The organism is Sutterella wadsworthensis 2_1_59BFAA (assembly GCF_000297775.1).
Lineage (GTDB): Bacteria > Pseudomonadota > Gammaproteobacteria > Burkholderiales > Burkholderiaceae_F > Sutterella > Sutterella wadsworthensis_A.
This window is the reverse complement of the sequence record NZ_JH815515.1, coordinates 236122-286281: the sequence shown is the minus strand read 5'-3', so window position 1 is coordinate 286281 and position 50160 is coordinate 236122. Positions and strand designations below refer to the sequence as shown.

General features: G+C 64.1%; 51 protein-coding genes and 1 pseudogene. 27 read left to right on the top strand and 25 right to left on the bottom strand.

Annotated features, from left to right (window positions below):
• Both HMPREF9465_RS13410 and HMPREF9465_RS13405 read right to left on the bottom strand, forming a co-directional pair.
• Window positions 1-1117: hypothetical protein (locus HMPREF9465_RS13410; RefSeq protein WP_005434863.1), on the bottom strand; the 1117-nt coding region annotated here is incomplete at its 3' end.
• Window positions 1117-1380 carry a hypothetical protein gene (locus HMPREF9465_RS13405; RefSeq protein ID WP_156469697.1) on the bottom strand — a complete coding sequence of 88 codons (264 nt, stop codon included), beginning with the start codon at window positions 1378-1380 and terminating at the stop codon, window positions 1117-1119. The genes HMPREF9465_RS13410 and HMPREF9465_RS13405, both read right to left, overlap by 1 nt.
• 96 nt (window positions 1381-1476) lie before the next feature.
• On the opposite strand from HMPREF9465_RS13405, the gene rarD reads away from it, so the two are divergent.
• Window positions 1477-2385 (top strand): EamA family transporter RarD, encoded by a 909-nt coding sequence (rarD, locus tag HMPREF9465_RS05465; protein WP_005434861.1) that lies wholly within the window; start codon window positions 1477-1479, stop codon window positions 2383-2385.
• Here the strand turns inward: rarD and HMPREF9465_RS05460 are convergent.
• The 3 genes from HMPREF9465_RS05460 to HMPREF9465_RS05450 all read right to left on the bottom strand — a co-directional run bounded on the left by HMPREF9465_RS05460 (window position 2357) and on the right by HMPREF9465_RS05450 (window position 5168).
• Window positions 2357-3862, bottom strand: a complete 1506-nt coding sequence (locus HMPREF9465_RS05460) for a sensor histidine kinase (protein WP_005434860.1) — start codon at window positions 3860-3862, stop codon at window positions 2357-2359. The genes rarD and HMPREF9465_RS05460 overlap by 29 nt on opposite strands.
• A gap of 19 nt (window positions 3863-3881) precedes the next feature.
• Window positions 3882-4565 carry a response regulator transcription factor gene (locus HMPREF9465_RS05455; protein WP_005434859.1) on the bottom strand — a complete coding sequence of 228 codons (684 nt, stop codon included), beginning with the start codon at window positions 4563-4565 and terminating at the stop codon, window positions 3882-3884.
• A gap of 126 nt (window positions 4566-4691) precedes the next feature.
• Window positions 4692-5168, bottom strand: a complete 477-nt coding sequence (locus tag HMPREF9465_RS05450) for a PepSY domain-containing protein (protein WP_005434858.1) — start codon at window positions 5166-5168, stop codon at window positions 4692-4694.
• Between the two features lie 256 nt (window positions 5169-5424).
• Here HMPREF9465_RS05450 and HMPREF9465_RS05445 point away from each other — a divergent pair, with 256 nt between their 5' ends.
• On the top strand, window positions 5425-6681 hold the full coding sequence (locus HMPREF9465_RS05445) for a peptidase U32 family protein (RefSeq protein WP_005434857.1): 1257 nt from the start codon (window positions 5425-5427) through the stop codon (window positions 6679-6681).
• Window positions 6682-6742: 61 nt separating this feature from the next.
• Here HMPREF9465_RS05445 and HMPREF9465_RS05440 read toward each other — a convergent pair whose 3' ends face one another.
• From HMPREF9465_RS05440 to HMPREF9465_RS05430, 3 genes are all read right to left on the bottom strand, one after another.
• Window positions 6743-7588 (bottom strand): aldo/keto reductase, encoded by an 846-nt coding sequence (locus tag HMPREF9465_RS05440; RefSeq protein WP_005434856.1) that lies wholly within the window; start codon window positions 7586-7588, stop codon window positions 6743-6745.
• Between the two features lie 33 nt (window positions 7589-7621).
• On the bottom strand, window positions 7622-8218 hold the full coding sequence (locus HMPREF9465_RS05435; RefSeq protein WP_005434855.1) for a flavodoxin: 597 nt from the start codon (window positions 8216-8218) through the stop codon (window positions 7622-7624).
• Between the two features lie 130 nt (window positions 8219-8348).
• Window positions 8349-9269: an AraC family transcriptional regulator gene (locus HMPREF9465_RS05430; RefSeq protein WP_005434841.1), complete on the bottom strand. Its 921-nt coding sequence runs from the start codon at window positions 9267-9269 to the stop codon at window positions 8349-8351.
• 710 nt (window positions 9270-9979) lie between these two features.
• On the opposite strand from HMPREF9465_RS05430, the gene hisG reads away from it, so the two are divergent.
• Genes hisG through hisIE form a run of 8 tightly spaced genes read left to right on the top strand, consistent with a single transcriptional unit; the run spans window position 9980 to window position 17131 of the window.
• Entirely contained in the window at window positions 9980-10879 is a 900-nt protein-coding gene (hisG, locus tag HMPREF9465_RS05425; protein WP_005434840.1) for an ATP phosphoribosyltransferase, read from the top strand.
• 5 nt (window positions 10880-10884) lie between these two features.
• The gene (gene hisD / locus HMPREF9465_RS05420) at window positions 10885-12201 is read left to right on the top strand and encodes a histidinol dehydrogenase (RefSeq protein ID WP_005434837.1); all 1317 of its coding nucleotides are present in this window, start codon (window positions 10885-10887) and stop codon (window positions 12199-12201) included.
• A gap of 6 nt (window positions 12202-12207) precedes the next feature.
• Entirely contained in the window at window positions 12208-13332 is a 1125-nt protein-coding gene (hisC, locus tag HMPREF9465_RS05415) for a histidinol-phosphate transaminase (RefSeq protein WP_005434836.1), read from the top strand.
• Window positions 13329-14402: a bifunctional histidinol-phosphatase/imidazoleglycerol-phosphate dehydratase HisB gene (gene hisB, locus HMPREF9465_RS05410; protein ID WP_005434833.1), complete on the top strand. Its 1074-nt coding sequence runs from the start codon at window positions 13329-13331 to the stop codon at window positions 14400-14402. The genes hisC and hisB overlap by 4 nt, the downstream gene beginning before the upstream one ends.
• A complete protein-coding gene (gene hisH, locus HMPREF9465_RS05405) occupies window positions 14402-15007 on the top strand; it encodes an imidazole glycerol phosphate synthase subunit HisH (protein ID WP_005434831.1) in 606 nt (201 codons plus the stop codon). The genes hisB and hisH overlap by 1 nt, the downstream gene beginning before the upstream one ends.
• Entirely contained in the window at window positions 15004-15741 is a 738-nt protein-coding gene (hisA, locus tag HMPREF9465_RS05400) for a 1-(5-phosphoribosyl)-5-[(5-phosphoribosylamino)methylideneamino]imidazole-4-carboxamide isomerase (protein WP_005434829.1), read from the top strand. The genes hisH and hisA overlap by 4 nt, the downstream gene beginning before the upstream one ends.
• Window positions 15723-16499 carry an imidazole glycerol phosphate synthase subunit HisF gene (gene hisF, locus HMPREF9465_RS05395; protein WP_005434824.1) on the top strand — a complete coding sequence of 259 codons (777 nt, stop codon included), beginning with the start codon at window positions 15723-15725 and terminating at the stop codon, window positions 16497-16499. Before hisA ends, hisF begins: the two co-directional genes overlap by 19 nt.
• On the top strand, window positions 16493-17131 hold the full coding sequence (gene hisIE, locus HMPREF9465_RS05390) for a bifunctional phosphoribosyl-AMP cyclohydrolase/phosphoribosyl-ATP diphosphatase HisIE (RefSeq protein ID WP_005434822.1): 639 nt from the start codon (window positions 16493-16495) through the stop codon (window positions 17129-17131). The genes hisF and hisIE overlap by 7 nt, the downstream gene beginning before the upstream one ends.
• Window positions 17132-17222: 91 nt before the next feature.
• Here hisIE and HMPREF9465_RS05385 read toward each other — a convergent pair whose 3' ends face one another.
• A complete protein-coding gene (locus HMPREF9465_RS05385) occupies window positions 17223-17891 on the bottom strand; it encodes a hypothetical protein (protein WP_005434821.1) in 669 nt (222 codons plus the stop codon).
• Window positions 17892-18016: 125 nt separating this feature from the next.
• Entirely contained in the window at window positions 18017-18463 is a 447-nt protein-coding gene (locus HMPREF9465_RS05380; RefSeq protein ID WP_051009015.1) for a hypothetical protein, read from the bottom strand.
• A 117-nt stretch (window positions 18464-18580) separates the two neighbouring features.
• On the opposite strand from HMPREF9465_RS05380, the gene tadA reads away from it, so the two are divergent.
• Genes tadA through HMPREF9465_RS05365 form a run of 3 tightly spaced genes read left to right on the top strand, consistent with a single transcriptional unit; the run spans window position 18581 to window position 22325 of the window.
• A complete protein-coding gene (gene tadA / locus HMPREF9465_RS05375; protein WP_005434816.1) occupies window positions 18581-19522 on the top strand; it encodes a tRNA adenosine(34) deaminase TadA in 942 nt (313 codons plus the stop codon).
• Window positions 19519-20442 (top strand): S66 peptidase family protein, encoded by a 924-nt coding sequence (locus HMPREF9465_RS05370; RefSeq protein ID WP_005434814.1) that lies wholly within the window; start codon window positions 19519-19521, stop codon window positions 20440-20442. The genes tadA and HMPREF9465_RS05370 overlap by 4 nt, the downstream gene beginning before the upstream one ends.
• Window positions 20439-22325: a hybrid sensor histidine kinase/response regulator gene (locus HMPREF9465_RS05365; protein WP_005434812.1), complete on the top strand. Its 1887-nt coding sequence runs from the start codon at window positions 20439-20441 to the stop codon at window positions 22323-22325. The genes HMPREF9465_RS05370 and HMPREF9465_RS05365 overlap by 4 nt, the downstream gene beginning before the upstream one ends.
• A 104-nt stretch (window positions 22326-22429) precedes the next feature.
• Here the strand turns inward: HMPREF9465_RS05365 and potE are convergent, their stop codons facing one another.
• On the bottom strand, window positions 22430-23758 hold the full coding sequence (gene potE, locus HMPREF9465_RS05360; RefSeq protein WP_005434810.1) for a putrescine-ornithine antiporter: 1329 nt from the start codon (window positions 23756-23758) through the stop codon (window positions 22430-22432).
• 256 nt (window positions 23759-24014) lie between these two features.
• Between potE and HMPREF9465_RS05355 the strand changes: the two genes are divergently transcribed.
• Together HMPREF9465_RS05355 and HMPREF9465_RS05350 are read left to right on the top strand one after the other, a co-directional pair.
• A complete protein-coding gene (locus tag HMPREF9465_RS05355; protein WP_005434808.1) occupies window positions 24015-25208 on the top strand; it encodes an alpha/beta hydrolase in 1194 nt (397 codons plus the stop codon).
• A 144-nt stretch (window positions 25209-25352) separates the two neighbouring features.
• Window positions 25353-25712 (top strand): hypothetical protein, encoded by a 360-nt coding sequence (locus HMPREF9465_RS05350; RefSeq protein ID WP_231289349.1) that lies wholly within the window; start codon window positions 25353-25355, stop codon window positions 25710-25712.
• Between the two features lie 112 nt (window positions 25713-25824).
• On the opposite strand, the gene HMPREF9465_RS05345 is transcribed toward HMPREF9465_RS05350, so the two are convergent.
• From HMPREF9465_RS05345 to HMPREF9465_RS05330, 4 genes are all read right to left on the bottom strand, one after another.
• Entirely contained in the window at window positions 25825-26982 is a 1158-nt protein-coding gene (locus HMPREF9465_RS05345; protein WP_005434804.1) for a porin, read from the bottom strand.
• A gap of 447 nt (window positions 26983-27429) precedes the next feature.
• Window positions 27430-28092 carry a response regulator transcription factor gene (locus HMPREF9465_RS05340; RefSeq protein ID WP_038006597.1) on the bottom strand — a complete coding sequence of 221 codons (663 nt, stop codon included), beginning with the start codon at window positions 28090-28092 and terminating at the stop codon, window positions 27430-27432.
• A 196-nt stretch (window positions 28093-28288) separates the two neighbouring features.
• A complete protein-coding gene (gene ppk1, locus HMPREF9465_RS05335) occupies window positions 28289-30583 on the bottom strand; it encodes a polyphosphate kinase 1 (RefSeq protein ID WP_005434799.1) in 2295 nt (764 codons plus the stop codon).
• Between the two features lie 199 nt (window positions 30584-30782).
• Window positions 30783-31472 (bottom strand): DUF3261 domain-containing protein, encoded by a 690-nt coding sequence (locus HMPREF9465_RS05330; protein WP_005434796.1) that lies wholly within the window; start codon window positions 31470-31472, stop codon window positions 30783-30785.
• A 296-nt stretch (window positions 31473-31768) separates the two neighbouring features.
• On the opposite strand from HMPREF9465_RS05330, the gene HMPREF9465_RS12275 reads away from it, so the two are divergent.
• Window positions 31769-33124 carry a hypothetical protein gene (locus HMPREF9465_RS12275; RefSeq protein WP_005434795.1) on the top strand — a complete coding sequence of 452 codons (1356 nt, stop codon included), beginning with the start codon at window positions 31769-31771 and terminating at the stop codon, window positions 33122-33124.
• A 93-nt stretch (window positions 33125-33217) separates the two neighbouring features.
• Here HMPREF9465_RS12275 and HMPREF9465_RS05320 read toward each other — a convergent pair whose 3' ends face one another.
• The 5 genes from HMPREF9465_RS05320 to HMPREF9465_RS05300 form a co-directional block, all read right to left on the bottom strand.
• Window positions 33218-33697 (bottom strand): hypothetical protein, encoded by a 480-nt coding sequence (locus tag HMPREF9465_RS05320; protein WP_005434793.1) that lies wholly within the window; start codon window positions 33695-33697, stop codon window positions 33218-33220.
• Between the two features lie 27 nt (window positions 33698-33724).
• Window positions 33725-34249: a glycine zipper 2TM domain-containing protein gene (locus HMPREF9465_RS05315; RefSeq protein WP_038006778.1), complete on the bottom strand. Its 525-nt coding sequence runs from the start codon at window positions 34247-34249 to the stop codon at window positions 33725-33727.
• Between the two features lie 219 nt (window positions 34250-34468).
• Window positions 34469-34768 carry a hypothetical protein gene (locus HMPREF9465_RS05310; protein WP_005434789.1) on the bottom strand — a complete coding sequence of 100 codons (300 nt, stop codon included), beginning with the start codon at window positions 34766-34768 and terminating at the stop codon, window positions 34469-34471.
• Window positions 34769-35083: 315 nt separating this feature from the next.
• A complete protein-coding gene (locus HMPREF9465_RS05305; protein ID WP_005434787.1) occupies window positions 35084-35758 on the bottom strand; it encodes an orotate phosphoribosyltransferase in 675 nt (224 codons plus the stop codon).
• Between the two features lie 23 nt (window positions 35759-35781).
• Window positions 35782-36774: an amidohydrolase family protein gene (locus HMPREF9465_RS05300; protein ID WP_005434786.1), complete on the bottom strand. Its 993-nt coding sequence runs from the start codon at window positions 36772-36774 to the stop codon at window positions 35782-35784.
• A 351-nt stretch (window positions 36775-37125) separates the two neighbouring features.
• Here HMPREF9465_RS05300 and HMPREF9465_RS05295 point away from each other — a divergent pair, with 351 nt between their 5' ends.
• Complete coding sequence (locus HMPREF9465_RS05295) at window positions 37126-38001, top strand: pseudouridine synthase (RefSeq protein ID WP_196793855.1); 876 nt, start codon at window positions 37126-37128, stop codon at window positions 37999-38001.
• 81 nt (window positions 38002-38082) lie between these two features.
• Here the strand turns inward: HMPREF9465_RS05295 and HMPREF9465_RS05290 are convergent, their stop codons facing one another.
• Window positions 38083-38931: a pyruvate, water dikinase regulatory protein gene (locus HMPREF9465_RS05290; RefSeq protein WP_005434782.1), complete on the bottom strand. Its 849-nt coding sequence runs from the start codon at window positions 38929-38931 to the stop codon at window positions 38083-38085.
• A 149-nt stretch (window positions 38932-39080) separates the two neighbouring features.
• On the opposite strand from HMPREF9465_RS05290, the gene HMPREF9465_RS13645 reads away from it, so the two are divergent.
• A complete protein-coding gene (locus HMPREF9465_RS13645) occupies window positions 39081-39389 on the top strand; it encodes a hypothetical protein (RefSeq protein WP_038006594.1) in 309 nt (102 codons plus the stop codon).
• Between the two features lie 120 nt (window positions 39390-39509).
• Here the strand turns inward: HMPREF9465_RS13645 and HMPREF9465_RS05280 are convergent, their stop codons facing one another.
• Complete coding sequence (locus tag HMPREF9465_RS05280; protein WP_005434780.1) at window positions 39510-40286, bottom strand: ATP-binding cassette domain-containing protein; 777 nt, start codon at window positions 40284-40286, stop codon at window positions 39510-39512.
• Window positions 40287-40388: 102 nt separating this feature from the next.
• Window positions 40389-40976 carry a TorD/DmsD family molecular chaperone gene (locus HMPREF9465_RS05275; protein WP_005434778.1) on the bottom strand — a complete coding sequence of 196 codons (588 nt, stop codon included), beginning with the start codon at window positions 40974-40976 and terminating at the stop codon, window positions 40389-40391.
• A gap of 336 nt (window positions 40977-41312) precedes the next feature.
• On the opposite strand from HMPREF9465_RS05275, the gene ppsA reads away from it, so the two are divergent.
• From ppsA to HMPREF9465_RS05235, 8 genes are all read left to right on the top strand, one after another.
• A complete protein-coding gene (gene ppsA, locus HMPREF9465_RS05270; protein ID WP_005434777.1) occupies window positions 41313-43685 on the top strand; it encodes a phosphoenolpyruvate synthase in 2373 nt (790 codons plus the stop codon).
• 224 nt (window positions 43686-43909) lie between these two features.
• Window positions 43910-44107, top strand: coding sequence for a hypothetical protein (locus HMPREF9465_RS05265; protein ID WP_038006591.1), 198 nt, complete (start codon window positions 43910-43912; stop codon window positions 44105-44107).
• 219 nt (window positions 44108-44326) lie between these two features.
• Window positions 44327-44752, top strand: coding sequence for an NfeD family protein (locus HMPREF9465_RS05260; protein ID WP_005434776.1), 426 nt, complete (start codon window positions 44327-44329; stop codon window positions 44750-44752).
• Between the two features lie 42 nt (window positions 44753-44794).
• Window positions 44795-45739: an SPFH domain-containing protein gene (locus tag HMPREF9465_RS05255; RefSeq protein ID WP_005434775.1), complete on the top strand. Its 945-nt coding sequence runs from the start codon at window positions 44795-44797 to the stop codon at window positions 45737-45739.
• A 202-nt stretch (window positions 45740-45941) separates the two neighbouring features.
• Window positions 45942-46484: a hypothetical protein gene (locus tag HMPREF9465_RS05250; protein WP_005434774.1), complete on the top strand. Its 543-nt coding sequence runs from the start codon at window positions 45942-45944 to the stop codon at window positions 46482-46484.
• Complete coding sequence (locus HMPREF9465_RS05245; protein ID WP_005434773.1) at window positions 46481-46996, top strand: hypothetical protein; 516 nt, start codon at window positions 46481-46483, stop codon at window positions 46994-46996. The genes HMPREF9465_RS05250 and HMPREF9465_RS05245 overlap by 4 nt, the downstream gene beginning before the upstream one ends.
• 17 nt (window positions 46997-47013) lie before the next feature.
• Window positions 47014-47511, top strand: a complete 498-nt coding sequence (locus tag HMPREF9465_RS12270; RefSeq protein WP_005434772.1) for a hypothetical protein — start codon at window positions 47014-47016, stop codon at window positions 47509-47511.
• 8 nt (window positions 47512-47519) lie between these two features.
• Entirely contained in the window at window positions 47520-47798 is a 279-nt protein-coding gene (locus HMPREF9465_RS05235; RefSeq protein WP_005434771.1) for a hypothetical protein, read from the top strand.
• Between the two features lie 69 nt (window positions 47799-47867).
• On the opposite strand, the gene HMPREF9465_RS05230 is transcribed toward HMPREF9465_RS05235, so the two are convergent.
• Window positions 47868-48464 carry a chalcone isomerase family protein gene (locus tag HMPREF9465_RS05230; RefSeq protein ID WP_005434770.1) on the bottom strand — a complete coding sequence of 199 codons (597 nt, stop codon included), beginning with the start codon at window positions 48462-48464 and terminating at the stop codon, window positions 47868-47870.
• A gap of 84 nt (window positions 48465-48548) precedes the next feature.
• The gene (locus tag HMPREF9465_RS05225; protein WP_005434769.1) at window positions 48549-49484 is read right to left on the bottom strand and encodes a DMT family transporter; all 936 of its coding nucleotides are present in this window, start codon (window positions 49482-49484) and stop codon (window positions 48549-48551) included.
• Between the two features lie 291 nt (window positions 49485-49775).
• Between HMPREF9465_RS05225 and HMPREF9465_RS13400 the strand changes: the two are divergent.
• Window positions 49776-50160, top strand: a pseudogene (locus HMPREF9465_RS13400) (hypothetical protein); the annotation flags it as partial.

Genomic DNA, 50160 nt, shown 5'->3' with positions numbered 1-50160 from the left:
AACCCCGAGGCGAAAAGCCTCGACTGTATCGAAACCCTCCCACTTCAGTGGCGAGGTTGTTTAGGTCAGCCGACTTTGCCAGTCTCGGCAGCACTCCCAAGCCGACGGCCCGGCAGATTCTTTCAAAGTCCCCGCAGGCTCTCGCCTTGGCGTAGAAGGTCTGCCCGTCAGGCAGCAGGACCTCCATGAGTTCTGCCGAAGCCAGAGCCTCCGCCATCTGTTTCGACGTCATGTTTTCGCCGGCATCCCTGACGGTTTTCTCCAGAAGTCTGTGAAGCATGAGCGCCAGACAGCTGATCAGACAGTGCGCCTCAATGCGGGATTCCTTCCGGTGAAAGTCTGAATGCGCTTCCAAAAGCGATTTCGATATGCGGAACCATTCCTCAGTCTGCCGGAGGCGGTGGCGCATCTCTCCGTGCCTGTCGAAGAGGCTGCCTGCATCGATTCGATTCTCGTCAGCCTTCGGATTTCCTTCCGCTCGTTGGACATTGATGACGAATTCCGGTCCGAGATCGAGAATCTGCTGAAGACTGGTATCGCTGTTGGGATCACGATCGGCCATCACGAAAACCTGCCCGATCCCGTACTTCGTCGTCATCTGATCCAGGAACAGGCTCAGGGATTCGGGCTCACTCGCTTCCCCGTGAAACAGATCGTAATCGATGGGAATGCCGGTTTGATCGATCAGGATGGTCATGGTCACCTGAACCTGATTGTCCTTGTTGTTCCTGTCGGAGTCGAACGTGCGCAGCGTGTCGGCGTCCCGTGCATCGAACCTGCAGGTCGTCACGACACAGGGTGCCGTGTTCACGGTGCGGTCAAAATGCTTCTCCATCTGGCGATTCAGGTAGGCCAGAAGCTCCTGCTTATGAGGCAGCAGCTCGTTGAGGGCGCGGAGGTGATGGCGGAGCTGAAGGCGGGCTCCACTGTAAAGAAAGGTGTTGTGCTTGTTCCACTGCGCCAATCCGGAGTCGGGCATGAGACTGCGGGCGACGGTCATGTAGAAAATCGCCTCCGCCAGGTCATGACGCGTTTTGCCTGCTTGTTGGAAATCCTGCAATTTTCGGGTCAGATTCAGCTTGTTCCAGATTTGACGGTACAGGATGGCGCCGATCATCACCGTATGTTGTCGGCATTCGTATCGTCCTTGATCTCCATCTGACGGGGCGCTTCGGTCAAACGTTGCTGAACCGCTGTCTGCTTGGCCGTCTCCCGTTCCGCATTGAGCTGCTCCGCCTGAAGGCGCAACTTCTCCAGAGCGTTAGGATCGTTTTCCAAAAGAAGATCCAGACGCCCGAAGTTTTTGATCGTACGGCTGGAATACTTCTTGCGGGTGGGATTTCGAAGAGATGAGGCAGGATGAAAAGCCGGACTAGTCATTCCGCCTGAGGCCGCGCACGCGCCGAAAAGGTAGACTAGGAAGGGCGCCCGCTGGCGCACAACCGGTCTAACGAACAAGAAAAAACACGGCGTCACATGGACAGAATCGGCGTTCTCTTCACCCTCGCGGCCTATCTTCTCTGGGGCCTCTTTCCTCTTTATTTCCATGCGCTTCAGGACGTGAGCGCCCTTGAAATTCTTGCGCACCGAATCGTCTGGTCGCTCGTCGTGACTGCGGCGATCCTGATGGCGCTTCGCCGTGGAGAGTGGATCAGAGGGCTCGTGAAGGAACCCAGGACGCTTGCGATCTTCACGGGCTCCGCGCTTCTCATCGGCCTCAACTGGGGAACCTACGTTTATTCGATCGTGAGCGGGCAGACGATCGAGGCCTCGCTGGGCTACTTCATCAACCCGCTGATGTCGGTGGCTCTGGGGGCGCTCTTTCTGGGCGAGCGCCTCTCGAAGGCCCAGCTTGGAGCCGTGGCTCTGGCGGCTGCGGGCGTCCTCTACATCACGATCTCGACGGGGACGGCACCGTTCCTCGGTCTAGTTCTGGCCGCGAGCTTTGCGCTCTACGGCCTCATCCGAAAGCTCGCGCCTCTGGGAAGTCTTGAGGGCATGGCGCTTGAGAACGTGATCCTCGCGCCGTTTGCGCTCGGCTACATGTTCTGGCTGCTTGAGAGAGGCGAGCTTCTCTTTGCGACGGAAGGCTGGGACGTGAAGACCCTGCTTCTGCTGGCGGGACCGATCACGACGATTCCGCTTCTTCTCTTTGCGTCCGGCGTGCGCCGCATCCCCTATTCGACGGTGGGTATCATCCAGTACGTGAGCCCGACCATCGTCTTTCTACTCGGGCGCTTTGCGTTCGGGGAGCCTTTTTCGGTCGAGATGATGACGGGCTTCGTGCTGATCTGGACGGCCGTCGTCGTCTTCACGGTCGACACGGTCCGCACGACCGCCCGTCTGAGGCGCGAGATCAACCGACGGGCGGCAGAGGACAGCTGACCGTCGCCGTCAGGCCGGGAGGCGTGCCGCCCGGCACCGTGTCGGCGAGCGTCACCTCGGCGCCCGTCATGTCGGCGTAGGTCTTCACGATCGCAAGGCCGAGGCCCGTGCCCGGAAGCCCGGAACCCGTGACGCGGTAGAAGGGATCGAAGACGCGCGAACGCTCCTCGGGCGCAATGCCGGGGCCCGTGTCGGCCACGCTCATCACGAGGCGCTCGGGCGTGCGCGAGACGCGAAGCGTCACGGATCCGCCCGCGGGCGTGTAGTGGAAGGCGTTTTCAAGAAGGTTTCGCAGAATCGCCAGCAGGGCCGCCCGGCTCACGCCTTCGACGGGCGCTTCGGCGCCGTCGTCAAGGCCCTCGACGTCGAACTGCAGGTCCTTGTCGGCGGCGCAGTTCATCAGGGGCTCGAGAATCTCGCCCAGAAGTTCCGAGAGGTACCAGGGACGCGTGTCGCGCCTGAGGATTTCAGGAGCCTCGCCCGCCTGCGCGCGTGCAAACTGCAGGAGCTGCGAGACCTGCTTGACGGCCCGCTCGAGTCCGGACTCAAGACGAGCCACGACGGGACGCGCTTCGGCGGGCAGGTCGAGGCGGCCGAGGTGTTCGGCCTCGATCGTGAGCGACGTGAGCGGCGAGCGGAGCTCGTGCGCAGCATCGGCTGTGAAGCGGAGCTCGCGCGTGCGCGCTTCACTCACGCGTCCGAGCAGGCTGTTGACGGCCTCGACGAAGGGCTTCACCTCGGCGGGAACGCCCTCGGAAGGCAGGGGCGTGAGGTCGGTGGCGGGACGCTCGGCCGCGGCTCGGGCGGCGCTTCGGATCGGCGCGAGCATGCGCCAGAGCGTGAGGCCGATCACGATGACGAGGACCGGCAGAAGAATCAGAATCGGGAGCACGGCCGTCATGGCGGCGCTGCGGGCGTAGACCTCGCGCGTCGAGACGGGATCGGCCACGGCCGTGTAGCGGCCCCCGGGAAGGAAGAGCACGGCCATGCGGTAGGTCTCGCCCTTGATGGTGCGGGTCGTAAGGCCGCCCTCGACGGGTTCGTCGAAGACCGCGCGTTTGGCGCGTCCCTGGTCGTTGAGCATGCGCACGTAGACGGGGGAGCCCGCGGGAATAAGACGGGGCGCGTTCGGATCGTCGGAAGCGGCCGTCGGGCAGTGGGCCATCATGTGGCGGTGCATGCGGCGCGGGCGGGGCAGGGGCTCGTCGGATTCAAGTCTGGCCTCGAACTGGGCCTGCGGCATCGTGAGCGCGCGCGGAAGCACGGTTCCGAGTTCGCCTCGGGCCATGGCGACAGCAATGTCGGAGAGCCGGGCGTCCTGCTCGACGAGGGCGTCCTTTTCGGCGCCCTGAAAGACGACGGCGGCGGTCACCAGAGTGAGCGCAACCGTCGCCGTGGCGGCGACCGCCACGGTTCGCATGAGGATCGAGGTGCGCCAGTGTGCGCAGAGAGTGCGGAGGATGCTCAGGCGGCTCATCGGGACGTCCGTCGGTGGATTATTGTGCGGCGTTCTTGTCGGCGGGCACGCGCCAGCCCAGGCCGCGGATGTTTTCAATGGCCGAAGCGCCGATCTTCTTGCGAAGCGAGTGGATCAGGTATTCGACTGCATTGCTCTCGGGCTCGTCGCCCGGCGCATAGAGCTTCTCTTCGAGGGCGCGCCTCGAGAGGATGGCGCCCGGTCGCGTCATGAGGGCCGCAAGCAGCGCGTACTCGCGCTTGCTGAGCGTGACGGATTCGCTTCCGACGCTGCAGGCGTGGGTGACGGTGTTGAGCGAGAGGGAGCCTGCGCGCAGCACGTCGGGTGCGAGCGGCGAGCGGCGGCGCACCACGGCGCGAAGGCGCGCGATGAGCTCCGACATGTGGAAGGGCTTGAGGATGTAGTCGTCCGCCCCTGCATCGAGTCCCTCAAGGCGGCTTTCAAGCGCCTCCCTCGCCGTCACGATGATGACGGGCGTGTCGCAGAGGGGCTTCGTCATGGCGCGGATGCTCTTGAGGACGTCGATGCCGTCCATGCCGGGGAGTCCCAGATCGAGGAGCACGGCGTCGGGCGTGCCGGTTGCGATGACGGCGAGCCCCTCGCGGCCCGTCGGGGTCCACGTGACGGCGTGCGCCTCGCTTTCGAGCGCCGCGCAGACGGCCTTGGCAATGAACGGATCGTCTTCGACAAGAAGGATGTGCATGATGGCGGACGGACGCGCGAAGCGCCCCTGAGTGCGTTTCGGAAACGGAAAACGGGAGGACTTTCCCCTGAGGAAGGCCCTCCCGCGTGAGTATATCAGCGGCGGTTCAGGCCGCTTGGGCAGAGGTTACCAGTGATGGTAGCCGTGGAAGCCCGGGTGGCGGAAGCCGCCGGCCATCGGACAGTCGGGGTTCGTGCCCGGGGCGCCGCCCGTCACGGGGCACTGCGGACGCGGGCCGGGACCCATGCCGCGGCCAGGGCGGCGTTCCTGAATGCCCTTGACGTCGGCGGCGACGACCTTGCCGGTCTTCGCATCGACGTAGGCGCGCACGTGCGTTTCGTCTTCCTTCACCATGTGCACGTCCCATACGAGGCCGTACTGGCCGCTGTTGCGCAGGTTGGCGCGGTAGGTCTTGGCCTTGTATTCCTTTTCGGCGACGGCGACGGCGTCGGACATGCCTACCATCGGGGCGGGCTGCTCGGCGGCCGCTTCGGCGGCGGGGGCGGGAGCAGGCTGGGCGGGCTGGGCTTCAACGGCCCAGGCGGCGCCGGCGACGGTAATCGCGGCAGCGGAAAGGAGAGCGGCAAGCGTGGTCTTCTTCATGACTTGTTCCTCATGGCATGCGTTGTCGGGGGCGGACGCAGGGCGGCGCTCTGCTGCGCGGCGCGGCGTCCTCTTTCTGTGTATTGTCAGTGTATCCCATGAAAATTAGGATTCACATGGGTGAAACTTAGGATTTCCTCAGTCGAGGTAACAGTTTTTGCAGGAACGGCGGGCTCTGCGGCACGAGTGCGGTCGCCGCGTCCGCTAGAATCGACGCTTCACCGTTTTTCAGCTCCCATCCGACGAGGCAGACAACATGCAGAGATCCGACTTCGAAATCATGGCCCCTGCGGGCTCGCGCGAAACCCTGGCGGCCGCCCTGCAGGCGGGCGCCGACAGCGTCTACTTCGGGATCGGTGCGCTCAACATGCGCGCGCACTCGGCGGGCGGCTTCACGATCGACGACCTGAATGAGATTGCGGCCCTCTGCCGCGAGCACGGCGCCAAAAGCTACCTCACCGTCAACACCGTCATCTACGACGGCGACCTCGCCGCCATGCGCGAGATCGTCTCGGCGGCGAAGGCTGCAGGCGTCTCGGCCGTCATCGCCTCCGACGTTGCGGTCATGCAGTGCTGCAGGGAGCTCGGCGTCGAGGTGCACCTCTCCACGCAGCTCAACATCGCGAACGTCGAGGCCCTGCGCTTTTACGCGCAGTTCGCCGACGTCGTCGTGCTCGCGCGCGAGCTGACGCTGCGTCAGGTGGCGGACATCCGCGCCGCGATCGATCGCGAGGGCATCAAGGGCCCCTCGGGCAGGCCCGTGCGCATCGAGATGTTCTGCCACGGCGCGCTCTGCATGGCCGTGAGCGGAAAGTGCTGGCTGAGCCTGCACACGAGAGGCAAGAGCGCCAACAGGGGCGAGTGCCTGCAGAGCTGCAGGCGCGACTACATCGCCGTCGACCGCGAGCGCGGCACGGAGATTGCGCTCGACAACGGCTACTTCATGTCCCCGAAGGATCTGAAGACCATCGCCTTTCTGGACCTGATGGTGAAGGCGGGCGTCACCGTCTTCAAGATCGAGGGCCGCGCCCGCGGTCCCGAATACGTGCGCACTGCGGTCGAGTGCTACGGCGAGGCGCTCGATGCAATCCTTGAGGGACGCTGGAGCGAGGAGGTCTCGAAGTCCTGGGACGAACGTCTCTCGACGGTCTTCAACCGCGGGTTCTGGGACGGCTGGTACCAGGGCGCGACGATGCTCGAGCGCACCGACCGCTACGGCTCGCGCGCGACGAAGAAGAAGCTCTACTGCGGCAAGTGCACGGGCTACTACGCAAAGGCGGGCGTCGGCCGCTTCACGGTCCACGGTGAGACGATCCGCCCGGGCGACGAACTGCTCGTCTGCGGGCCGACGACGGGCGCCGTCTTCGTGAGGCCCGAGGGGCTGCGCGTCGACGACGCCGAGGCTGCGGAGGCCGTCAAGGGCGACGACGTCACCTTCAGGGTGCCTGAAAAGATCAGGGAGAACGACCGTCTCTACGTCATGCGCGAGACGGTCGAGGACGAGCTCGCCTGAGGATTGAGCGAACGAAACTGAAGTTTCGTTCAGTTGAGATCCTGCCGTGAGAATCCCCGCCTCATGGCTCAGAAGGCAGCCTTCGAGTGCAGAGCCACTCGACGATCTTCGGGTCTCGATGAGAGAAAAAGCGGCTCGTGCCCGTGTCGAGCGTCGCGATTTTCGCCATGTCCTCGGGCGTGAGCTTCACGTTTGAGGCGGCGAGGTTCTCCGCCATGCGTGCGGGCGAGACGGTCTTCGAGATCGAGATGATGCCGCGTTCGGCAAGCCACGCAAGCGCCACCTGCGCGACCGTGGCGCCGCGGTCTGCGGCGATCTCCCTGAGCACGGGATTCTCTAAGAGGCCGTCCCTGCCTTCGGCAAAGGGCGCCCATGCCGAGGGCATGACGCCGAGCACGCGGTTGACGGCGTCGGCCTCCCGCTGCTGGCAGAACGGATTCACTTCAATCTGATTGACCGTCGGGCGAATGCGCTGGTGGAGCGCAAAGTCCGTGATGCGGTCGGGCTGGAAGTTGCTCACGCCGATCGCCCTCAGGTCGCCCGCTTCATAAAACCGCTCCATCGTGCGCCATGCGCCATAAATGTCGCCATAAGGCTGATGGATCAGGTACAAGTCGATCGTGTCCGTTCTGAGCAGCTCGAGCGAGCGCCTGATGGCGCGCTCGGCGCCCGCTTCTGAAGTGTCCTGCACCCAGAGCTTCGTGGAGATGAAGAGTTCGGAGCACGGGATGCCCGAGCGAGCGACGGCGCGGCCGACGGCCCTCTCGTTGAGGTAGGAGGCGGCGGTGTCGATGCCGCGCCAGGCGCTGAGGACTGCGGCTTCGCATTCCGTGGGATCGGTGATCCAGTAGACGCCGAAGTTCATGGCAGGCATCTTCACACTGTTGGAAGGTTCAATCCTCTCCATGTCGGATTCCTGTCCGTGATTGTGTTTCGGGCGTCAGAGACAGCCGTTTTCCTCGAGCCAGCTGCGGACCTTTGCGTCCTGCGGGCGCACGGCCCCGTAGACCGTGAGGTGCGTGCCGAGCCTGCGGCCTGCGAGCAGCGCCTCGAAGTCCTCGCGGGTGTGCATGAGGCCGCCGCCACCGTGGGTGTTGGCGGTGAGGATCTTCTTGGCGCTGAGGTCGACGGACCTGATCCAGGTCTGCAGCGGCATCGCCGCGTGGTGCCACCACGTGGGCGTGGCGAGCACGACTACGTCGTAGTCGTCGGGATTGAAGGCGAGCGGCCTGATCGGACGGATGACGCCGCGCTGGAGCTCGTCCTTCACGATCTCGGTGGCGGAACCATAGCTTTCCGGATAGGGCTCGACGGTCTCGACGCGAAAGAGCGCCGCGCCCGTCATGTGTCGGACCGCCTCGGCGAGACTTTTCGTGTTGCCCGTCTTCGTGAAGTAGACGACGGCGATGCGGCGATTGTCGGCGGGCGCCTGTTTTGGGGACTCGGCGGCCCCGGCGGTCCTGCTGAGTGAGGTGGCGCCGCAGCCGAGGGCGGTGATGGCAAGGGCGGCGGAGGCGAGAAGACGGCGCTTTTGCATGATGTTTCTCCATGAGGCCGGCGGAGCCTGAGCTCCGTCGTTGCAGTCATGGTAGAAAAAACGCGCCCTCGGGACGATGTCGAGATGTCTCAAGTTCCTGCCCGATCCTCTCAATCCTGAGAGGCGTGCCTCAGGCCTCCATTATGGAGGCGCATTTCCCTGCGTCGGAGGCGGCGACCGACTTCTCCCTGATGTCCCTGGCGGGCGCGTCTCCGAAGAGGCGCTTGTATTCGCGGGAGAACTGTGAGCAGCTTTCGTAGCCCACGCGTCTTGCCGCGGCCTCGACGCCGAGGGACTCGACGAGCATAAGGCGCTGGGCCTCGTGAAGGCGCAGGCGCTTCTGGTACTGCACGGGCGAGAGCGAGGTGATGGCCCTGAACTGGCGGTGGAAGGTCGACGGCGCCATGGCGGTGCGCTCCGAAATCGTCGCGATGTCGAGCGGCTCGTCGAAGTGCTCGCGAAGCCAGCGAACGGCCGTGAGGATGCGGGATCCCGGCGCGGCCTCCGAGCAGACGTCGGCCAGAACCCGGCCCTGAGGGCCTTCGAGAAGCAGATAGTGGATCTCCTTGAGGATCATGGGCCCGAGAACCGCCGCACGGCGCGGGCTTCGCATGGCCTCAAGGTAGCGCACGAGCGCATTGAGAATTTCGTCGGGCAGGTGCTCCACACTCACGCTCTCCTGTGCGTCGCGGCCGTTCGGGGCGGGCCTGAGTTCGGGCGCCTCGGTGAGGAGCTCCGTGATGATCGCACGGTCAAGACGAATGGAGAGCGACAGGAAGGGTTGCTCGGGCGAGGCGTTCCGGATCTGATAGGTGCCGGGAAGGTCGAGCGCCACGACGACCGCCTCTCCCGCGCCGTAGACGACGGGGCGTCCGCCGATGAGGCTTTCCTTCTCGCCGCCGAGCCCTAGCGTCATCATTGGATGGTAGAAACACTGGCGGCTTTGCTGCGGCCCGTTGAAGCGGGTGAGGGCCAGACAGGGCATCGGGTTTTCGATGCGGCCCTCTTCAGGCAGGGCCTCGAGGACGAGATTGCGAAGGCGTTCGAGCATTTGGACGGATCTTCGTACAGAACTTGAGCATGGAATCATGTCCAATACTCTGCCTTTCCTGCAGGGGCTCGTCAAGCGTGCCGCCTGCACGATCCTCTCGCAGCCCTGTCCGATGCCCTTATTCGGCGGGGCGAGAAGTCCGTTCTTAAGTCCTTCTTCCGATCGTCCGAACAGCTGAGGCAGGCCGTTCGGTTTTTCCGTGAGTTTTCGGTTTTTGGGGGCATTGAGTGCGAAAGTGAAAGATTTCACGCAAAAAGTGAGACTTTTAGGGAGAACGTCCTAGGCACTTCTGCCCAGAAGGTCTGATGATTCGCACGAGAAGGCGATTCTCCTGGTGCGAGGGCCTGAGGAGGGTTTGATGCGCGGGATCAGCGTGCCATAATGGACGAAAGTCAGGCGCAGTCATGCCTGACGGGAAACGAATTCAAGCGCAACAAACACAGCCGGAGCACGAAAAAGTGTACCTCTCCCTCCTTCGCCGCCATCACCACCATACGTAAGACATCCCTCGGGCGCGGAAACGCTGTCGGGAGGATGGGTTCATGCTTTCGGCGGTGCGGAGTGAGACTCCAGCAGGACAATCAAGCAAAGCCCCCGGAAGCACGCCTTCCGGGGGCTTTTTCACAATCCGGGGTGCGGATGTCGAGGGGCTGGACACGAAGCTCCGCTTCGGCGAGCAACAGTCATCAAATCAAATTTCAGGGAAGCAAATGACCGAAACCAATCGTCTGAGGATTGCAATGCAGAAGTCGGGACGTCTTTCCGACGATTCGCAGGATCTTCTTGAACGCTGCGGACTCAAGGTTCGCTACCACGCGCAGCGCCTGCTGGCGATGGCCGAGAACATGCCGGTCGAAATCCTGCGCGTCAGGGATGACGACATTCCCGGCCTCGTGATGGACGGGGTCGTGGATCTGGGCATCATCGGCGAAAACGTGCTTGAGGAGACGGTTCTTGCACGCCGCAGCCAGGGCCAGTCCACGGACTTCAGGATGTTGCGCCGCTTCGACTTTGGCGGCTGCCGCCTCTCGATCGCGATCCCGGCCGACCAGGAGTGGGCGGGGCTTGAGAGCCTTGACGGCTGCCGCATCGCGACGAGCTATCCGCAGCTTCTCAAGCGCTGCTTCGACGAGCGCGGCCTCACGTTCAAGCCATGCCTGCTGACGGGCTCCGTCGAGGTGGCACCGCGCGCGGGGCTGGCCGACGCGATCTGTGACCTCGTGAGCTCGGGCGCGACGCTTGAAGCGAACGGCCTGCGCGAAGTGGAGGTGGTCTACCGTTCGAAGGCCTGCCTCATCGCGAAGAGCGAGCCGCTCGACGCCGACAAGGAGGCCCTGGTCGAGAAGCTTCTCGTGCGCATGCAGGGCGTCTCAAGGGCCCGCGAATGCAAGTACATCATGCTGCACGCCCCGAAGGCGAAGCTCGCCGAAGTAACGGCGCTTCTGCCCGGCGCGGAGCACCCGACGATCCTGCCGCTTGCGGGGTCCGACGACCATGTGGCCCTTCACATGGTGAGCAGCGAAAGCCTTTTCTGGGAAACAATGGAAGAGCTCAAGGCGCTCGGCGCCAGCTCGATTCTCGTCCTGCCGATTGAAAAAATGATGGAGTAGTCAAGATGTCTCAGTTCAACTTCAACGACGTGATCGAATGGGGCGCGCTCAATGAAACGGAGCGCGAGGAGATTCTCCGACGCCCCGCCGTGATGGCGGGCGACCGCATCAAGACCGTGGTCGAGGGCATTCTCGAGGCCGTGCGCGAGCGCGGTGACGAGGCCCTTCGCGAATTCTCCGCGAAGTTCGATCGCACCGAGGTGAAGGACTTCAGGGTCTCGGCCGAGGAGGTCGACGCCGCCGTCGCACGTCTGCCCGAGGACTTCATGGCCGCTCTGAAGACGGCCGCCGCCAACATCGAGAAGTTCCACAGCGCCGAAGTGCTTGAGCCCGTCACGGTCGAGACGATGCCCGGCGTCGTCTGCCAGCAGGTCACGCGTCCGATCGGCGCGGTGGGCCTCTACATTCCCGGCGGCACGGCTCCGCTCTTTTCCACGGTGCTGATGCTCGGCATTCCTGCCAAGATCGCGGGCTGCGGCCGCGTCATCCTCTGCTCGCCGCCTCCGATCGCCGATCCGATCCTCGCCGCCGCGCGCCTTTGCGGCATTGACGAGATCTATCAGGTGGGCGGCGCCCAGGCCGTGGCCGCGATGGCCTTCGGCACGGCGACGATTCCGCGCGTGGGCAAGATCTTCGGTCCGGGCAACGCCTACGTGACCGAGGCCAAGCGTCAGGTGAGCAGCCGTCCCGACGGCGCCGCCATCGACATGCCCGCGGGCCCCTCCGAGGTGCTCGTGATCGCCGACGAAGGCGCCGATCCGGCCTTCGTTGCGGCCGACCTGCTCTCTCAGGCCGAACACGGTCCCGACAGCCAGGTGGTGCTCGTGACGCCCTCGCGCAAGCTCGCCGAAGCCGTTGCGGGCGAGGTCGCCTCCCAGCTCGCCGCCCTGCCGCGCCGCGAGATCGCGACGAAGGCCCTGTCTGCGAGCCGCCTCATCCTCGTCAAGGACCTCGAGGCGTGCGTGGAGGTCTCGAACCGCTACGCGCCCGAACACCTCATCATCCAGACGCGAAACGCCCGCGATCTGGTGCCGCTCGTGCAGAACGCGGGCTCCGTCTTCGTGGGCGACTGGTCTCCCGAGTCGGGCGGCGACTACGCCACGGGCACGAACCACGTTCTTCCGACCTACGGCTATGCCGCCACGTACTCGAGCCTCGGGCTCGCCGACTTCACGAAGCGCATGACCGTTCAGGAAATGACGCCGCAGGGCTTTGAAAAGCTCGGCCCCGCCATCGCGCTTCTTGCGCACGCCGAAGAGCTCGACGCGCACATGAACGCCGTTCTCGTGCGCATGGACCGAATCAAGCAGTCGAAGGAGTGATCCGTCATGGCCGTCTTTTGTGAACGAACCGCCGCCGATCCGGGCCTGCTGGCCCGGCCGGACGTGCAGAAGCTCACGCCCTACCAGTCCGCGCGCCGCATCATGCAGGCCGCGGGCGTGACGGGCGAAGTCTGGCTCAACGCCAACGAGTCGGCCGAGGCCGAGCCGATGGCGCCCGAGACGAAGCTCTTCAACCGCTATCCCGAGCCCCAGCCCGAGGCCGTCGTCGAACGCTATGCGGCCTATGCGGGCGTGAGTCCCGAACAGATCCTCGTGACGCGAGGCGGAGACGAAGGCATCGAGCTTCTCGTGCGCACGTTCTGCCGCCCCGGCGAGGACGCCGTCCTGCAGTTTCCGCCCACCTACGGCATGTACGCCGTCTCCGCCGAGACGAACGGCGCCGAGGTCGTGAACCTCGTCACCTCGCCCGACCGCGGCTGGTTGCCCGACGTGGCCGAGGCCGCGAAGGTCCTCGAGGAGAGGACGGACGTCAAGCTCGTCTTCGCCTGCTCGCCCGGCAATCCGACGGGCACGCTGATTCCCGTGGGCATGCTGCGCAAGCTCGCCGAGCTCACCGCGGGCAGGGCTCTTCTCGTCATCGACGAGGCCTACATCGAATTTACGCCCGCGAACACGGCCGTCGAGCTTCTCAAGGACTATCCGCACGTCGTGATCATCCGCACGCTCTCGAAGGCCTTTGCGCTGGCGGGCCTGCGCTGCGGGTTCCTGCTTTCCTCGCCCGCCGTCATCGGCATGCTGAGGAAGGTGATCGCGCCCTATCCGATTCCCGTGCCCTGCGCCGACATCGCCGCGCAGGCGCTCTCGCCCGAGAGCGTGAGCCTCATGCACAGGCGCGCCGCCCAGTGCGTGATGCGCAAGTGTGAGCTTGAGGTTGCGCTTGAGGACCTCGATGGCGTCGAGGCCGTGTATCCGAGCGCCTCGAACTTCCTTCTCGTGAGGTTCGTCGACGCCGCCCGCGTCTTCACGGCGTTGCGCGACCGCGGCATCATCCTGCGCGACCAGAGCCGCCAGCCGACGCTCGAGAACTGCATCCGCATCACGGTGGGCACGAAGGACGAGAACGAGCGCCTTCTCACCGAACTTGAAGAGATTCTGAAGGAGGCCGCATGAACGAGCGCATTCTCTTTGTGGACCGCGACGGCACCATTCTCGAGGAGCCCGAGGACTTTCAGGTCGACCGCTTCGAGAAGATGAGGTTCGTCGAGGGCGTTCTGCCCGCCCTGAAGCGCCTGCGCGAGGCGGGCTGGAAGCTCGTCATGGTCTCGAACCAGGACGGGCTCGGCACGAAGAGCTTCCCGAGGGCCGATTTCACGGGGCCGCACGAACTGATGATGCAGATCCTCGAGAGCCAGGGCGCCCGCTTCGACGAGGTGCTCATCTGCCCGCACATGCCCGGCGAGGGCTGTGAGTGCAGGAAGCCCGGAACGGGCCTCGTGAAGAAGTACCTCAAGGACGGCGTGCTTGACGTCGCGAACTGCTACGTGATCGGTGACCGCGAGACCGACATGAAGCTCGCCGACAACATGGGCCTCAGGGGCCTTCGCGTCGGGCCCGACGGCCGCAGCTGGGCCGAGATCGCCGACGAGATCGAGAATGCGGCGAAGTCCGCCCGTCACGCCCGCGTCGAGCGCAACACGAAGGAGACCCGCATCGTCGTCGAAGCCTGGCTCGATCGCTCGGGCAAGAATGAAATCAACACGGGCGTGGGTTTCTTCGACCACATGCTCACGCAGATCGCCGTGCACGGCGGCATCAGACTGCACGTGCGTGCGGTGGGCGACCTTGAGATCGACGACCACCACACGATCGAGGACGTCGGCCTTGCGCTCGGCGAGGCGCTCAAGGAGGCGCTCGGCGACAAGCGCGGCATCCGCCGCTTCGGCTTCCTGCTGCCGATGGACGAGACGCTCGCGCGCTGCGCGCTCGACATCTCTGGCAGGCCGTACCTAACCTTCAAGGCGAAGTTCAAGCACCACAAGGTGGGCGACATGTCCACCGAGATGGTCGAGCACTTCTTCCGCTCGCTCGCCCAGACGATGGGCGTGACGCTCAACCTCAAGGCGCAGGGCAGGAACGACCACCACGTGGCCGAGGGACTCTTCAAGGCGTTCGGGCGCACGCTGCGCGACGCTGTGAAAATTGAGGGGAGCGATCTGCCGTCCTCCAAGGGGGTGCTCTGATGCGTGCCGTCATTCTTGATACGGGCGTCGCCAACCTCTCTTCGCTCGCCTTTGCGGTGAAGAGGCTCGGCGTCGAGCCCATCATTACGCGCGAGGCGGCCGAGATCCGCGCCGCCGACCGCATCTTCCTGCCCGGCGTGGGCACGGCCCGAGCCGCGATGGCCGCCATCGAGGAGCGCGGCCTTGCGGACCTCATCCGTGAGGCGACGCAGCCCGTGCTCGGCATCTGCCTCGGCGAACAGATTCTCGGACGCCGCAGCGAGGAGACGGGCGGCGTGGACCTGCTCGGCCTCATCGATGCCGACGTCCGCGCCCTCAGGGCCGACGGCCTGCCGCTGCCGCACATGGGCTGGAACAGGGTCTATCCCGAGGACACGCCTCATGCGAGACTCCTCTTCAGGGGCATCGAGGCCGGCGACTGGTTCTACTTCGTGCACAGCTACGCAATGCCCACGGGCGCCTGCACGACCGCCCGCTGCACGTACGGCGAGGAGTTCACGGCAGCTGCGGCACACGAAAACTTCATGGGCGTGCAGTTCCATCCGGAACGCTCCGGCCGCGCCGGCGCACGCCTGATTGCAAACTTCCTGGGAATCGAAGCATGATCATCCCCGCCATCGACCTCATCGACGGCCGCGTCGTGCGGCTGCACCAGGGCGACTACGGCGCCGAGCGAAGCTACGGCGACGATCCCCTCGAGCGCCTTCAGGCCTACGAGGCCGCAGGGGCGAAGCTCCTGCACATCGTGGATCTGACGGGTGCGAAGGATCCGGCCAAGCGCCAGATCCCGCTTCTCAGGCACCTTCTTTCGAATCTCTCCGTGCCCGTGCAGACGGGCGGTGGCGTCAGGAGCGAGGAGGATGTGAGGGCTCTTCTTGATGCGGGCGCCACCCGCGTCGTAGTGGGCTCCACCGCCGTGAGGTGCACGGAGGAGGTTCTTCGCTGGATGAAGACCTTCGGCGCCGAGCGCATCGTGCTCGCGCTCGACGTGCGCATCGACGCGGCAGGCCGCCGCAACATCGCCGTGAGCGGCTGGCAGGAGGACTCGGGCGTCGTGATCGAGGATCTGATCCGCGTCTTCGAGCCTGCGGGCCTGCGCCACGTGCTCACCACCGACATCTCGCGCGACGGCACCCTCTCGGGTTCCAACGCCGCGCTCTACGCGGACCTTTCGAAGGCCTTCCCCGCCATCGGCTTCCAGGCCTCGGGCGGCATCGGCGGGCTGGACGACATCCGTGCGGTCAGTACGACGGGCGCCTCCGGCGTCATCGTCGGCCGCGCGCTTCTCGAGGGACGCTTTACCGTTGAAGAGGCTATCGAATGCTGGCCAAACGCATAATCCCCTGTCTTGACGTGAAGGACGGCGTCGTCGTCAAGGGCGTCAAGTTCCGCGGCCACGAGGTCGTGGGCGAAATCGTGCCGCTCGCAAAGCGCTATGCCGAAGAGGGCGCCGACGAGCTCGTCTTCTACGACATCACCGCCTCGTCCGACGGCCGCGTCGTCGACAAGAGCTGGATCAGCCGCGTCGCCGAGGCGATCGACATCCCGTTCTGCGTCGCGGGCGGCATCCGCACGGTCGAGGACGCCGGCAGGCTTCTCGCCTACGGCGCCGACAAGATCTCCGTCAACTCGCCGGCGCTCGCCGACCCGGACCTCATCTCCCGTCTTGCGGACCGCTTCGGCGTGCAGTGCGTCGTGGTCGGGATCGACTCCCGTCATGAGGAAGGTTCGGACGAATACCGCGTCAACCAGTTCACGGGCGACGAAAAGAAGACGCGCGTCACGCAGTGGAGCACCCTCGACTGGGTCGAGGAGGTGCAGAAGCGCGGCGCGGGCGAGATCGTGCTCAACATGATGAACCAGGACGGCGTGCGCCGCGGCTACGACCTCAGGCAGCTCGCCGCCGTGCGCTCGGTCTGCCGCGTGCCGCTCATCGCGAGCGGCGGCGCGGGCGAGCCCGTCCACTTCCTCGAGGCCTTCCGAGACGCGAAGGTCGACGGAGCGCTTGCCGCCTCCGTCTTCCACAAGAAGATCATCAACATCGGAGACCTGAAGAACTATCTCCGCGAGAACAACATTGAGGTGAGAACATGCTGACCAACGAAGACATCAAGGCGCTCGACTGGGAGAAGACCGGCGGACTGATTCCGGCCGTCGTGCAGGACGCCTGCTCGGGCCGGGTGCTCATGCTCGGCTGCATGAACCCCGAGGCGCTTGAAAAGACCCTCGAGACGAAGAAGGTCACGTTCTGGTCCCGCACCAAGGGCCGCCTCTGGACCAAGGGCGAGACGAGCGGCAACTGGCTGCACCTCGTCGACATCGGCACGGACTGCGACAGCGACGCGCTCCTCGTGCTCGTCAATCCCGACGGCCCGACCTGCCACCGCGGCACGCCGAGCTGCTTCTCGCCCGTCGAGCACAAGTGGAACTTCCTGCGCGATCTGGAGGTGCTCCTAGAGAGCCGCCGCAACGCCGATCCGGCCACGTCCTACACCGCCAGCCTCTACGCCCGCGGCACCAAGCGCATCGCGCAGAAGGTGGGCGAAGAGGGCGTCGAGACGGCGCTCGCCGCTACCGTGCACGACAGGGAGGAGCTCAGGAACGAGGCCGCCGACCTCGTCTATCACCTGCTCGTGCTCCTCGCCGACGCGGACCTCGAGCTCGCCGACGTGATCGACGTGCTGCGCGCCCGCCACGCGAGCCGCGAAAAGGCCGCCGAGGCGAAGTAAGAGTCCCGAGGCAGACTCTGAAAAATGAAGAAAGGCCGGTCCTCCGCAGCGGAGACCGGCCTTTCGTGTCGCGTGTGCCGGAAAGTCGGGCTTATTTGGACTTCTTTTCTTCGAGCATGCTCTTGCCCGTCTCGTCCTGGACGGCCATCGGGGCGCGGAAGCTCACGGCAACGCCCTGTTCGTCGAGCAGGATCTCGGTGGTGCGCAGGGTGCGCGGGGCGTGGATCTGGAAGAACTGGGCGGCATTGGTGACGTTGCCGCTCTTGACGCTTTCAAGGAGCGTCTTGGCGTCGATGAAGACGTAGCCCACCTTCTTGCCCTTGAGAAGCTCGGTTTCCTTCGTGGCGAGCTCGCGGTCGATGGAGGCCATGGACTTCGCCTGAAGCTTGGCCTGGAAGAAGTCGAAGGCGACCTTGTCCTCGTGGTCCGTGAGGACGGCGGGCGTCATGCCCGTCTTGCGCACGGCGGCGGCCGCATCGGTGAAGTGGGCGCGGGAGATCGGCGCGAAGAGCGAGACGGCCTTGAGGCGGCCGTTCGTGAAGAAGAACACCTCGCCCCAGTCCTTGTGGCCCGCAAATTCGACGTTGGCGCGGCAGAACATCTGCTGGCCGCGCTGCGAGCAGTCGAAGATCCCGGCTTCGGCCTTCACGCTCTCGACGGGCTGGTTGTAGACGTAGTCGTTCCAGAGCTTGACCGGCGTTTCAGCCGAGGCGCTGGCGGCGGCCAGAAGAAGAGCGGGAACGAGGCAGAGCTTGCGCATGCGGGATCTCCAGAGATTGGGCGGAAATAATCAAGTATCGGGCGTCGACGCCCGTTCGTCAATGCGGAAAAGCCCGCCGGGAGGACGGACTTTTCGCCGTTTTTCTCGATGTGCGGGACCGGGGCCTACTTCCTGAGGCCCATCAGGTCGGTCATCGTGAGCGAGAGGATGGGCGAGGCGCGGCGCTCGATTTCGGCGTTGACGAGCTTGCCCGCGAGCAGCGTCATGGTCTCCTGCAGGCCGTTCTTGGGATTCTTCATGAGGACCTTGACGGCGGGCGAGGAGCAGCGGCCGACGACGAGGTTCGTCAGCGCCTTCTGGGCGCTCGACTCGATGTTCTTCACCTTGGCCGACGGAATCGTCTGGATCTGCTTGGCGGCGGAGGTCTTCGAGAGCGTGACGTAGGCCCACTGCACGAGGACCTGCTTGTCGCTCGCGGTGGCGTGCTTGTAGAGACACTCGGCAAGCGCTTCGCTTGTGTCCGAAGTGGAGGCGGCCTGAACCGCTACAATGGGAGTCGCAAAAAGGGAGAGCGCCAGGGCGCCCGCAACAAGCTTGTTCTTCACGATCATGAATCCTTGTGATGAGGTTCCAAACGGACTTTCTTCAAATCGGGAACATTCTACGCGCGCGCTCCTCAGCGGGCGCTTTCCCGTCAATATTCGACACGAAAAAAGGTGAGAACGAAGATGTACTCTCTCATCGTCAGGGACTATTCCATCGCCGACATCGAGGCGTTCAGCGCGCTCTCCATCCGCAGGGGCAGCACGATCGCGAGCCTCGCGAAGGCCTCCTCCGACAATCTGCGCATCGTCACGGGCGCGTGGCTCCTCTTTCTGCCGAAGGCGGCGGATGAGGCGGCGGTTCGCGCATCCGCAGAGCGCTTTCTTGCGGGGCCCGGCGCCTGGATGAACGAAACGCCCGAGGGACTTGTTGCCGCCGCCCTTGAGTCGGGCCTTCTTGAGAAGACGTTCGAAGGCTTTGCCAACGGACTCGCGCCGCGCCCGAACGTGACGGCCGCAAGGCTCACCGACGAGCTCGAGACCGCCGCGGCGATCCTTGCCGCACGACGCGCCCGAACGCGCGAGGCGCTGCAGGCGAAGAACCGCGCTGTCAACAGCGGAGAGCCGCCCGTCGACGACGAGGCCGACCGCCGCTTCATGACCGAGGCGCTCGCCGAGGCGAGGGCCGCCGCGCAGGCGGGCGAGGTGCCCGTGGGCGCCGTGCTTGTTGCGGACGGCAGGATCATCGCGTGTGCGGGCAACCGCACGCTTCGCAACGGCGATCCGACGGCGCACGCCGAAATGCTCGTGCTGCGCGAGGGCGCCCGCGTCATGAAGAACCACAGGCTTGCCGAGACGACGCTCTACGTCACGCTCGAGCCCTGCCCGATGTGCGCGGGCGCGATCGTGCAGGCAAGACCCGGCCGCATCGTCTTCGGCGCGACCGACGAGCGCATGGGCGCCGTGGGCGGCGCACTCTCGCTCTTCGAGCTGCCCGGCGTCAACCACCGCCCGTGGGTGAGGCGCGGCGTCATGGCGCAGGAGGCGAAGACGCTGCTCGCCGATTTCTTCGCCGCGCGCCGCGGCGCGAAGGAAAACGAAAGGGAAGGCGAAGGAGAAGCCCGATGACCGATTCCGCAAGGCCCTTCGAGGGACTGACGCTTGCCGTCGCGGCGCCGTCACGACAGTGGGTGACGAACGAGGGCGGCATTGACTGGGCGCTCAGGCGCCGGGCGTTCTCGGCCGCCGAAGCGCTCGGCTTTCGCGTGCGCGAACTTGAGGGCACGTATCTCGAGGAGGCGCGCTTTGCAGGTCCCGACGCCGTCAGGGCCGGGGATCTGACCTGTGCGCTCACAGAGCTCGATGCGGATCTCGTCATGGCGATGCGCGGCGGCTATGGGTGCGGACGCATTCTCGACATGCTCGACTGGGAGCGGATCGGTGCCGCGTCTACGCCCTTCGTCGGCTTTTCGGACGTGACGGCCTTCGAGCTCGCGCTTCTGGCAAGGACGGGCCGCACGAGCTGGCAGGGCCCGACGCTCAGGGACTTGATTGATCCTGATCCCCTCACGATCGAGGGGCTTCTGGCCGTCGTCGGCCGCAGGCCCTTCGCGTCGACGTGGCAGTCGGACGACACGGACGATGCAGATGCCGAGGGCGTCCTCTGGGGCGGCAATCTGGCGATGATCGCCTCGTTGGCGGGCACGCCTTGGATGCCTCAGGTTGAAAACGGCATTCTCTTCATCGAGGACGTGGCCGAGCCCGCCTACAGGATCGAGCGCATGCTGCTCACGCTCGACATGGCGGGGATCCTGAGGCGTCAGCAGGCGGTCGTCGTCTGCGACCTGCAGGGCGCGGACAGGCCCGCAGGCTGGGAAGGCGACTTCAGGCTCTCGCATGCGCTCGACTTCATGCGGGCTCGCACGGGGCTTCCCTTCGTGACGGGCTGTCCCTTCGGGCACCTTCACAGGAAGCTCTCGCTTCCCGTCGGGATGCGGGTGAGGCTTTCGTCGCATGAGGGACGGGTGTCGCTGGAGGCCGCGCCATGAACTTCTTTCCGATCCGCGAGCAGACCTGGCGCTTTCTGCGCGCCTTCTTCATGACGAGCACGGTGCACCACATCACGGCGGGCACGCTCGCCAAGCTCATTCTCTCGAGCCTCAAGCTCTTTCCTGTTGCCCTCACGGCACAGTTCACGGGCATGGCGTCGCTCACGGCCGTCTACTGGCAGAGCGGCGTGAGCGAGGTGTTTCTCACCGTGTGGTTCTGCTGCGGCCTCATTCAGATCTGGCTGTCGCTTCGCTACGTGCGTCTTTTCTGGCGTGACGCGAACCGCGAGGCCAACATTCGCAAGTGGATCCGCCGTTGGACGGCGCTCGCCGTCTCGGCAGGCATCATCTGGGGCGTAGCGGGGCCCACGCTGATGGTCCCCTTCCAGGGGGCGCACCAGATGATCACGGTCGCGACCATCGTGGCCGTGACGTTCGCAAGCTGGCCCGTCTACTCCTGCTGGCTGCCGTCGCTCTCGGCCTTCACGCTCTGCTCGCTCACGCCCGTCATCGTGGCGGGCGCCGTGCAGTTCGGCGTGAGCCAGACCCTCATTGCGCTCATCATTCTCGTCACGACGGTCTTCATTCTCTATTCGGGCAGGAAGCTCAACGAAATGGTCGTCAACTCGATCATCACGGCCGCCCAGAATGAGCGTCTCGTCGAGCGCCTCAGGATCGAGATCGCGCGCGCGGAGAAGGCGCGCAGGCAGACCGAGGAGGAGAGCGAGCGCCGCTCGAAGTTCTTTGCGGCCGCCAATCACGACATCCGCCAGCCGCTTCAGGCCATGGGGATCTACATCGACATTCTCGGACGCAGGGCGACGCCTCAGACCGTGCCCGTCGTCAAGCAGCTTGCGCTCTCGATTTCGGCCATCTCGACCCTGGTCGAGCAGGTTCTCACCGTCACGCGCATGGAGTTCGGGCAGATGGAGCTCCATCCCGAGCATGTAAGCGTGCGCGAGCTTCTCGAGGAGCTCGCCGAGGAGTGCCGTCCGATCGCGGAAAAGAAGGGCCTGAGGCTTCGCGTCTCGGCGCCTCCCGTGACGATCCTTACGGACGTCACGATGGTCAAGCGCGCCCTCAAGAATCTGGTGAGCAACGCTGTCGCGTACTCCGATCCCGCGAAGGCCCGCGTGCCCGAGATCGTGCTCGGCGCGCGACGGGTGGAGAGCCGCCTCGTGATCGGCGTCTACGACTGCGGTCCAGGCATCTCGGCCGAGGACAGGAGCCGCATCTTCGGCACCTTCTATCGCGGAGCTGCGGGCCGTGCGGCGCCGGGCTCGGGCTATGGCCTGGGGCTCTCGATCGTGCGCGGCATCGCAAGACAGCTCGGGCTTGAGCTTACGCTCGGCTCGAAGCCGGGCCGAGGCAGCGTCTTCCGTCTCGCCTTCAGCATCGACGAGTCCGAGCAGGCCGACCGCTTCGAGAAGGCCGTGCCGATCGGCGGCGAGATCAGGGCCCTCAAGGGCAGGATCCTGCTTCTCGAGGACAATCGCTTCGTGCGCGATGCCCTCAAGAGCATGCTCGAGAGCTGGGGAGCCGAGGTGATCGATGCGGGCGAGCCCTGCGAGGAGTTCTACAGGCTCGCCGCTGAGACCGAAAATGTGATCGCGCTCGTGAGCGACTACAACCTCGGGGCCGAGAAGCCCACGGGACTCGAGGCGGCGGGCATGATCGAGGCGCACATGAAGCGCCCCGTGCCCACCGTGATGCTCACGGCCGTTGCGGTCGACCTGATCGAGGGCGAGTACAGGAAGCGCCGCGAGAGGGGCCGCGTGGTGCCCTCGTCGCTGCCGCACATCCTTCAGAAGCCCGCTGACGCAAAGAGCCTCAATGAGGCGATCATGCGCGTGAGGCCGATGGCCGAGAACGCGGCGTTCTGATGAAGGGATGCCAAAGAGGCGGAAAAGAACTCGGGCGTGTCTCCGAAGGGAGACACGCCCGAGTTGCATTGACGGTTGCGGGATGGACCCGAAGGCGGTGAGGCTTATTCTTCGCCGCGCAGGCGGCCCTTGATCTCAAGGGACTTTGCGGCAAAGCCGTAGAGCCAGATGCCCGCGAAGGTCGTGAGGGCGCCCCACATCATGGCGCTCTCGCCGCAGGCGTAAAGCGCGTAGAGCGAGTAGACCGAGGCGATGGTTGCGACGATGGTGATGCGAGAGGCAGTCTTCGGGTCTGCGGGCTCGCGGTGCACGATGACGTTGGCGGCGGCGAAGGCGAGCAGGTACGGGACGAGGTTCGTCACGACGGCGAGGTCCTTCAGGATGTAGAACTGCTGCTCGAGGCGCGGGTCGATCGTGAGGAGCGCGGCTAGGGACTGCAGGAGCAGGATCACGACCATGCCGATCACGGGCACGTTGAGGCGGGTGACCTTGGCGAAGAGCTTCGGGAAGTATTCCTCGCGGGCGGAGACGCGGAAGACCTCGGCGATCGTGAACTGCCAGCTTGTGAGGCAGCCCGCGCAGGCGAGCGCCATCAGGGCCATGACGAACTTGCCGATTTCGGGGCTGAACATCGTGGCGAAGACGAGGCCGAAGGGTGCGGTCGAGTGCGAGAGGAGCTCGTTGTCGACGATGCCGAAGCTGATGTTGTTGGCGAGCACGTAGACGGTGCCGGCGCCGAGCGTGGCGAGCACCATGGCGCGCGGGACCGACTTTTCGGGATCCTCCACGGCCTCGGAGTTCGCGCTGGCGGTCTCAAGGCCGAGGAAGCCCCAGAGCGTCATGGAGATGCCTGCGGAGATGCCGTCGAAGAGCGAGAGGTTCTGCGGGTTCCAGGCGCCGATGTAGCGGTCGACCGAGAACCAGTTCCAGCCGATCACGGTGAGGATCAGGATCGGAATCAGGATGCCGTAGCTCGAGAAGTGCGAGAGCTGGCCGATGAAGCGCGCGCCGCGGATGTTGGGCAGCGAGCAGAGCCAGATCACGATGATGCTTGCAATACCCATTTCGAGCGGGGTGAGGTTCCACTCGAAGAGCACCATCAGATAGCCGACGATCGAAATGGCGATTGTGAGGTTCGCAATGATGAGCGAGACGCCGTAGCTGAAGTTCGCAATGAAGCTTCCGGACTTGCCGAAGGCATAGGCGGCGTAGCCGCCGATGCCGCCGCTCTTCTTGCTGAACATGCCGCATTTGGCAAAGACGTAGGCAATGGTGGTCGCACCGCTGATGGTGACGAGCCAGGCCAGGATGGACATCGTGCCGACTTCAGCGAGCTTCGTCGGCATCAGGATGATGGAGGATCCGAGCATGTTGAGCATCACGGCCATCGTGAGCTGCAGACAGGTCATCTTCGGCTTTTCGATCGTTTTCATAATGGCGTCTCTGGTTGGATATCTTTCTTGGTGTTGGTTGAAAAAAGCAAACCCCGCATTGTACCGATTAAGGCGCGCCGGGTCGAGGATTTTTTGAGGACGTCTGCGCACGTTGAGGAGCGTGTCGAGGACGGGGCGGGCGTGCGGCGTCGCAGACCCGCTGCGGCACATGCGCGTGCAGGGGTCTGGCGTGCACTTGAGGTTTCAGGCTGAACGTGAGAAAGTGTCCTCACCCACCCGTTTTCAGGAGTCCTTCATGTTCGTCCGTTCCGGAATCCTCGCCGCCTCGATTCTGCTTTCCGTCACGAGCTGTGCCGCACCGTCGCTCGAGGACGCGCAGAGGCACGTTATGCCGCTCGGCCAGACGAGCTTCGCGCAGTATGCGGCCGACGCAAAGGCGTGGATCGGCGCCAACCGCAGCTTCGTGCTCGACACGGACGAGGGCAGGAAGATGGAGCTCGAGGCGAACCTGCCGAAGGAGTACCGCCCCGAGCATTCCGACGGGCGCGGGATCCTGCTCGTGCACGGGCTCGGCGACTCGCCCTGGTCCTTCTCCGACATTGCGCAGTCGCTTGCGGCGAACGGCATTCTGGTGAGGACGGTGCTTCTGCCCGGCTGCGGCACGCAGCCCGCCGACATGATGCCCGCGACGGCGGACGACTGGCGGCGCGTCGTGCAGGAGCAGGCCGACATCCTTTCGAGGGAGGTCGACGAGATGTGGCTCGGCGGCTATTCGACGGGGTGCAACCTTGTGCTCGACTACGCTGACGCGAACCCCGGCAGGACGAAGGGCTTTGTGCTCTTCTCGCCCGCGGTCGAGGTGAGGCCGCCGTTCGCTTGGGCGGCGTCCTTCGTCTCGAACTTCAGGGACTGGCTCGTGACGCCTGAGAGCCGTCCCAACGGCGGGCGCAATCCGTTCCAGTACTTCGTGGTGCCGATGAAGGGCTTTGCGGCCTTCCACGACACGATGGTGCGGGCGGACGACGTGCTTGAGCGCCTTGAGAAGAAGCCCTGGAGCGGTCCGGCGGCCGTGATGCTCGCGGAGCACGACGGACTCGTCGAGACGGAGGACCTGCTCGCGAGGTTCGACCGCGCCTTCCCGAATCCGAGGACCCGCATCTTCTGGTACGGCGAGGAGAGGTTCGCAAGGGGACTTTCGGCGCACGTGCGCATCCTGCCCGAAGCGGTGCCCGAGAAGCGCATCGCGAGCTTCTCGCACATGTCCATGACGTATCGTCCCGACAATCCCATGTACGGCGAATCGGGGGCGGAGCGCCTCTGCTGGAACGGTCAGTCGAAGGCCGAATCCAAGGCCTGCGAGGAAGGCGCCGAGATCTGGTATTCGGGCGAGCGCCATCAGCCGGGCGACGGGCGCAACTGCGCGAAGCTCACCTTCAATCCTTGGTACGACGAGCAGCTCGCGGGCATTCTCGACGTGATGGCCCGATGAAGGCTCCGCATACATCCGCTTGCAAGTTTTTTTGAGCTGAGAGCCTCTGCGGCGCAGGCGCTTGCGGTGCGAGCCGATATACTGTCGTGACACGGCCGGCCCGCCGCGGCGGGCCGGCCTTCAATTCACAGGACACTTGAGGAAATGGATCGATCCATGATCAGGAAGAGCATGCTACTCGTCATGACGGCCGCCGTCGCCGCCTGCATCGCAGGCTGCAGCAAGGAGGACATCGAGGCCGCCCGCGAGGCGGGCACCAATGCCGTCTCGAAGGTCGCCGACAAGACGATCGAGTTGAGCGACGAGGCCAAGGGCGTCGTCGACCGCACGAAGGAGCACATCCACGAGCGCATCGTGAAGATGCCTGAAGAAACCACCCGTCAGGCCGCCGAAATCCTCGGCGCCGCCGGCGAGGGCGCGAAGGACGCGGGCGAGCTTCTCAACGAGCACGCCGTCTCGCTTCAGGAGGGCCTCGAGTTCCGCTCGAAGGACCGCGAAAAATAAGCCGTACCCTCGGAATGCGCAAAAAAGGCCTGCCGCCCCGTGATGGGACGGCAGGCCTTTTGTCTGGTTCCGTGTTGAGTCCCGCCGGAGCGGGACTCAAGTCGAATTAGGATCAGAACATGTGGGTCAGGCCGAGGTAGGCCTGACCGACCTGGTTCTTGGCTTCCACATCCTGACCGTTGTTGTTGAACTCAAGCTTGGACACGCCGTAGCCCACGCCCGTGTAGACGGTCGTTCGCTTGGAGAGCGGGTAGCCATAACGAAGGGCGGCACCGTAGTAGGAAAGGTCGGCATCGTTTTGATTGGCAGCGTTGGCGCCGTTTTGGAACTTGGCGTCGACGAAGTAAAGACCGGCCGTGAAATCGCCGCCGAAGACCGGCGTGACCGTGCCGAGGTGCAGGCCGTAGCCCTTGGCGCCGTCGCTCCACATGTTGTCGGCGGTTTCAGCCCTCGTCTCATCGGCGATCGCCGTGAGCTGAGTGGCGCTCAGGCCCTTGAAGTACTGGGCCATCGCGAAGAGGCGGGTGACGCCGAAGTCGTAGTTGCCGCCGAGGTAGACGGTGTGGCCGTCTTCAACGCTGGGGTTGACGTCCGTGCCGAAGGACTGGTAGTTCTGGAATTCGTAGGCGAGAACCGTCTGGAGGGCGCCGAAGTCACCCGTGAGGGCGGCGGACGCGTAGCGGTTCACGGCGGAGGAGCCTTCGCGGTCCTTGTCGTTTACGGAGTCTTCGTTGAAGGAGTACTGGACCGTGGTCTTGACGCCGGCGAAGTCGGGCGTCTGGTAGGTCACCATGTTGTCGTAGCGGCTGGAGGCGGCAAGACCGAAGATGTTGTTGTCGCCGCCGTCAAAGGCGTCGCCATAGGCGTACACGAGGTCATAGGAGCCGGCGGAGGAGCCGACGCCGCCCATGCGGCCGAGGGACACGCGGCCGAAGTCGCCGGAGACCGTGGCGGAGAGTTCGCGGCCGAAGAGGCGGCCCATGCCGAGGGAGCCGTCGTCGGCGCTGAAGCTGTTTTCGGCGACGAAGCTCACCTGAAGGCCGTTGCCGAGGTCTTCGACGCCGCGAAGACCGAAGCGGGACGGAGCGTTGAGACCGCTTTCGAGACCGAAGGTGTTGGTCTTCGTGCCTTCTTCACCCGTTACGTCGAACTTTTCGTGCGTGAAGACGAGGGCTTCGTCAACGACACCGTAGAGGATGACGCTGGAGGCGTTGGCATAGGAGGCGCAGAAGCCGAGGACGGCAAGCGCGGCGAAAGACTTCTTGAACATGTGTGTTCTCCGTATGAGTGGGGGATGCGGAAGTGCACCGCTTGGTCGATTCAATGTATCCGCTTTCAGGACGCGTTCGCTCAACTTCGTGCGGCGGTTACAAATGTCTGAGGTGAGGCGGAATTCAGGACGAGGGAAAAGCGCACTTCCGGGTGTGTTCTTCAAGTTTCGTTCTGCTGCAGGCGGTTGCGGACGGACGGGGAACGGCGTGCTGTTTTTGGAACTAGTGCGAACGGATGAGGAAGAATGTCGTGTTTTTAGGACAAGTGTCGTAGCGCGGACATGCGAGGAGTAGTGTTGTGAAAAACCCACAATTCGTGGAGGAGCCTGCGCGGGAAGGGAAGCGGAGAGGCGGAGACGCAAAAGGAGAAGGAAGGGGAGACGCAGACGAAGAGGCCCCGCGGGACTCTCGTCCTGCGGGGCCTCAGGGCTTGTGCGGCGGGATCGTCAGATCTCGATGCTGTAGCCCGCGCGGCGGGCTGCAAGAAGGGCCTCGGTTCGGTTGCTTGCGCCGAAGATGCGGTAGATGGCGGCGACGTGGGTCTTCACGGTGCCCTCGGAGAGGTTGAGCTCGAGGCAGATGCGCTTGATGGGCGCGCCCTTGGCGAGAAGCATCAGCACGTCCTTCTGGCGGTCGGTGAGCTTGGGGGCGTTGCTCGAGAGGTGCGGGAGCGAGCGGGCGGTTTCGGAGAAGAAGCCCTCGCGCTGGCTTTCGGCGAGCAGCTTGGACGGAATGAAGACGCCGCCCCTGAGGACGAACTCAATGGCGTTCGTGAGCATGTCGGTGTCGAGGGATTTCGGCACGAAGCCCGCTGCGCCGAGCTGCAGTACGCGCATGATGCGGCCGCGGTCGGTGAGGCCCGAAAGGACGAGGATCTTGAGCATGGGCTGGCGGCGGACGATTTCCTCCATCAGCTCCGTGCCTTCGACGCCGGGCAGGTTCAGGTCGAGAATGAGCAGGTCGGCGGTCTCGCCTTCACGCCCGATGAGCTCAAGGGTTGTGGGCACGTCGCCGGCCGTCAGCACTTCGGCCGAGGGATCCCGGTCGAGAAGCATCATGGAAAGGGCGCTCCTCACGAGCGCGTGATCATCGACAATCAGGTACTTCATGCGATTGAGGCTCTGCGGGAGCAGAGCGTTTCTACATTTTCAACGGGTTTAGATTGTACTAAAGAAGAAGTCCGTCGAACGAGTCCGAAAACGTGAAGTGAGGCCGCACCCGATGGGGGATATGCGGCGAAGCCCGCGGCAGGAGACCGCGGGCTTCGGGTTCAGATCACAGGCCTGACGGGATGAGGCGCGCGGATCACTTGCGGCGCTTCATCAGGTTGAGGACTCGGCCGATCTCTTCCTGGGAGTCGTAGACGGCCTCGCCCTCGGCGGGATGCTGCTTGACGTAGCTGCCGTCGGCCTGGAGTTCCCAGGCGTGGATGTTGTCGGCGAGCTGCGGACGGACGATCTGGTCAAGCACGTTGGCGCGGATGTCGGGATCCGTGACTGGTGCGAGGACTTCGATGCGGCCGTTGAGGTTTCGCGGCATCAGGTCGGCGCTGCCCACGTACATCTTCTCGTTGCCCGCATGGCGGAAGTAGTAGATGCGGGCGTGCTCGAGCAGGCGGCCGACGATCGAGCGGACGGTGATCGTCTCGGAGACGCCGGGGATGCCCGGACGGATCGAGCAGATGCCGCGCACGATGCATTCGATGCGCACGCCGGCCTGACTGGCCTTGTAGAGCTCGCGCACGATGCCCGGGTCGACGAGCTGGTTGCACTTGAGGATGATGTGGCCGCCGCCGTGCTTCTTGTGCAGCGCGACCTCTTCCTCGATGAGGCGGACGATGTTCGGACGCGTGCCCTTCGGGGAGACGAAGAGCTTGCGGTATTCGTCGATGATGCCGCAGCCCGTCATCACGTTGAAGAGGTCCTGGACGTCGTCGCAGATTGCGTCGTCGGCCGTGAGGATGCCGAGGTCGGTGTAGATCTTGGCGGAGCCGGCGTTGTAGTTGCCGGTGCCCACGTGCACGTAGCGGCGCAGGCCCTCGGGTTCGCGGCGCACGACGAGGCAGAGCTTGGCGTGGATCTTGAGGCCGGCGAAGCCGTAGACGACGTTGACGCCGGCGGCTTCGAGTTCCTCGGCCCAGTTGATGTTCTGCTCTTCGTCGAAGCGGGCCTTGAGCTCCACGACGGCCGTGACCTGCTTGCCGAGACGGCGGGCCTCAAGGAGGCTCCTCACCACGGGCGAGTCGCTGCCGCAGCGGTAGAGCGTCTGCTTGATGGCGACGACGTTCGGATCGGTCGCGGCCTTCTGCAGGAAGTTGAGCACGCCGCCGAAGGTTTCGTACGGGTGGTAGAACATCAGGTCGCGCTTGCGGATCGCGGCGAACGTGTCGGTTTCAGGCTCGAGCGCTTCGGGAAGCGTCGGGTGGAAGGGCGGGTACTTGAGCGCGGGGCGGTCGATGCCGCCGAGGCCCATGAACTCGCTGAAGGCGAGCGGCATTCTGGACTTGAACACCTGATAGGGGCGCGTGCCGAGATGCTTGACGAGGAAGTCCTGCAGACACTGCGGCATGCCGCGCTCGAGCTCGAGGCGCACGATGGAGCCGAAGCGGCGCTGCTCGACGTAGTCGCGCACGGCCGCGAGCAGGTCGTCGGCCTCGTCCTCCTCGATTTCGCCGTCGGTGTTGCGGGTGATGCGGAAGAGGCCCTGGGAGCGCACGCGGTAGCCCGGGAAGAGCTTCTCCATGCGCTGCATGATGAGGTCCTCGACCATGATGATCGTGCCTTCGCGCGAGCGCACGTCAAGCACCGTCGTCTCGTCGGCGTCTTCGGGCAGGAAGAGGAAGCGCGGGACGTTGTTCGGGCACTTCACGCGGCCGAAGCGGACCTTGCCCGGCTCGTCGGCGTGCACGCCTTCGAGTTCGACCACGAAGTTGATGCTCGTGTTCGAGATCATCGGGAAGGGATGGCCCGCGTCGACGGCCTGCGGCGTGAGGATCGGGAAGATCTGGCGGTCGAAGTAGCGGTCAAGCGCGCTGCGGCGCTTCGGAGAGAGCTGCGAGTAGCGGCCGAACTTGATGTCCTTCTTCTCGAGGGCGGGCTTGAGGGTCTTGAGCCAGAGGTCTTCGGCGACCTCGAGCATTTCGGTGACCTTGCGGCGGATCTCGGTGAGCTGGCGGGCGGGCGGCATCCTGTCGGCGCCCGTGGGCTCCGCACCCATGCGGGCCTGACGCTGCAGGTTCATCACGCGAACCATGTAGAACTCATCGAGGTTGTTGAAGAAGATTGCGAGGAACTGAACGCGCTGCAACAGCGGCACCGTCGGATCGGCGGCCGTCTCGAGCACCTTGCGGTCGAATTCGATCCAGCTGATCTCGCGGTTGATGTAGAGGGACGGATCGTCAACGTCGACGATCTTGGGGGCGACGGGAGCCCCGGCTTTCTCAACGGACTTTTCAACGGTCTTTTCGGCCGTCTTTCTGGCGGTGCGTCGTGCGGTCGTGCGGCGGGCGGGCTTGCCCGCGGCTTCGGCCTGCGCGGCCTGCTGAGGGGCAGCTTCGGTCGCGGCGGAGGCTTCGGGCTGGGGGTTCTTGGAATCAGTCATGTCTCTATTGTCCTTGTCTAGCAGCACAACGAATGTCGATTCTTATATTGTGTGCCATTTTTCATGACGATGCCATGACGCATTGATGACGTTTCCCTGAATCGTGTCACATTCTGACGTGCGCAGGAGGAGGTTCGAAGACATGCAAAAACGGCCGCGGATGACTGCGGCCGTGGCGTTTTGCGTGATTTGACCTCGATTATCGGGCGCTTTCGGGCTCGATGGAGAGCTCGTATCCCTCAGGGTAGTTCCTTAGAACCGTGGCGCCGCCCCGGGTGCTCGATTCGAGCACGCGCTGGCCGCTTCGGGCGAGTGTGCGGGTCGAACCCGAGACGGAGAGCGTGCAGTCGGGGCAGGTCTTGGCGAGGGAGGCCCTGATCGAGTCCACGGGCCAGTACATGAAGGTGAGGTCCCTGATGAGGCCCTTGGCGCGGAATCTTGAGGAAAGGAGCGGATGGCGGGACTCGGCCGTCGTCGAGGGCGTTGCGCTGATGCGCCAGAAGGGCGTGTTTAGCGCGGAGAGGGATGCGCTGATCGAGTCGCCCTTGACGATGATCGAGGCGGAGAAGTCGGGAATCTGTTCGGGGGCGCCTTCGCTCACGGCCTCCTTCGAGAAGGAGAACCTCATGCGCTGCGTTTCGTCGAACCTCACGCCTGCGCGGAAGTCTGGGCGAAAGAGCGGGGCCGCCACGATGCAGGAGGCGGGCTTGCCTGCGTCATCGGCCGCAGCCTGAGCCTTCGCCTTGAGTTCGGGCGCCGCCGACGTGCGCACGGCCTGGGGCTTGGAGGGCTGCGTGGCGCAGGATCCGTACGGAGCGGGCGTCGAATTCTGGGCGCATCCGGCCGCAAGGATCGTTGCAAGGACGGCGGGGAGGAGAAGGCGTTTCATGTCGGCGGGTGACGGGCGGGATTGAAGAGCGGCCACATTGTAGCCGATGCAACGATCGGAATACGTAACGGTCAGGATCGGTGATAAAGCTGAGGCAGTCTGAGGGCGCCTGCGGGACAGGCTGGGGCCGAGGGATGCGTGATGCAGGGAGGATAGCATGGACGGCTGAAAGCCTCTTGGCGAGAGGGCCACTCGCCGCGCTCTCCGTGTTCCGGCGTCAAAATCCCGCTAATATAGAACTCGTTATTGAAGACGCGCCGCCCGCCCAAGAGCCTGCGGCCCACACTGGTCTCGACATGCAGAACAAAAAGCTCATCGCCCTTGCCATCGCCTCGCTGGCCCTGCCGGCCATCGCGGCCGAAGCGCCCGCCGCAGCTCTGGCGGCGTCCACCGCCGCCCCCGTGGCTGCGCCCGCATCCGCTCCGGACTCGGAGTCGGAGGACGCGCTCGACAGCGTGGTGAACGGCCTCGCCTCCGCCTCGGAGACGGGGGAGGCCTCGCCCGAAGGGGAGAAGGCCGAAGAGGCTCGTACGGATGCGGCTCAGGAAGTCGCTGAAGGAACGGCCGGGGACAAGACCGGGGCGGCGGACGCAAAGTCTGAGGAAAAAAACGAGGATGCCGGCGCGGGGAGTGCGGCCGAGTCCGGAGCGGACGGTGTTGCCGAGCTGCGCACGGCCGATGCGGTGTCGCCTCTTGCGATCGTGCCGCCGTTTCTGGACTTCATGCCCTACGTGACGAGCCTCAAGGACGTCGAGGAGGTCTTCGGCAAGAATGCCCGCCTCTATGACGACGGACGCTACGGCAGACGCCACATCATCACGGGTCAGGACTTCGATCTCGGCGTCACGAGCATTCTCGTCTACTACACGGACGGCGGACTTCTCTCCGACGTCTTCCTGAGGATTCCCGCGAAGGAGCGTCCCCGCGTGCTCGAGGCCCTCAGGGAGATGACGCCCTCGATGAATCCCGACGGCATCTGGACTTCGGATGGCGGGCGCGACTGCTGGCGCACGAAGACCGCAGAACTCTCCGTGGGCCCCGTCAAGGGCGACGACTTCACGGTCGAGTACGGCGCGACGGCGCGCCAGATCCGCGAGACGCGCGCCTGGATCGAGGCCGATCCCGCTCACCGCGCACCGCGCTTTGCGGGACTTTCGATCGGCATCTCGACGGCGGCCGACGTCAAGGCGAAGGCCGACGGCAAGCGCTGCCGCATCCTGGGGCCGAGCCATGCGAAGGACGGCTCCTCGACCTATGCGCTCAGCGGTCCCTGTTTCGGGGTGCCGGGCGAATATCAGTCGCTGGCGTGGATTGCCGCCGACAGCGGCAGGCTCACGCGCCTCTTCCTGCAGAGCCGCGGCGACGCCGTGGGATTTGCCTCCGTGCTGCCTGCGCTTGAAAAGCGCTACAGGCCCACGGGCAAGCCCGGCGAATTCGAGGCGGGCGAGGCGCCTGCGCGCAACGTCTGGCCTGCCGTCATCCGCTTCACGCCCTATCGCAAGGCCGCGGGCAGCACCGTCGAGGAGGGCACCCTTGAATTCTTCGCCGGCATCGACGGCGTGAAGAAAGAGGAGGCCGTCTGGGACGCGCTTCTCGAGGAGAAGAAGGCGAGGGAGGCTCAGGCAAGGCAGGTCGACAGCCTGTTCGAATGACCTCGGCAACGGCTTGAACAAACGAAAGGCCCTGCAGGAGCGAATCCTGCGGGGCCTTGTTCAAGGTTTCAGGCCTGAGGGCCTTGGCCGGGCTCATTGGTCGAGCTTCTTGATTTCGGCGCGGGTGCGTTCAAGCTCGAGTTCGACTTTTTCACGGGCTTTCTCGGTGCGGACGGCCTCTTCGGCAACGGACGTGCCGACCTGGGCTTCACGCTCCTGGACCTTCAGCTCGGCGAGGCGGACCTTGAGCTCGCGTTCGCGAAGGGCGAGTGCATCAAGCTTGTCCTGCTTGGCCTTCTTGGCGGCGTTGGCCTTGGCGTTCGCTTGGGCGCGGGCCTTGTCGGCCTTCGCCTTGGCGGCCTGCTTCTGGGCTTCGGCCTTCTGGCGAGCCTGTTCGGCGTAGTATTCCTCGGCCTGGATGCGTTCCTGTTCGGCCTTCACGACGCCGATGTTGTACTCCATCTGGCCGCCTGCTTCGGCGTACTGCTCGGCGCGGCGGTCGGCATTGGTCGTGCAGCCTGCGGCGAGAAGAGCGGCGCCGAGGGCGGCGACCGTCATGATCTGCTTCTTCATGATGACACTTCCTTCAGGAAACCCGGATCAGCGCTTGTCGCAGCCGTACGGGTTGTTCGGCTGGATGCGGGTCTCGCCGCTGCGAGACGAGGCCATGATGGCGGAGCCGAGCTTGTATTCGCAGATGCGGCCGACCTGCGTGGACTGGTAGACCTGCCCGTCGGAGGAGCGGTAGACGAGCTGCACGCCGTCGACATAGGTCGTGCCGGAGCCGCCGACGGCGTCGCCTGCAAGACCGCCGATCGCGCCGCCGGCAAGGCCGCCGAGGACGCGGGACGAGGTCGAGTGGTTGTTGTGGTTGCCGATGGCGGCGCCGGCGATCGCGCCGAGGATGGCGCCCGTGGCGCGGGCACGGTCGGAGTTTTCGCTGTTGTTCACGGCCACCTGAGCGGGATTGATGGCGATGATTTCAACCGTGTTCACTCGCTGAGCCTGGTTCACCTGGCTGGAGCTGTAGACGTCGGAACGATAGTAGTTGCCGTCGGTGGCGCAGCCGCTGAGGGCGACGGTCAGGCTGAAAAGGCCGATCACGAGGAGTTTCTTCTGGGGCATGGCTTTGTTCTTGTCTTGGGTCGAAAAAACGGTCATTTTGGACTGATCTTCCGTTCAGTCCACATCCTCACGATACACCATTGCGGGTGCGGCGGGCGGATGAGGGCTGCGGTCCGAAACAAGACGTTACGCATCCTTGCGCAGGCAGGATGCAGTGGATGTAGAAAAGCCGCCGGTCGCTGCGGAATCTGCGGCTTTGCGGTGCGTCGCGGGCCCTGATCAGGCGGACACGCGGACGAGACGGCCGGTGAAGTCGTGGATTTCGACGCGGCCGTTGCGGCGGTGGATGGCCAGCTGGTCGTCGCCGACGAAGCGGACGAACTTGGCGTCGTTGACACTGTACGTCGTGACGAGCTTGCCTTCGGTGTTGTAAAGCTGACAGTAGCCGTTTCTCAGGACGACGGCGACATGGTCGCGATGAAGGATGGCTTCGTCGATGTTCATCGGGGGAAGCGTGACGCGGGGCTTGCCGGCGCCGCCTCTGATCTCACAGCAACCGTTGCGGACAACTGCATTCATTGTTTCTCTCCTCCTTGGTGGGCTTCAGCATCTGCATGAGGGAAGAATATGACGGGGTGCGTCAGTATGTGACGCAAGCAGAAGCGCACGCATCATGTTCGAGACTCCATCAGTTTCTGCCGAAGCTCATCGAATCAATTCTACCAGAAATGAAATCAGGATTTCACGCTTGTCGTTCGGGAGGGGGTGCGGCTGATCTTCGCGGCGGCGTGCACTTGATGCAAAAAAGGAGCGCTGCTTTCGCAAAGCGCTCCTTTCGACTGTCCCGCGCGCGTTTACAAAGAACGCGGGACTATTCAAACCGATCGACGGAAATTAGTTTTCGTTGTCCATCGGGGTGAGGGCGTGACGAGCGGCCCAGGTCCACGGATTGGCGAGCCAGTCGTTGAGGACTTCCTTCTTGTCGGCGGAGATCGTGCCGAGTTCGATGGCCTTGTCGATGACCTTCGTGAAGTCGATCATTTCGTGGCAGCGGACTTGCTGCTTTTCGAAGAGCTTGTTGGTCTCGTCGATGCCGAAGGAGGTGATGGCGAGGCAGTCCGTGACCGTGGCGCCTTCAGCCTTGAGGCCTTCGACGGCGGAGAGGAGCGAGAGGCCGGTGGAGATGTGGTCCTCGATGAGGAGGACGCGCTTGCCGGCGATGTCGCAGCCTTCGACGCGGCTCTTGTTGCCGTAGGTCTTGGCGGCCTGACGAACGAAGATGCTCGGCTTGTTGAGACGGTAGGCCAGAGCGGCGGCGTGGGAGACGCCGGCGCCTTCGACGCCCGCAACGATGTCGAATTCGAGACCGAGTTCGACGACCTTCGTGGCCATAGTTTCAAGGATGTCGCGCCAGGCTTCCGGGACGGCCGTCAGGCGGCGGTTGTCGACGTAGATCGGGGTGATCAGGCCGGACTTGAGGCGCATCGGACGTTCCGTCAGGAAGGACACGGCGCCGTTGTTGATGAGGTGTTCGGCGAGGATGTTTTCAGCAATCTTGGACTTGAACATTTTCTATATCTCTTTCCTGAAAATTAGTCGATGCCGATCGCCTTGCGGCCGTTGACCGTGGCAATCTTGACGAGTTCGTCGAAGTAGTCGAAGCGGCAGCCCGTGGCGAGCGTGGTCATTTCGTGCCACATGTCGCCGGCGTTCCAGGGCACCATGGCGTCGCAGACGTTGTCCGTGCCGAGGGCGACGGTGATGCCGGCCGGGACGAGTTCGTCGACCGGGGTCATGGAGTTGTGCATCGGGCCAATCTGTTCGGAACGCGGGGTGTCGATCCAGGCGGTCGGGCAGGCGATCATCATCACGTCGGCTTCGCGCATGAGCGTGTAGAGACGCTGGCGGTAGGCGCGGGAGTGAGCGGCGATCGAGATGCCGTGAATGGCGACGACCTTGCCCTGCATGCCGTGCTGGATGGTCTTTTCGCAGAGCTGCTCGGTTTCGTATTCAAGGCTTTCGTTGAACTGGTCGACGTGGACGTGGACCATCTTGTTGCGGGACTTGGCCGTTTCCATGATGATGTCGAAGGCTTCGTCGCCGCGGCCGTAGTCGCGTTCGTCGCGCTTCGGGAGCGCGCCGATGATGTCGACGAGTTCAGCGCCAATGTCGAACCACTTGCGGGCTTCCGGATGGATCACGCCCTTGAGGGTCTGGTTGGCGAACTTGACGGTCAGCTGGTCCTGATAGTGTTCGCGGGCACGCAGGCCGGCCTTGATGGCGCGGTCTTCAGACTGCGGGTCGATGTCGACGAAGGTCGCGAGGGCGGACACGCCCTGGGCGATCTGGTTTTCAAAGAACATCGAGAAGCGGCGGTAGAAGTCTTCTTCCGTGGAGTTGCGCTTGAGGGCGTCGAGGGCGTCCCATTTCTGCTGAAGCGTGCAGGTGCGGCGCATCTCGAGAACGTCGGGGCTGAGGGTGTAGGCACGGTCTGCATGAGCGTGGGTGTTGACCCAGCCGCCGGCGGCCATGATGGCCGGTTCGATCATGTCGCGAATCGTCAGGGGGGCGTTTGGCGTAGACATTAAGAACATCTCCTTCGCAGTTAGCGAAAACAAAAGTGGTATTTGCCGTCAGTACTCAGGAAAAAGCCGCGGATACGTCGGTTTGAAAGGGATGACGTTTCTGCGGCTAAATTGACCACATTTTATAGATGGGTTTTCGATGTGGCGAATGGATACACAAATTGTTACGTCATTAAGGCGTGACGCTTGTGCTTCATTCCGTTTTCTTCGCTAGAGCCGCAGTCGAAGGCAAATGGATGCCGGATGCTGGTCACGGACTGGGGCCTCGTGTCGGCATGTGAAGGTCCGCCGTTGCGCGTCCTGAGGCGGGTTTTGTCGACGAATCCCGCCGAAAAAGGCCCGGATTTGGGTATGATGGGCGCCCGTTCCGTCAACCGACGCCATTTCCACCTCTCCATGCTGTCATTCGAAGCCGAAGCGGCCGTTCAGGCCGAGCCCGTTCCTCCCGTTCTTCCCGTCCTTTATCTTGATGACGTGATGTGTGCCGTGATGAAGCCCGAGAAGCTTCTCGTGCACCGCACCGAGATCGCCAACGGCGACACGGTCTTTGCCGTGCAGTGCGTGCGTGAGCAGCTCGGCCGTCGGGTCTGGCCCGTGCACAGGCTCGACCGCGGGACGTCGGGCGTGCTCGTCTTTGCGTGTGATGCGGACACGGCCTCGAGGCTCGGGCGCATCATGATGGCGGGCGAGGTGAAGAAGCGCTATGCGGCCGTCGTGCGCGGCTGGCTCGAGGAATCCGTCGACTGCCGCCATCCGCTCTCGCTCCCCGAGGATCCGTATCTGAAGAAACGACGCGGTCCGTCGGAGCCTCAGGATGCGCGCACGGTCTTCATCGAGCGCGCAAGGGGCGAGGCGCCCGTTCCTTCGGGCAGGTTCGAGACGACCCGCCTCGGCCTCGTCGAGGCCGAGCTCTTCACGGGCAGAAGGCATCAGATCCGCCGTCATCTCAAGTGGCTTGCGCACCCCGTCATCGGGGACGCCACCTACGGGAAGGGCCCCCTCAACCGTGCGGTCGCGCAATGGTTCGGTGCGGACCGCCTGATGCTCCACTGTGCGAGGATGACGCTCCCGCATCCCGTCACGGGCGAGGAGATCGACATCCGTGCGCCGCTCGTCGAGGGTCCCTTCAGGTCAGCCGTCGAGAGGCTCGGCTGGCTTGAGGCGTACGAGGAGCTTATGAACGGCCCCTGGAGAGAGCCGCCTGCGCAGGCGCAGCTTCTGGCGTAGCTGCCTGAGGCCCGGGAAAGAAAGAAGGCCCGGCCTTCCGAGAAGAAGCCGGGCCTTCTTGGGGTTTGACTGTCGTCGGCGTCAGGAGTTGCGGCGCTTGTCGAGGCCGAGATCGGCCATGATCGTGGCGGAGATTTCCTCGATCGACTTCGTCGTGGAGTTGAGCCAGCGGATGCCTTCGCGGGCCATCAGGCCTTCGGCGTCGGCGATTTCCTGACGGCAGTTCTCGATGCTGGCGTAGCGGCTGTTCGGACGGCGCTCGTTGCGAATTTCGGAAAGGCGCTCGGGCTTGATGGAGAGGCCGAAGAGCTTTTCACGAAGCGGAATGAGGGCGTCGGGCAGGGAGCCGCGGTCGAAGTCCTCGGGGATAAGCGGGTAGTTGGCGACCTTGATGCCGAACTGCATGGCGAGGTAGAGCGACGTCGGGGTCTTACCCGAGCGGGAGACGCCCACGAGGATCACGTCCGCTTCGTCGAGGCCGCGGTTCGTCTGGCCGTCATCGTGCTGGAGCGTGTAGTCGATGGCGGCGATGCGGCGGTTGTACTTCGCGTCGTCGCGGATGCGGTGGCTCTGGCCGATGGAGTGCGCGCTCTTCATGCCGAGCTCGGTCTCGAGCGGGCCGACGAACTTGCGGAAGAGGTCGATGATGTGACCGCTCACGTGTTCGTTGAAGGTGCGCATGATGTCCGGATCCACGAAGGTCGTGAAGATGATCGGACGAAGGCCTTCTTCCTTTTCCACCTGATTGATGCGCTGCGCGGTTTCAAGCGCCTTCTCGACCGTGTTGACGAACGGGATGCGCGTCTGGTGGTAGTCGAGGTCGGGGAACTGCGTCATGATCGAATGCGCGAGCGTTTCGGCGGTGATGGCGGTGCCGTCGCTCACGATGAAGATCTGTCGGCAGGGGGCGCACTTCTGGGTGTCTGTCATGGCGGATAGTTGAGAAGGATTGGGTAATCCTTCCATTTTACCCGATCGGCCATTCCCGATGAGTCGAGTCTGAGGGTTTCCCGCGTCACACGGGCGTTTGAGGTCAGAGCCTTGGGCTGCGCCTGATGAGGAGCTCGGCCGCAAGGAAGATGACGGCCGCCAAGAGCGAGAGCAGGAGGCAGAGCGCGTTCGCGGCGTCGAAGTCGACGCGTGAGACGGCGTTGAAGATTTCGAGCGAGAGCGTGTTGGTGCGCTCCGAGATGTTGCCGCGCCCACCTCGCCCGAGACGCGGCGCTGCCGAGAAGGAGCGCCGCCGCGAGACTCGGCCGAACGAGCGGGAGCGTGACCCTGAGGAAGACGTCGCGCCTGCTCGCGCCGTGGATGCGGGCGGCCTCCTCGAGTTCGATGAGGCGCGGCGAGGCGAACGCCGCCTGAAGCGGACGCACGACGAGCGGTAGGCCCGCAATGAAGCCCGCGAGCGCGACGAGACAGGTCTTCGCGGTGAGTGCAAGCGAGAAGAGGAGCTGCGGCTAGTTGAGAATCAGGTCGATCATGGCGGGCGTGCGTCGCGGGCGTCCTCATTCGATGCCGAACTTCCTCAGGAGGGGCTTCACCTTTTCGGAGGCGAGGAAGTCCATGAAGGCCTTCACGTCGGTGTCGGCCTCGGCGCCCCGCACGGGACGCACGGTCATGTGTACGACGGCGCTTTCGTCGCGGATGTCCGCGATGCGGCCGTCCTTCATCGTGAGGACGGTCTTCGCGAGCCTCTCGGCTTCGTCGGCGGCATGCGTGATGTAGAGGACGGGAATGCCCGTGATTTCGGGAATGCGCTCGAAGTAGCCGAGAAGCTCGGCCTTGCGCTCCGAGTCGAGACTCGCGAGCGGCTCGTCCATGATGAGGAGCGTCTCGGCGGCGAGAATGCCGCGCCCGAGCGCGACGCGCTGGCTTTCGCCGCCCGAGAGCGTGTCGGGACCACGTGAAAGAAGATGCGCAATGCCGAGCACCTCGATGAGGCGCTCCTGGTCGACTGCGGTGCGGCGTCCTCCGAGGCGCCTGCCGAAGAGCAGGTTCTTGCGAACGGTGAGGTGCGGAAAGAGCCTGTGGGACTGGAAGACGAAGCCGATGCCGCGCGATTCGACGGGAAGGTCGATGCACGGATCGTCCGATCTGAAGACGCGGCCGTTGACGCTGATCGTGCCCGATGCGGGCTTCACGAGATCCGCGATGCTGCCGGTGAGCGTCGACTTGCCGCAGCTCGAGGGGCCGAGCACGGCCGTGAAGCCGTCGCCGGGCAGATCGCAGTCCGCCTCGAGCGTGAAACCCGGAAGACGCGTCGTGAAGTGAAGGGAGATCATGGGCAGAGCCGTTCGCTATTCGCAATGGGAATAGCGAACGGCTCTGCCAAGAAAAGAGGGTGGAGGGGTGGATGAAGACGGGGAGGTCAAGCCTCCCCTCCGTCAGGCCTTCTGGGCGAGGGCGGCTTCGATTTCGATGACGCCCTCGAGGACGCCGGCCGCCAGTGCGTAGAGTCGGGCGTCACTGCGTGCGCGAACGGCTACGGCGAAGGCGGGGAGCCATTTGGCGGCGTGCGCCTCGAAGAAGGCGGTGGCGGCCGCAGGGTCGTTCTTGAGGATCAGGACGGTGAGAAAGCCGAGCTGCAGGCCGAGATGGTCTTCGGGCACGCCGAGGATGCCTGCGGTCTCAAGCCCCGCGTCGGCGTAGGCCTTGCGGCACTCGAGCTGGGAGAGCGGGATCTCGTCCCTGTGGAGCCAGGCGGATTCGGCAAGGGGCACCGTGCCCTCGCATGTGCCAAGGAAGAGTCTGGCGTACTCGCGTTCGAGCTCAAGCGGCTCGGGCGCGGGGGCGTCGAGCACCGCCTCGAACGGGGCGGCGTTCGTGCCGAGTTCGGCTGCGAGCCCTGCGGCCGCGCGCATCGCCTCGACATAATTTTCATAGGCGCCCTTCGCCTCGGGCTGGAGAAAGAGGGCGGAAAGCGCGTCGTAGACGGACTGACGCGCAAAGTCCTGCAGCTGCTGGGTGACCACGGGCTTGCTCTCTATATATAGACGGTCTGGAGGCGGTGGGGCGGGGCCGCGGGGGCGGCGCCTGCCGGCCGGATCGGATCAGGTCATTTTATCTGCTGCCGCGTGAAAGTGCCTCGCCCTACTCAAAACCACCTAGATGGGAACAATGACACTCTGCCTGCGTCTAGATTTCATCTATTGAGGCGGATCGGACCTGCGGAAAATCCCTGAAATTGTCCTGCGGGATCAAAAAATATGCAGGGTAGGCCCATTTTCCGGCGCATAAAGCGCTCTGAACGGGTAAAATCCCCCACAATTGAACCACCGCCCCGGTTCTTGGGGCTTAAGAGGATAAGCATGGTACAGGGTCGTTACGTTTTCCCCTTTAGTCAGCTTCGCATGACCGACGTTGATCGCGTCGGCGGCAAGAACGCTTCGCTCGGCGAACTGCTCAGCCAGCTCACGAGCGCCGGCATCCGCGTGCCGGACGGTTTCGCCACCACGGCCGAAGCCTTCCGCCTCTTCCTGAAGGAAGGCGGTCTCGAGGAGCGCATTGCTCAGCGTCTCACCACCCTTGACGTCGACGACGTCAAGGCGCTCGCCGCTGCCGGCGCCGAGATCCGCGGCTGGATTGAAGCCGCTCCGTTCCCGGCCGAGCTCGAAAAGGAAATCCGCGAATTCTACGAATGGCTCAAGGACGGTCAGGAGGAAATCTCCGTTGCCGTTCGCTCTTCCGCCACGGCTGAAGACCTTCCCGACGCCTCCTTCGCCGGTCAGCAGGAAACGGTGCTCAACGTCGTCGGCATCGACGCCGTCTTCAAGCACATGAAGGAGGTCTTCGCCTCCCTCTACAACGACCGCGCCATCTCCTACCGCGTCCACAAGGGCTTCACGCACGCTGAAGTCGCCCTGTCCGCCGGCGTGCAGCGCATGTGCCGCTCCGACCGCGGCGCCGCCGGCGTGATGTTCACGCTCGACACCGAATCCGGCTTCGACCAGGTGGTCTTCATCACCGCCTCCTACGGCCTCGGCGAAACCGTGGTTCAGGGCGCCGTGAATCCCGACGAGTTCTACGTCCACAAGCCCATCCTTGATGCCGGCAAGTATCCGATCATCCGCAAGACGCTCGGCTCCAAGCTCATCAAGATGGAGTTCGAATCCGACAAGTCCGTCGGCCGCACGGTCCGCACGGTCGATGTCCCGGCCGAAGACCGCCGCAAGTTCGCCATCACCGACGAAGATGTGATCGAACTGGCCCGCTTCGCCCGCATCATTGAAAAGCACTACGGTCGTCCGATGGACATCGAGTGGGGCAAGGACGGCAACGACGGCAAGATCTACATCCTTCAGGCCCGTCCTGAAACGGTGAAGTCCCAGCAGAACAAGGCCGACGTGCAGCTCCGCTACACGCTCAAGTCTAAGGGCCGCCTGCTCTGTCAGGGCCGCGCCATCGGCCAGAAGATCGGCACGGGCCCGGTCCGCATCGTCGACAGCGCCGCTGAAATGGATCGCGTTCAGGCCGGCGACGTTCTCGTCACGGACATGACCGACCCCAACTGGGAACCGGTGATGAAGAAGGCCTCCGCCATCGTGACGAACCGCGGCGGTCGTACCTGCCACGCGGCCATCATCGCCCGCGAACTCGGCATCCCGGCCGTCGTCGGCTGCGGCGACGCCACGGAACGCCTCTGCGAAAACGACGAAGTGACGGTGTCCTGCGCCGAAGGCGACACGGGCAACATCTACGAAGGCATCCAGGAAGTGGCCGTTGAGGAAGTCCAGCGCGGCGCCCTCCCGGAAATCCCGGTCAAGGTCATGATGAACGTCGGCAACCCGCAGCTCGCCTTCGAGTTCCAGGCCATCCCGAACAAGGGCGTCGGCCTTGCCCGCCTTGAGTTCATCATCAACAACAACATCGGCATCCACCCGAAGGTTGTTCTTGAGTACCCGAACGTCCCGAGCGAATTGCGCGACGCCGCCGAACGCCTCTCCGCCGGCTATGCCAGCCCGAAGGAATTCTTCGAGAAGCGCATCGCCGAAGGCGTGGCCACGATTGCCGCCGCCTTCTACCCGAAGAAGGTCATCGTCCGCATGTCCGACTTCAAGTCTAACGAGTACCGCAAGCTCATCGGCGGCGCCCTCTACGAGCCGGATGAAGAAAATCCGATGCTCGGCTTCCGCGGCGCCTCCCGCTACATCTCGAACCAGTTCGCCGAATGCTTCGCGATGGAATGCCGCGCCATGAAGTTCGTGCGCGACGAAATGGGCCTCACCAACGTCGAACTGATGATTCCGTTCGTGCGTACGCTCAATGAAGCCAAGCGCGTCAACGAAATCATGGAACAGTACGGCCTCAAGCGCGGCGTCAACGGCCTTCGCCTCAACATGATGTGCGAAATCCCGTCCAACGCCGTCCTCGCCGACCAGTTCCTCGAGTACTTCGACGGCTTCTCCATCGGCTCGAACGACATGACGCAGCTCGCCCTCGGTCTCGACCGAGACTCCGGCCTCGTCGCCGCGTCCTTCGACGAACGCGATCCGGCCGTCAAGGCGCTCCTCGCCATGGCCATCAAGGCCTGCCGCGAACGCGGCAAGTACGTCGGCATCTGCGGCCAGGGTCCTTCCGACCACGCCGACTTCGCCGCCTGGCTGATGGAACAGGGCATCGAGTCCATCTCGCTCAACCCCGACACCGTCGTCGACACGTGGCGTCGCCTCGCCGTCAAGTAATTGACGCGCTGAGACGCTAGTCCGAACAAAGCCCCCGGCTCCGAAAGGCGCCGGGGGCTTTTGTCTGGTCCCTTCGAATCGCGTGTGCCCGAGATGTTTTCACGTCCGTGCTTGACATGTGCCATGAGAATGATTATCATTAACACGAATGGGAACCATTCGCAGGTGCGAACGGGCAGGACCACACGAATCACAGGCGCCTTTCGGGCGCAGGGAAGGGCAACATGACGAAGCATGCAGCTGCAAGGACGCGCACGGCGCTCAGAGCCGCCTCAACCGCAGGTCTTTCGGTCTCCGCATTCTTTCTTGCGGCGCCCGTTCTCGGTCTTCTCGCGCCGCAGGCGAGCTTTGCGGCGGCGATCGCTGCCTTTGCCGCGGCGACAGGACTGGATGCGATTCGAGACCGTACGCACGGAGAATAGTTTTCACGACTTCTGCAGTTGAGTGAGGATCGGCGCCCGCAGTTCTCTTCGGAGGAATGCGGGCGCCGGTCTTTTTGTCTTCCCGATTGTCGTTTCGTAAGTGCGTGAAAACCTAGGAGTGCCGCCGTTCGCCGCTGTGCTAGAGTGTTCTGGTACGGCCTCTGTGGCCCGCAGGGCGGTTCCTGCGGCGGATCAGGGGCGCTTGCGGAGGCAGGAACGTTGTTCATATCAGGTACGGTTCTCTGGTTCATACTGGCGCTGATCGTCGCCGCCGTCGAGATGGTGACGGGCACGGTCTATCTTCTGGCCGTCACGTTGGCGTGCGCGGCCGCGGGCGCCGCGAGCTGGCTTGGCCTCTCGGCGAGCTGGCAGTTCGCGGTCTGCGCCCTCGTGACCGTCATCGGCTGCGCGCTTGCGCATCTCCTGCGCCGCAGGAAGAATCCGCAGGCCGATCGTCTCATGAATCTTGACGAGGGCGAGCGCATCCGAGTCGAATCAGTGGGCACGGGCGGCACCGCCGTCGTGCAGTACCGCGGCGCGCCCTGGATCGCCTGCGCCGAAGAGGGCGATCTCACGCCGGGCACCTGGATCATCGCCCGCGTCGACGGTACTCGCCTCGTCCTTCGTTCCGCCGCCCTCAAGTAGAGGCGACGCCCATTTCACACGTCATACGGAGTCATTGAAAAAATGAACGTCAGCGGCTTTCTCATCTTTACGCTCGTGCTCGTCGTCGTGGCGGTGCTCTTTGCGTTCCAGTCCGTCAAGGTCGTGCCCCAGCAGACCGCGTGGGTGGTCGAGCGCCTCGGCAAGTTCCACGCCGTGCTCACGCCGGGCCTCAACTTCATCATTCCCTTCATCGACCGCGTCGCCTACCGCCACTCCCTCAAGGAGATTCCGCTCGACACGCCGAGCCAGGTCTGCATCACGCGCGACAATACCCAGCTCACGGTCGACGGCGTCCTCTTCTTCCAAGTGACCGACCCGCAGCGCGCCTCCTACGGCACGTCCAACTACGTCGTCGCCATCACGCAGCTCGCCCAGACGACGCTTCGCTCCGTCGTCGGCAGGATGGAGCTCGACAAGACCTTCGAGGAGCGCGATCTCATCAACAAGTCCGTCGTCTCCGCGATTGACGAGGCGGCCCTCAACTGGGGCGTCAAGGTGCTCCGCTACGAGATCAAGGACCTGACGCCGCCCGCCGTCATCCTGCAGGCCATGCAGCAGCAGATCACGGCCGAGCGCGAAAAGCGCGCCGTCGTCGCCGCATCCGAAGGCCGCAAGCTCGAGCAGATCAACCTCGCCACCGGCGCCCGCGAGGCCGCCATCGCCCAGTCCGAGGGGGAAAAGCAGGCCGAGATCAACAAGGCCGAAGGCCAGGCGGCCGCCACGCTCGCCCTTGCCACGGCAACGGCCGAGGCCCTTCGCCGCGTTGCCGCCGCCACGCAGGCCGAAGGCGGCATGAACGCCGTCAACCTGCAGGTCGCCGAAAAGTACGTCGAGGCCTTCTCGCAGCTCGCGAAGACCAACAACACGCTCATCGTCCCGGGCAACCTCGGCGACATCTCCGGCATGATCGCCTCGGCGATGAAGATCGTCGACGGCGCCAAGGCCCAGCTCCCGCCCAAGGCCTGAGCCGTCCTTTGAAGCACCTTCCGAAGGCGCCCGCAGGATTCGTCCGCGGGCGCCTTTTCCGTCGCACCTCCATCATCACCTGCACCGCATGCCGTTTCGTACTCCTGAAGCGGGTGCGGGGCCTTCGCTCTGTATAATGTCGGCATGTTTTCACAAGAGCCGCGGCACCCCTGCATGATGGCCCCAAAGGATGAAATTTCCTATGACCGAACAGAATACGAGCGGCGCCGTCGTGGCGCTTCCTTCGATCGGCGATTCCGCCGTTCTCGCCGAGATCCTGATGTACACCGGACGTGATGCGATCGCCGTCATGCTGAATGAGCAGGGCGATCCCAATGACTTCTCCAGGATCGTCTTCGGCGTCGCCTCGATCTTCATGGGGCACACCGACTCGCTCGAGCTTCCCGAGGGCTGGGATCCCGCCGCGCGGGGCGCCGCCCTTCGTCCGCTTCTTTCCGACATGCTTGAAAACATGCCCGAGGAGGACCGCAGGACCTTCGCCGATGACGAGAGTCTCCTTGTGCTCGCCGTCATGACCTGCTTCCAGGAGGCCGCCGCCATCGCAGAGTACTGGGCCGATGCCCACGAGACGACGGACATGCAGACCATTCTGAACGGCGTCCTTCATGACGAACTCTTCTCCGCCCACTTCGCCACCTGGGCTGAGATGATCCTCGGCATTGCCCCCGAAGAGGAGGACGAGGAAGGCGCGGCGGATGACAGCGAAGGAGACAAGACGGAATGACGGACGAAAAGAAGATCGAGGAGCAGGCCCCGGAGCAGGGCGAGGAAAAGGTCGAGGCTGTCGTTCTTGACGAGAACGTGCTCGAACAGCTGCTGGTCGGTTGCATCTGGGACGTGCTCCGCCGCATGCACCGCGTTGCCACGAAGGCCATCACGCCCGACCAGGCAACCGAGGAGGACGATGCCATTGCGCGTCACCTCGCCCGCACGCTCATGGGTGAGAATCCCGGCTTCACGAGCGCGCTTCCGCTCGTCGGTCCCGCGCTCGTCGAGGAGCTGCGCAAGCTTCCCGACTATGCCGAGGACGAGCTCCCCGAGGAGATCGACAGTGCCAATCCGCGCGCCGTCATGGTCTACGTGTGCCGCACCTTCCTGCACGGCATTTACGACATGGTCCGCACGCTGACGAAGGCCGATGAGATGACGCCCGAGAAGCTCTCCGAGACCGTGAATTCGACCGCCGCGCTCTGGACGCTGCGCTTCACCGGCCGCAGGGCCGACAAACTCAACTGAACGATCGGAGACGGGACATGGCCGGTTGCGGATCGAACTGCAGCGCAGGATGCTGCAAGGACTTCAGTTCCAGGGCGGAGCGTCTGCCCAATCTTCTGAGCGTCGAGGTGACGGGCGAGATCTTCGCGAAGGCCGTCCGCAACATGACGCTTCGCGCCGCTCAGCGCGCCGCGGGCATGATGAGCGACGAGGAGTATGAGGAGGCCAAGAGCAAGCTCGTGCGCTGGCTCGTCAACGCCTTTTCGGGCGAGAATCCTCACTATGAGGCCGACTCCGAGTGGCACGGCAACGGCGGTCTCGCCGACTATCTGGCCGAGACGCTCGACTATCACGGCCATTCGCCCCGTCAGGTGATCACGCATGCGGCCGCGCTCTTTGCCGACGACGCCGACAACCTCGCGCGCGAGATCGTCGAGCGCGGCGGCCTCGACACGCCCGCGGCCCGTCAGGCGCTGGCGCAGGTCGCAGGCATGTGGGCGCAGGTCTTCACGGGCGTTCCGCCCGAATTCGCCTGAGGTTAGCCATGGCGCGCAGTCCGCTTGAAGAGCACGCTCCCGACGTCACCCGCGAGATCATGGGGCGTCTTTCCCCCGAGGCCATGCGCACGCTTCGCGCCGTCTCCGAAATGCGAAACCGTCCCGCCGAGGACGTTCTTCGTGAGGAGCTTCGCGGCTACATCGCCGACAAGCTTCCGCTGCCCGACGTCGAGGCCATCATCCACGCGATGGGCGAGCGCTTCTATGCGCTCGGCTATGCGTGCGGCACCGCCAAGCGCTTCCTGAGGAAGCTCAGGGGCGAATGACCCGCAGTCCTTCAATGAAAAGACGGCCCGAAACCTTGCGGTTCCGGGCCGTTGTATTTTTCAGGGCATTCAGTCGCCTGATTTCAAAAGCTTCTTCTTGAGGCCGTCGTCGATGGCATTGTCGCCAAGCCAGATGGCGAGCACGGCGTTGTAGAGCGCGCGGCCGCCGCCGATGGGCTCGCCCACGGGCTTGTCATTCAGATGGACCGTGGTGCCCTTGTCGGGCGAATAGTCGAAGTCGATGATGTCGCCCGTTTTCACGTCGCCGATCGACCTCATGAGGCTGCGCAGGGCCTCAAGTCCGGCGGAAATCGCCTTTTCCTTGGCAGGCTGGAGGTTCGCCTTGATGCCGTCGTTGAGCGAGTCGATGAAGCTCGCGCAGGAGACGTCGCGTAGCAGGCCGAGACGAACGCGGGCAGCGCTGTTCTGGGCCATGACCTCGGTGTTCCTGCGGGCGGGCGCCTTCAGGTAGAGCCCTGCCGTGTAGACCTTGAAGAAGATTTTCGTGCGAAGGCCCGCACCGTTGAGCAGAAGTTGCTCGCCGTTGACGTTCGCCTGCGGCTCGTAGGTGATGGATTCGATCTTGAGGGGCTGGCCGGCGAAGGCGATGCCAAGCGTGAGCGTCATGCAGGCGGCCGCGGCCAGTCTCTTGAGAATGTGGGGCATGGGCTTTCCTGATGTGAAAAAGGAACACGCAGAATCGTGCCACCGCCCGCGTGCGAACGGGAAAAAACCGCAAACGACTTTGTCTCAAGAGTTTTCAGTCTTCCCGGCCTTCGCGGACTCGGCGGCCTTTCGGGCCTCGATGCGCTTCTGGCGCTTCCTGCCGCGCACGACCGAACTGGTTTGCAGCGCCACGGATAGTGCGATGAGTCCGATGCCTGCGTAGAAGGAAGGACCGAGGTCGCGGGCCTCGCCGAAGATGACCATGGCGAGGATGATCGAGTAGATCGGCTCGAGGTTGTAGGAGAGGTTGACCGTGAAGGCCGAGATATGCTCGAGCGACTGGATCTGCAGGATGTACATGAAGAGCGTGCAGAAGATCGCGAAGATCGGCAGATAGAGCGTGTCGGGCCAGGTCGGGATGAAGGGCTCGGGCGGCATGAGCGAGACGTAGATGGGGATCGCAACGCAGGAGAAGGCGAAGCCGCCGAGTAGCTGCCAGCTCATGACGGTGACGCTCGAGTACTTGGCTCGGTAGCGCTTGAAGTAGACGGCCAGAAGCGCCGCCGCTGCGGCGCCCACGAGGCCGAGAGCAATGCCGAGGCGGTACTGCGCGTCGAAGTGGAAGATGAGCGAGATGCCGAAGATCGTCACGAGCGAGAAAAGCATCTCGCGCAGCGAGATGCGGGCCCTGTTCATCAGCGGCTCGATGAGCGCCGTGAAAAAGCCGATCGACGAGAAGGCCACGACGCCGATGCTCACGTTCGAGGCCTTGATCGAGGCATAGAAGAGCGTCCACTGCACGGCGAGAAGCGCGCCCACGCCCATGATCGCGATCCTGTCGCGCGGCGTCACCTTCTCAAGGCGCTTCGTCAGCCAGGCCCAGAGCCACAGGCAGCCGCCCGCAATCACGATGCGCCAGAAGACGATGAGGCCGGGCGAGAGCATCATGAGCTTGCCGAAGACGCCGGTCCAGCCGGCCAGAAGAATGGAGATGTGAAGCTGAAGGAAGGCCTTTTTCACGGCGCACCGCCAGGAGGGAGACTGTTTGAAGATTGGGAACAGGTCGGCTTTTCGCCCCTTTTCAAGGCTCTGCCGGCCGCGCCTATGCTACCGCAAGAAGAAGGAACTTGCCATGCCGGACACACGGCCCGGGCGTGACGTTTTCCCCGCATCTTCTTCCGCCTCATCCTTAGCTGATCGTCAAGATACGTACAGCTCTTTTGATAATGGAAACTTAGCTAGCTAATTGTGAGGTTTCGGCGGTATCGTTTCTCGAAACGCTACGAAAAGCTCCGGTCGGAACTTGCGGAGATGCTTCGTCTTTCCGCCGCCACGCGAAAGCGCGAGCACGGTGAGGTCTGCAACTGGCTTCTCGGCCATGCGGGCCACATCATTGTGGAGGACAACAGTTATAAGGCGTTCCAGAGGGGACGGTTCGGCAAGACCATCGGGCGACATGCGCCGGCAGCGTTATACGCACAACTGACGAACAAGGCTGAAAGCGCCGGTTTGTTGGTGGAAGTCGTATCGCCAAAGAAGCTCAAGCCCACGCAGCACAATCTGCTGACGGGCCAATTTGTCAAGCACGAACTTTGGGAGCGCCGCGTACGATTGGGCAACGATGACGACGATCGCTGGATCGACCGCGATGCGGCGGCTTGTCTGAATCTGTTGTACGCAGATCTTGAAAAACAAA

Excerpts from the sequence above, each read along its gene's own strand:
- HMPREF9465_RS05300 (WP_005434786.1), bottom strand. The coding sequence starts at position 36,774 with ATGTCTACGCCAAACGCCCCCCTGACGATTCGCGACATGATCGAACCG.
- HMPREF9465_RS05455 (WP_005434859.1), bottom strand. The coding sequence starts at position 4,565 with ATGCACATCCTTCTTGTCGAAGACGATCCGTTCATTGCCAAGGCCGTC.
- HMPREF9465_RS05320 (WP_005434793.1), bottom strand. The coding sequence starts at position 33,697 with ATGAAGAAGCAGATCATGACGGTCGCCGCCCTCGGCGCCGCTCTTCTC.
- HMPREF9465_RS05350 (WP_231289349.1), top strand. The coding sequence starts at position 25,353 with ATGGATCGATCCATGATCAGGAAGAGCATGCTACTCGTCATGACGGCC.
- HMPREF9465_RS05430 (WP_005434841.1), bottom strand. The coding sequence starts at position 9,269 with ATGCTCGAACGCCTTCGCAATCTCGTCCTCGAGGCCCTGCCTGAAGAG.
- HMPREF9465_RS05450 (WP_005434858.1), bottom strand. The coding sequence starts at position 5,168 with ATGAAGAAGACCACGCTTGCCGCTCTCCTTTCCGCTGCCGCGATTACC.
- tadA (WP_005434816.1), top strand. The coding sequence starts at position 18,581 with ATGTACTCTCTCATCGTCAGGGACTATTCCATCGCCGACATCGAGGCG.
- hisB (WP_005434833.1), top strand. The coding sequence starts at position 13,329 with ATGAACGAGCGCATTCTCTTTGTGGACCGCGACGGCACCATTCTCGAG.
- HMPREF9465_RS05340 (WP_038006597.1), bottom strand. The coding sequence starts at position 28,092 with ATGAAGTACCTGATTGTCGATGATCACGCGCTCGTGAGGAGCGCCCTT.
- HMPREF9465_RS05290 (WP_005434782.1), bottom strand. The coding sequence starts at position 38,931 with ATGACAGACACCCAGAAGTGCGCCCCCTGCCGACAGATCTTCATCGTG.
- HMPREF9465_RS05440 (WP_005434856.1), bottom strand. The coding sequence starts at position 7,588 with ATGGAGAGGATTGAACCTTCCAACAGTGTGAAGATGCCTGCCATGAAC.
- potE (WP_005434810.1), bottom strand. The coding sequence starts at position 23,758 with ATGAAAACGATCGAAAAGCCGAAGATGACCTGTCTGCAGCTCACGATG.
- HMPREF9465_RS05380 (WP_051009015.1), bottom strand. The coding sequence starts at position 18,463 with ATGATCGTGAAGAACAAGCTTGTTGCGGGCGCCCTGGCGCTCTCCCTT.
- HMPREF9465_RS05345 (WP_005434804.1), bottom strand. The coding sequence starts at position 26,982 with ATGTTCAAGAAGTCTTTCGCCGCGCTTGCCGTCCTCGGCTTCTGCGCC.
- HMPREF9465_RS05445 (WP_005434857.1), top strand. The coding sequence starts at position 5,425 with ATGCAGAGATCCGACTTCGAAATCATGGCCCCTGCGGGCTCGCGCGAA.
- HMPREF9465_RS05310 (WP_005434789.1), bottom strand. The coding sequence starts at position 34,768 with ATGAATGCAGTTGTCCGCAACGGTTGCTGTGAGATCAGAGGCGGCGCC.
- HMPREF9465_RS05280 (WP_005434780.1), bottom strand. The coding sequence starts at position 40,286 with ATGATCTCCCTTCACTTCACGACGCGTCTTCCGGGTTTCACGCTCGAG.
- HMPREF9465_RS05330 (WP_005434796.1), bottom strand. The coding sequence starts at position 31,472 with ATGAAACGCCTTCTCCTCCCCGCCGTCCTTGCAACGATCCTTGCGGCC.
- HMPREF9465_RS12275 (WP_005434795.1), top strand. The coding sequence starts at position 31,769 with ATGCAGAACAAAAAGCTCATCGCCCTTGCCATCGCCTCGCTGGCCCTG.
- ppk1 (WP_005434799.1), bottom strand. The coding sequence starts at position 30,583 with ATGACTGATTCCAAGAACCCCCAGCCCGAAGCCTCCGCCGCGACCGAA.
- HMPREF9465_RS05295 (WP_196793855.1), top strand. The coding sequence starts at position 37,126 with ATGATGGGCGCCCGTTCCGTCAACCGACGCCATTTCCACCTCTCCATG.
- rarD (WP_005434861.1), top strand. The coding sequence starts at position 1,477 with ATGGACAGAATCGGCGTTCTCTTCACCCTCGCGGCCTATCTTCTCTGG.
- HMPREF9465_RS05355 (WP_005434808.1), top strand. The coding sequence starts at position 24,015 with ATGTTCGTCCGTTCCGGAATCCTCGCCGCCTCGATTCTGCTTTCCGTC.
- HMPREF9465_RS05235 (WP_005434771.1), top strand. The coding sequence starts at position 47,520 with ATGGCGCGCAGTCCGCTTGAAGAGCACGCTCCCGACGTCACCCGCGAG.
- HMPREF9465_RS05370 (WP_005434814.1), top strand. The coding sequence starts at position 19,519 with ATGACCGATTCCGCAAGGCCCTTCGAGGGACTGACGCTTGCCGTCGCG.
- HMPREF9465_RS05255 (WP_005434775.1), top strand. The coding sequence starts at position 44,795 with ATGAACGTCAGCGGCTTTCTCATCTTTACGCTCGTGCTCGTCGTCGTG.
- HMPREF9465_RS05250 (WP_005434774.1), top strand. The coding sequence starts at position 45,942 with ATGACCGAACAGAATACGAGCGGCGCCGTCGTGGCGCTTCCTTCGATC.
- HMPREF9465_RS13645 (WP_038006594.1), top strand. The coding sequence starts at position 39,081 with ATGACGGCCGCCAAGAGCGAGAGCAGGAGGCAGAGCGCGTTCGCGGCG.
- hisG (WP_005434840.1), top strand. The coding sequence starts at position 9,980 with ATGACCGAAACCAATCGTCTGAGGATTGCAATGCAGAAGTCGGGACGT.
- hisD (WP_005434837.1), top strand. The coding sequence starts at position 10,885 with ATGTCTCAGTTCAACTTCAACGACGTGATCGAATGGGGCGCGCTCAAT.
- HMPREF9465_RS05385 (WP_005434821.1), bottom strand. The coding sequence starts at position 17,891 with ATGCGCAAGCTCTGCCTCGTTCCCGCTCTTCTTCTGGCCGCCGCCAGC.
- HMPREF9465_RS05265 (WP_038006591.1), top strand. The coding sequence starts at position 43,910 with ATGACGAAGCATGCAGCTGCAAGGACGCGCACGGCGCTCAGAGCCGCC.
- hisF (WP_005434824.1), top strand. The coding sequence starts at position 15,723 with ATGCTGGCCAAACGCATAATCCCCTGTCTTGACGTGAAGGACGGCGTC.
- HMPREF9465_RS05435 (WP_005434855.1), bottom strand. The coding sequence starts at position 8,218 with ATGCAAAAGCGCCGTCTTCTCGCCTCCGCCGCCCTTGCCATCACCGCC.
- HMPREF9465_RS05315 (WP_038006778.1), bottom strand. The coding sequence starts at position 34,249 with ATGCCCCAGAAGAAACTCCTCGTGATCGGCCTTTTCAGCCTGACCGTC.
- hisC (WP_005434836.1), top strand. The coding sequence starts at position 12,208 with ATGGCCGTCTTTTGTGAACGAACCGCCGCCGATCCGGGCCTGCTGGCC.
- HMPREF9465_RS05230 (WP_005434770.1), bottom strand. The coding sequence starts at position 48,464 with ATGCCCCACATTCTCAAGAGACTGGCCGCGGCCGCCTGCATGACGCTC.
- HMPREF9465_RS05305 (WP_005434787.1), bottom strand. The coding sequence starts at position 35,758 with ATGTTCAAGTCCAAGATTGCTGAAAACATCCTCGCCGAACACCTCATC.
- ppsA (WP_005434777.1), top strand. The coding sequence starts at position 41,313 with ATGGTACAGGGTCGTTACGTTTTCCCCTTTAGTCAGCTTCGCATGACC.
- hisA (WP_005434829.1), top strand. The coding sequence starts at position 15,004 with ATGATCATCCCCGCCATCGACCTCATCGACGGCCGCGTCGTGCGGCTG.
- HMPREF9465_RS05365 (WP_005434812.1), top strand. The coding sequence starts at position 20,439 with ATGAACTTCTTTCCGATCCGCGAGCAGACCTGGCGCTTTCTGCGCGCC.
- HMPREF9465_RS05245 (WP_005434773.1), top strand. The coding sequence starts at position 46,481 with ATGACGGACGAAAAGAAGATCGAGGAGCAGGCCCCGGAGCAGGGCGAG.
- HMPREF9465_RS05460 (WP_005434860.1), bottom strand. The coding sequence starts at position 3,862 with ATGAGCCGCCTGAGCATCCTCCGCACTCTCTGCGCACACTGGCGCACC.
- HMPREF9465_RS13405 (WP_156469697.1), bottom strand. The coding sequence starts at position 1,380 with ATGACTAGTCCGGCTTTTCATCCTGCCTCATCTCTTCGAAATCCCACC.
- hisIE (WP_005434822.1), top strand. The coding sequence starts at position 16,493 with ATGCTGACCAACGAAGACATCAAGGCGCTCGACTGGGAGAAGACCGGC.
- hisH (WP_005434831.1), top strand. The coding sequence starts at position 14,402 with ATGCGTGCCGTCATTCTTGATACGGGCGTCGCCAACCTCTCTTCGCTC.
- HMPREF9465_RS12270 (WP_005434772.1), top strand. The coding sequence starts at position 47,014 with ATGGCCGGTTGCGGATCGAACTGCAGCGCAGGATGCTGCAAGGACTTC.